At 67.1% G+C, this 48,134-nt stretch carries 47 protein-coding genes; 38 read left to right on the top strand and 9 right to left on the bottom strand.

Translation table 11 applies throughout. The features are described from left to right. Positions 1-156: 156 nt before the first annotated feature. Positions 157-2,865, top strand: a complete 2,709-nt coding sequence (locus HMPREF2581_RS23240) for a cation-transporting P-type ATPase (protein WP_003087057.1) — start codon at positions 157-159, stop codon at positions 2,863-2,865. A 450-nt stretch (positions 2,866-3,315) separates the two neighbouring features. Beyond that, on the top strand, positions 3,316-4,035 hold the full coding sequence (gene lasR, locus HMPREF2581_RS23235) for a transcriptional regulator LasR (protein WP_003082999.1): 720 nt from the start codon (positions 3,316-3,318) through the stop codon (positions 4,033-4,035). Here lasR and rsaL read toward each other — a convergent pair. Continuing rightward, the gene (gene rsaL, locus HMPREF2581_RS23230) at positions 4,025-4,267 is read right to left on the bottom strand and encodes a quorum-sensing transcriptional regulator RsaL (RefSeq protein WP_003083010.1); all 243 of its coding nucleotides are present in this window, start codon (positions 4,265-4,267) and stop codon (positions 4,025-4,027) included. The genes lasR and rsaL overlap by 11 nt on opposite strands. 131 nt (positions 4,268-4,398) lie before the next feature. Between rsaL and lasI the strand changes: the two genes are divergently transcribed. Next, positions 4,399-5,004 (top strand): acyl-homoserine-lactone synthase LasI, encoded by a 606-nt coding sequence (gene lasI, locus HMPREF2581_RS23225; RefSeq protein ID WP_003083017.1) that lies wholly within the window; start codon positions 4,399-4,401, stop codon positions 5,002-5,004. A 106-nt stretch (positions 5,005-5,110) separates the two neighbouring features. Here lasI and lapD read toward each other — a convergent pair whose 3' ends face one another. Both lapD and lapG read right to left on the bottom strand, forming a co-directional pair. Continuing rightward, positions 5,111-7,063: a cyclic di-GMP receptor LapD gene (lapD, locus tag HMPREF2581_RS23220; RefSeq protein WP_003083019.1), complete on the bottom strand. Its 1,953-nt coding sequence runs from the start codon at positions 7,061-7,063 to the stop codon at positions 5,111-5,113. Further along, positions 7,064-7,777: a cysteine protease LapG gene (lapG, locus tag HMPREF2581_RS23215; RefSeq protein WP_003140286.1), complete on the bottom strand. Its 714-nt coding sequence runs from the start codon at positions 7,775-7,777 to the stop codon at positions 7,064-7,066. Between the two features lie 180 nt (positions 7,778-7,957). On the opposite strand from lapG, the gene mexM reads away from it, so the two are divergent. The 4 genes from mexM to HMPREF2581_RS23195 all read left to right on the top strand — a co-directional run bounded on the left by mexM (position 7,958) and on the right by HMPREF2581_RS23195 (position 14,438). Then, a complete protein-coding gene (gene mexM, locus HMPREF2581_RS23210; RefSeq protein ID WP_003140285.1) occupies positions 7,958-9,115 on the top strand; it encodes a multidrug efflux RND transporter periplasmic adaptor subunit MexM in 1,158 nt (385 codons plus the stop codon). Next, complete coding sequence (mexN, locus tag HMPREF2581_RS23205; RefSeq protein ID WP_003140284.1) at positions 9,112-12,222, top strand: multidrug efflux RND transporter permease subunit MexN; 3,111 nt, start codon at positions 9,112-9,114, stop codon at positions 12,220-12,222. The genes mexM and mexN overlap by 4 nt, the downstream gene beginning before the upstream one ends. A gap of 103 nt (positions 12,223-12,325) precedes the next feature. After that, positions 12,326-13,015, top strand: coding sequence for a heavy metal response regulator transcription factor (locus tag HMPREF2581_RS23200; protein ID WP_003083028.1), 690 nt, complete (start codon positions 12,326-12,328; stop codon positions 13,013-13,015). Further along, on the top strand, positions 12,993-14,438 hold the full coding sequence (locus HMPREF2581_RS23195; protein WP_003140283.1) for a sensor histidine kinase: 1,446 nt from the start codon (positions 12,993-12,995) through the stop codon (positions 14,436-14,438). Before HMPREF2581_RS23200 ends, HMPREF2581_RS23195 begins: the two co-directional genes overlap by 23 nt. An 8-nt stretch (positions 14,439-14,446) precedes the next feature. On the opposite strand, the gene HMPREF2581_RS23190 is transcribed toward HMPREF2581_RS23195, so the two are convergent. Both HMPREF2581_RS23190 and HMPREF2581_RS23185 read right to left on the bottom strand, forming a co-directional pair. Next, the gene (locus HMPREF2581_RS23190) at positions 14,447-14,854 is read right to left on the bottom strand and encodes a YbaN family protein (protein ID WP_003087079.1); all 408 of its coding nucleotides are present in this window, start codon (positions 14,852-14,854) and stop codon (positions 14,447-14,449) included. Positions 14,855-14,865: 11 nt separating this feature from the next. Further along, the gene (locus tag HMPREF2581_RS23185) at positions 14,866-15,453 is read right to left on the bottom strand and encodes a UPF0149 family protein (protein WP_003083037.1); all 588 of its coding nucleotides are present in this window, start codon (positions 15,451-15,453) and stop codon (positions 14,866-14,868) included. Positions 15,454-15,640: 187 nt separating this feature from the next. Here HMPREF2581_RS23185 and HMPREF2581_RS23180 point away from each other — a divergent pair, with 187 nt between their 5' ends. The 25 genes from HMPREF2581_RS23180 to HMPREF2581_RS23060 all read left to right on the top strand — a co-directional run bounded on the left by HMPREF2581_RS23180 (position 15,641) and on the right by HMPREF2581_RS23060 (position 40,164). Further along, on the top strand, positions 15,641-16,924 hold the full coding sequence (locus HMPREF2581_RS23180; RefSeq protein WP_003140280.1) for a flagellar hook-length control protein FliK: 1,284 nt from the start codon (positions 15,641-15,643) through the stop codon (positions 16,922-16,924). 243 nt (positions 16,925-17,167) lie between these two features. Continuing rightward, positions 17,168-17,689, top strand: a complete 522-nt coding sequence (gene fliL, locus HMPREF2581_RS23175) for a flagellar basal body-associated protein FliL (protein ID WP_003083042.1) — start codon at positions 17,168-17,170, stop codon at positions 17,687-17,689. Between the two features lie 7 nt (positions 17,690-17,696). After that, positions 17,697-18,668 carry a flagellar motor switch protein FliM gene (gene fliM / locus HMPREF2581_RS23170; RefSeq protein ID WP_003083045.1) on the top strand — a complete coding sequence of 324 codons (972 nt, stop codon included), beginning with the start codon at positions 17,697-17,699 and terminating at the stop codon, positions 18,666-18,668. A 27-nt stretch (positions 18,669-18,695) separates the two neighbouring features. Next, complete coding sequence (gene fliN / locus HMPREF2581_RS23165; RefSeq protein ID WP_003083049.1) at positions 18,696-19,169, top strand: flagellar motor switch protein FliN; 474 nt, start codon at positions 18,696-18,698, stop codon at positions 19,167-19,169. Between the two features lies 1 nt (position 19,170). Continuing rightward, positions 19,171-19,623 carry a flagellar biosynthetic protein FliO gene (gene fliO, locus HMPREF2581_RS23160; RefSeq protein WP_003083051.1) on the top strand — a complete coding sequence of 151 codons (453 nt, stop codon included), beginning with the start codon at positions 19,171-19,173 and terminating at the stop codon, positions 19,621-19,623. After that, positions 19,620-20,387 (top strand): flagellar type III secretion system pore protein FliP, encoded by a 768-nt coding sequence (gene fliP / locus HMPREF2581_RS23155; protein WP_003083052.1) that lies wholly within the window; start codon positions 19,620-19,622, stop codon positions 20,385-20,387. Before fliO ends, fliP begins: the two co-directional genes overlap by 4 nt. 44 nt (positions 20,388-20,431) lie before the next feature. After that, a complete protein-coding gene (fliQ, locus tag HMPREF2581_RS23150; protein ID WP_003083053.1) occupies positions 20,432-20,701 on the top strand; it encodes a flagellar biosynthesis protein FliQ in 270 nt (89 codons plus the stop codon). Continuing rightward, positions 20,701-21,477: a flagellar biosynthetic protein FliR gene (gene fliR / locus HMPREF2581_RS23145; protein WP_003083054.1), complete on the top strand. Its 777-nt coding sequence runs from the start codon at positions 20,701-20,703 to the stop codon at positions 21,475-21,477. Before fliQ ends, fliR begins: the two co-directional genes overlap by 1 nt. A 2-nt stretch (positions 21,478-21,479) precedes the next feature. Further along, positions 21,480-22,616, top strand: a complete 1,137-nt coding sequence (gene flhB, locus HMPREF2581_RS23140; RefSeq protein WP_003083056.1) for a flagellar biosynthesis protein FlhB — start codon at positions 21,480-21,482, stop codon at positions 22,614-22,616. Positions 22,617-22,688: 72 nt separating this feature from the next. Then, positions 22,689-23,948, top strand: a complete 1,260-nt coding sequence (locus tag HMPREF2581_RS23135; RefSeq protein ID WP_003140276.1) for a TPM domain-containing protein — start codon at positions 22,689-22,691, stop codon at positions 23,946-23,948. Between the two features lie 32 nt (positions 23,949-23,980). Beyond that, positions 23,981-25,342 carry a TPM domain-containing protein gene (locus HMPREF2581_RS23130; protein ID WP_003140275.1) on the top strand — a complete coding sequence of 454 codons (1,362 nt, stop codon included), beginning with the start codon at positions 23,981-23,983 and terminating at the stop codon, positions 25,340-25,342. A 138-nt stretch (positions 25,343-25,480) separates the two neighbouring features. After that, positions 25,481-27,604 carry a flagellar biosynthesis protein FlhA gene (gene flhA, locus HMPREF2581_RS23125; RefSeq protein ID WP_003083059.1) on the top strand — a complete coding sequence of 708 codons (2,124 nt, stop codon included), beginning with the start codon at positions 25,481-25,483 and terminating at the stop codon, positions 27,602-27,604. Between the two features lie 83 nt (positions 27,605-27,687). Beyond that, positions 27,688-28,977, top strand: coding sequence for a flagellar biosynthesis GTPase FlhF (flhF, locus tag HMPREF2581_RS23120; protein ID WP_003087102.1), 1,290 nt, complete (start codon positions 27,688-27,690; stop codon positions 28,975-28,977). 138 nt (positions 28,978-29,115) lie between these two features. After that, positions 29,116-29,958 (top strand): flagellar synthesis regulator FleN, encoded by an 843-nt coding sequence (gene fleN, locus HMPREF2581_RS23115; RefSeq protein WP_003083064.1) that lies wholly within the window; start codon positions 29,116-29,118, stop codon positions 29,956-29,958. Continuing rightward, positions 29,955-30,698, top strand: a complete 744-nt coding sequence (gene fliA / locus HMPREF2581_RS23110; RefSeq protein ID WP_003083070.1) for an RNA polymerase sigma factor FliA — start codon at positions 29,955-29,957, stop codon at positions 30,696-30,698. The genes fleN and fliA overlap by 4 nt, the downstream gene beginning before the upstream one ends. A gap of 101 nt (positions 30,699-30,799) precedes the next feature. Beyond that, positions 30,800-31,174 carry a chemotaxis response regulator CheY gene (locus HMPREF2581_RS23105; RefSeq protein ID WP_003083073.1) on the top strand — a complete coding sequence of 125 codons (375 nt, stop codon included), beginning with the start codon at positions 30,800-30,802 and terminating at the stop codon, positions 31,172-31,174. 19 nt (positions 31,175-31,193) lie between these two features. Then, entirely contained in the window at positions 31,194-31,982 is a 789-nt protein-coding gene (locus HMPREF2581_RS23100; RefSeq protein WP_003083075.1) for a protein phosphatase CheZ, read from the top strand. Between the two features lie 200 nt (positions 31,983-32,182). Continuing rightward, positions 32,183-34,444 carry a chemotaxis protein CheA gene (locus HMPREF2581_RS23095; RefSeq protein ID WP_011666718.1) on the top strand — a complete coding sequence of 754 codons (2,262 nt, stop codon included), beginning with the start codon at positions 32,183-32,185 and terminating at the stop codon, positions 34,442-34,444. Positions 34,445-34,497: 53 nt separating this feature from the next. Further along, positions 34,498-35,604, top strand: coding sequence for a protein-glutamate methylesterase/protein-glutamine glutaminase (locus tag HMPREF2581_RS23090; protein WP_003087115.1), 1,107 nt, complete (start codon positions 34,498-34,500; stop codon positions 35,602-35,604). 88 nt (positions 35,605-35,692) lie between these two features. Beyond that, complete coding sequence (locus HMPREF2581_RS23085; protein WP_003083089.1) at positions 35,693-36,433, top strand: flagellar motor protein; 741 nt, start codon at positions 35,693-35,695, stop codon at positions 36,431-36,433. Between the two features lie 12 nt (positions 36,434-36,445). After that, entirely contained in the window at positions 36,446-37,336 is an 891-nt protein-coding gene (motD, locus tag HMPREF2581_RS23080) for a flagellar motor protein MotD (RefSeq protein ID WP_003083090.1), read from the top strand. Positions 37,337-37,430: 94 nt separating this feature from the next. Then, entirely contained in the window at positions 37,431-38,219 is a 789-nt protein-coding gene (locus HMPREF2581_RS23075) for a ParA family protein (protein ID WP_003083092.1), read from the top strand. A gap of 91 nt (positions 38,220-38,310) precedes the next feature. Beyond that, positions 38,311-39,201 carry a CheW domain-containing protein gene (locus tag HMPREF2581_RS23070; RefSeq protein WP_003111327.1) on the top strand — a complete coding sequence of 297 codons (891 nt, stop codon included), beginning with the start codon at positions 38,311-38,313 and terminating at the stop codon, positions 39,199-39,201. Positions 39,202-39,246: 45 nt separating this feature from the next. Further along, the gene (locus HMPREF2581_RS23065) at positions 39,247-39,726 is read left to right on the top strand and encodes a chemotaxis protein CheW (RefSeq protein WP_003083098.1); all 480 of its coding nucleotides are present in this window, start codon (positions 39,247-39,249) and stop codon (positions 39,724-39,726) included. A 30-nt stretch (positions 39,727-39,756) separates the two neighbouring features. Next, positions 39,757-40,164 (top strand): DUF2802 domain-containing protein, encoded by a 408-nt coding sequence (locus tag HMPREF2581_RS23060; RefSeq protein WP_003083101.1) that lies wholly within the window; start codon positions 39,757-39,759, stop codon positions 40,162-40,164. 27 nt (positions 40,165-40,191) lie between these two features. On the opposite strand, the gene HMPREF2581_RS23055 is transcribed toward HMPREF2581_RS23060, so the two are convergent. Beyond that, a complete protein-coding gene (locus HMPREF2581_RS23055) occupies positions 40,192-40,878 on the bottom strand; it encodes a glutathione S-transferase family protein (protein WP_003111328.1) in 687 nt (228 codons plus the stop codon). 108 nt (positions 40,879-40,986) lie between these two features. On the opposite strand from HMPREF2581_RS23055, the gene HMPREF2581_RS23050 reads away from it, so the two are divergent. From HMPREF2581_RS23050 to HMPREF2581_RS23035, 4 genes are all read left to right on the top strand, one after another. Continuing rightward, on the top strand, positions 40,987-41,958 hold the full coding sequence (locus tag HMPREF2581_RS23050) for a helix-turn-helix transcriptional regulator (protein ID WP_003140266.1): 972 nt from the start codon (positions 40,987-40,989) through the stop codon (positions 41,956-41,958). Positions 41,959-42,048: 90 nt separating this feature from the next. Further along, entirely contained in the window at positions 42,049-42,465 is a 417-nt protein-coding gene (locus tag HMPREF2581_RS23045; protein WP_003087127.1) for a hypothetical protein, read from the top strand. Positions 42,466-42,524: 59 nt separating this feature from the next. Then, on the top strand, positions 42,525-43,247 hold the full coding sequence (locus HMPREF2581_RS23040) for a purine nucleoside phosphorylase YfiH/LACC1 family protein (RefSeq protein ID WP_003087130.1): 723 nt from the start codon (positions 42,525-42,527) through the stop codon (positions 43,245-43,247). A 133-nt stretch (positions 43,248-43,380) separates the two neighbouring features. Further along, positions 43,381-44,118, top strand: coding sequence for an SDR family oxidoreductase (locus tag HMPREF2581_RS23035; protein WP_003111330.1), 738 nt, complete (start codon positions 43,381-43,383; stop codon positions 44,116-44,118). Positions 44,119-44,162: 44 nt separating this feature from the next. On the opposite strand, the gene HMPREF2581_RS23030 is transcribed toward HMPREF2581_RS23035, so the two are convergent. From HMPREF2581_RS23030 to HMPREF2581_RS23020, 3 genes are all read right to left on the bottom strand, one after another. Then, positions 44,163-44,549, bottom strand: coding sequence for a hypothetical protein (locus HMPREF2581_RS23030; RefSeq protein ID WP_003111331.1), 387 nt, complete (start codon positions 44,547-44,549; stop codon positions 44,163-44,165). 92 nt (positions 44,550-44,641) lie between these two features. Continuing rightward, complete coding sequence (locus tag HMPREF2581_RS23025; protein ID WP_003111332.1) at positions 44,642-44,977, bottom strand: EscU/YscU/HrcU family type III secretion system export apparatus switch protein; 336 nt, start codon at positions 44,975-44,977, stop codon at positions 44,642-44,644. Further along, a complete protein-coding gene (locus tag HMPREF2581_RS23020; protein WP_003111333.1) occupies positions 44,974-46,452 on the bottom strand; it encodes a flagellar hook-length control protein FliK in 1,479 nt (492 codons plus the stop codon). Before HMPREF2581_RS23020 ends, HMPREF2581_RS23025 begins: the two co-directional genes overlap by 4 nt. Positions 46,453-46,737: 285 nt before the next feature. Between HMPREF2581_RS23020 and ccmA the strand changes: the two genes are divergently transcribed. Together ccmA and ccmB are read left to right on the top strand one after the other, a co-directional pair. Then, positions 46,738-47,439, top strand: a complete 702-nt coding sequence (gene ccmA, locus HMPREF2581_RS23015) for a cytochrome c biogenesis heme-transporting ATPase CcmA (RefSeq protein WP_003140265.1) — start codon at positions 46,738-46,740, stop codon at positions 47,437-47,439. After that, positions 47,436-48,107, top strand: a complete 672-nt coding sequence (gene ccmB, locus HMPREF2581_RS23010) for a heme exporter protein CcmB (protein ID WP_003083130.1) — start codon at positions 47,436-47,438, stop codon at positions 48,105-48,107. Before ccmA ends, ccmB begins: the two co-directional genes overlap by 4 nt. Positions 48,108-48,134: the final 27 nt, after the last annotated feature.

Here is a 48,134-nt window from a genome sequence, read left to right as displayed (position 1 = left end):
GCACCTCGCCACGTGGGGCGAGGTGCCGCGCAACATCCGGAAAAGTTTTCCCCGGCCAGATGCTTTCAACTGCAAGCATCCGTTTGAGACAGGTCAAACGTTGCGGCGCAGGCCTGCCCGATAGTTCTGTTCATCAGAACGAGGCGCAGGAATCCCATGAACGGCATCCCACCCCTGTCTTCCCGCGACGCCCATGCCAGCCCGCCGCAACGGGTGCTGGAACGATTGCACAGCTCCGCCGCCGGCCTGGACGCGGACGAGGCCGCCCGCCGCCTGGCGGCGCACGGCTACAACCGGTTGCCCGCGCCGAAACGCCAGGGGCCGCTGCTGCGCTTGCTGCGGCAGTTCCACAACGTCCTGCTGTACATGATGCTGTTCGCCTCGCTGGTCACCGCGCTGCTCGGCTTCTGGGTGGACAGTGCGGTAATCCTCCTGGCGGTGGTGGTCAACGCGCTGATCGGTTTCGTCCAGGAGGGCAAGGCGGCCAACGCGCTGGACGCCATCCGCGACATGCTTTCGCTGCATGCCCTGGTCCTGCGCGACGGCCAGCGCCAGGCGCTGGACGCTGAACGCCTGGTACCGGGCGACGTGGTGCTGCTGGCCTCCGGCGACCGGGTGCCGGCCGACCTGCGGCTGTTCGAAACGAAGAACTTCCATGTCGACGAGTCGGCCCTGACCGGTGAGTCGGTGCCGGTGGAGAAGGGCTGCGTCGCGGTGGCCATCGACGCGCTGCTCGGCGACCGCCGTTGCATGGCCTATTCCGGCACCCTGGTGACCAGCGGCCAGGCGCGCGGAGTGGTGGTCGCCACCGCCGGGGATACCGAACTGGGCCGGATCGGTACGCTGTTGCGCGAAGTCCGCACCCTGGCCACTCCGCTGCTGCGACAGATCGCCAGCTTCAGTCGCTGGCTGGCCCTGGCGATCCTGCTGCTGGCCGGCGCCACCTTCGTCCTCGGCACCCTCTGGCAGGGCCAGCCGATGGTGGACATGTTCATGCTGGTGGTGGCGCTGACCGCCTCGGCGATTCCCGAGGGGCTGCCGGCGATCATGACGGTGATCCTCGCCCTCGGCGTACAGCGCATGGCCCGGCGCAACGCCATCGTCAGCCGCCTGCCGGCGGTGGAGACGCTGGGTTCGGTGACGGTGATCTGCTCGGACAAGACCGGCACCCTGACCCGCAACGAGATGACCGTGCAGCGTATCGTCACCGCCGACCAGGTGATCGAGGTCAGCGGCGCCGGCTACGCTCCGCTGGGTGGTTTCAGCCACAACGGCGAAGGCCTCGATCCCGCCGGACGCGACGATCTGCAGGAGATCGGTCGCGCGGCGCTGTTGTGCAACGAGGCGCGCCTGCACCAGGAGGGCGAGGCATGGCAACTGGAGGGCGACCCCACCGAAGGCGCGCTGCTCAGCCTCGGCCTCAAGCTGGGCCTCGATCCGCAGGCGCTGGCGGCGGAACGGCCACGCAGCGATGCGATTCCGTTCGAGTCCGAGCATCGCTTCATGGCCACCCTGCACCACGACCACGCGGGCCAGGCGATGGTCTACCTGAAGGGCGCGCCGGAGCGCATCCTCGACATGTGCGAGGCTGAACGGGTGGGCGACTCGGTGCGGTCGCTCGACCCGGATTACTGGCGGCGCCTGGCCACCGACACCGCCGCTCGCGGCCTGCGCCTGCTGGCCATCGCCCGGCGGGCGATGCCGGCAGAGCAGCGCACGCTGGATTTCGCCGACGTGGAACATGGCTTCACCCTGTTGGCCCTGGTGGGCATCATCGATCCGCCGCGCGAGGAGGCCGTGGCCGCGGTCGCCGAATGCCAGGCGGCGGGTATCGCGGTGAAGATGATCACCGGCGACCACGTCGACACCGCGCGGGCGATCGGCGCCATGCTCGGGATCGGCATCGACCGGCCGGCGCTGACCGGCGCGGAGATCGAACTGCTCGACGACCAGCGCCTGCGCGAAGTGCTGCCGGGCGTCGATGTGTTCGCCCGCGCCAGCCCCGAGCACAAGCTGCGCCTGGTGCAGGCCCTGCAGGCCAGCGGCGAGGTGGTGGCGATGACCGGCGACGGGGTCAACGATGCGCCGGCGCTGAAGCGCGCCGACGTCGGCGTAGCGATGGGCAACAAGGGCACCGAGGCGGCCAAGGAGGCGGCCGAGGTGGTCCTCGCCGACGACAATTTCGCCACCATCGCCAATGCCGTGCGCGAGGGAAGGGCGGTCTACGACAACCTGAAGAAATTCATCCTCTTCATGCTGCCGACCAACGGTGGCGAGGCGCTGATCGTGATCGCCGCGATCCTGTTCCAGTTGACCCTGCCGATGACGCCGGCGCAGATCCTCTGGATCAACATGGTCACCTCCAGCACCCTGGGCCTGGCGCTGGCCTTCGATCCGGCCGAGCGCGGCCTGATGCAGCGTCCGCCGCGCCCGCCGGCGGAGCCCCTGTTGTCGCTGTTCTTCGTCTGGCGGGTGCTGCTGGTCTCGCTGCTGATGATGGCGGGCGCCCTGGGCCTGTTCCTCTGGGAGCTGGAGCATGGCACCGGGCTGGAGCGCGCGCGGACCATGGCGGTGAACAGCGTGGTGGTGTGCGAGATGTTCTACCTGCTCAACAGCCGGCATATCTACGATTCGGTGCTCAGCCGCGAGGGCCTGTTCGGCAACCGCCAGGTCTTGCTGGCGATCGCCGCCTGCGTGGTGCTGCAACTGCTCTATACCTACGCGCCGCCGTTGCAGGCGCTGTTCGGCTCGGTCGGCCTGGCCCCGGGCGAGTGGGCGCGGGTGCTGCTGGCCGGGCTCGGCCTGTTCTGTGTCGCCGAACTGGAAAAGTGGCTATGTCGCCGGGTCCGTGCCCGGCAGGCCTGACGCCGCGAGGTCGCCCCCTTGGCCGTGGCGCTGTGCCTTTGCCCGTGCGCCGCGCACAGACGTCTGCGCCTCGGATCGCCCGGCCGAGAGCGGTCGCACGCTTGGCGATGGGCCGACAGTGAACCCGGGGACCAGGTGTGACTGGGTATTCAGTTCGCATAAAATGTGATCTAGATCACATTTAAACGTTTGCTTACCCTCTAGGACGGGTATCGTACTAGGTGCATCAAACGCCGCGGTCTATTGTTAAGTGGGACTGAAATGTGCCTTTCCGGCACAACGCCAACTCTATAGAGTGGGCTGACTGGACATCTTCAGGGGTCGTCGGGCACGGGCGCATGCGCCTCGGCAGGAAGCCGGGATTCTCGGACTGCCGTACAACGTGCCGGATATCGGGTGCCGAATCCATATTTGGCTGATTGGTTAATAGTTTAAGAAGAACGTAGCGCTATGGCCTTGGTTGACGGTTTTCTTGAGCTGGAACGCTCAAGTGGAAAATTGGAGTGGAGCGCCATCCTGCAGAAGATGGCGAGCGACCTTGGATTCTCGAAGATCCTCTTCGGCCTGTTGCCTAAGGACAGCCAGGACTACGAGAACGCCTTCATCGTCGGCAACTACCCGGCCGCCTGGCGCGAGCATTACGACCGGGCTGGCTACGCGCGGGTCGACCCAACGGTCAGTCACTGTACCCAGAGCGTACTGCCGATTTTCTGGGAACCGTCCATCTACCAGACGCGAAAGCAGCACGAGTTCTTCGAGGAAGCCTCGGCGGCCGGCCTGGTGTATGGGCTGACCATGCCGCTGCATGGTGCGCGCGGCGAACTCGGCGCGCTGAGCCTCAGCGTGGAAGCGGAAAACCGGGCCGAGGCCAACCGTTTCATGGAGTCGGTCCTGCCGACCCTGTGGATGCTCAAGGACTACGCACTGCAGAGCGGTGCCGGACTGGCCTTCGAACATCCGGTCAGCAAACCGGTGGTTCTGACCAGCCGGGAGAAGGAAGTGTTGCAGTGGTGCGCCATCGGCAAGACCAGTTGGGAGATATCGGTTATCTGCAACTGCTCGGAAGCCAATGTGAACTTCCATATGGGAAATATTCGGCGGAAGTTCGGTGTGACCTCCCGCCGCGTAGCGGCCATTATGGCCGTTAATTTGGGTCTTATTACTCTCTGATCTTGCCTCTCAGGTCGGCGAGCTGGCGATCGGTAATTTGCCCTTCTATATAGAAATGCAAAAGCAGGTATATAGGGAAGGGCAGGTTCTCGCCATTCTCGAAACGACTGCCGCAGGATTGGCTTATCCCGAAGCGGCTCCAGAAAGTTTCCTGGCTTTCCCGTCGGGCGGTGCGGGTGGCCTTTGCCCGGAAGGCCATGTTTTGGGGCTGTGTTCTCTCGTGTGAAGCCATTGCTCTGATCTTTTCGGACGTTTCTTCGAGCCTAGCAAGGGTCCGGGTTCACCGAAATCTATCTCATTTGCTAGTTATAAAATTATGAAATTTGCATAAATTCTTCAGCTTCCTATTTGGAGGAAGTGAAGATGATCGTACAAATTGGTCGGCGCGAAGAGTTCGATAAAAAACTGCTGGGCGAGATGCACAAGTTGCGTGCTCAAGTGTTCAAGGAGCGCAAAGGCTGGGACGTTAGTGTCATCGACGAGATGGAAATCGATGGTTATGACGCACTCAGTCCTTATTACATGTTGATCCAGGAAGATACTCCTGAAGCCCAGGTTTTCGGTTGCTGGCGAATTCTCGATACCACTGGCCCCTACATGCTGAAGAACACCTTCCCGGAGCTTCTGCACGGCAAGGAAGCGCCTTGCTCGCCGCACATCTGGGAACTCAGCCGTTTCGCCATCAACTCTGGACAGAAAGGCTCGCTGGGCTTTTCCGACTGTACGCTGGAGGCGATGCGCGCGCTGGCCCGCTACAGCCTGCAGAACGACATCCAGACGCTGGTGACGGTAACCACCGTAGGGGTGGAGAAGATGATGATCCGTGCCGGCCTGGACGTATCGCGCTTCGGTCCGCACCTGAAGATCGGCATCGAGCGCGCGGTGGCCTTGCGCATCGAACTCAATGCCAAGACCCAGATCGCGCTTTACGGGGGAGTGCTGGTGGAACAGCGACTGGCGGTTTCATGACGGGGACCTGTCGGCTCGCGCCGGCGCGTTCTCTGTCGGAGAGGGAGCGCCTGGCGTCGATGCCGAATCCGCTGTAAAGCGAGTCCGACCCGCTCCGGACTCGCTATCAGGCATCCCCGGACCAGGGCGCCGGGCTGCCGAACAGGCGTCCCATGGCGCCACGCAAGCCCATTTCCCGCAGTACTTCGAGTTCACCGAGGGTTTCCACCTGTTCCGCGATCAACGGTAGATCGATGCTGTGGGTGGTGCGATAGACCGCTTCGATGAACAACCGCTTGTCGCCTTCCCGGTCGACGGCGTGCAGGTAGCAGCCGTCCAGCTTGAGGTAGGCCAGCCCCAGATGGGTAAGGTTGCCGATCAGGCTGAAGCGGCCGCCGAAATGCTGCAGGCCGAGACCGCAGCCCAGTTCGCGCAGGACCTGGCTGAGGCGCTCCAGTTCGGCCGCGGCTGGCAGGTGCCGCTCGTCCAGTTCCAGGGTCAGCTGGCGCGCCTCCTGCGGATGCGCCTTGAGCAGGGCCAGTAGCGGGGCGAACGCCTGCGCATTGCGGACGCTGGCGGCCGACAGGCTCAGCGCCAGCGGCCGTGGATGGCGCCGCAGGTGCTCCAGGCTCTGTTCGAGCATCGCCAGGTCGAGACGCGCGGCCCAGCCGAAACGTTCTATCCAGGGCAGGAAGCGCCCGGCGGCGATGGCCGTGGCCTGCGGGTCGAGCAGGCGCGCGAGGACCTTGTGGTGGAGGACGCGCTGGGTGTCCAGGCAGTCCACCACCGGCTGGAAATAGAGCAGCAGGCGGCGCTCCGTCAGGGCCTGGTCGATCCAGTCGTGCCAGTCCTGGCTGTCGTTGAGCGCCGCGAGCGCGGTGCCGTCCTGGCTCGCCCAGGGCTGGGCGGGCTGGCTTTCGGCCTGGGCCAGGGCCTGGTCGGCACGGGCCAGGAGATCCGCGGGCGAGTCGCCTTCGGCGAACGCGCTGATACCGAGATAGGCGACCGGCGTGAGATCGCTGGCACCGGTGCGGGCAAGGTTCTCCAGGCCTTCGCAGAGTTCCTCGGCCAGGCGTTCGGCCTGCTCGCGGGAGCAACCGGGAGCCAGCACGGCGAACTCGCCGCCGCGGCTGCGGGCCAGCAGCCAGTCGGCGCGCCCTTGCTGGCCGCAGGAGTCGACCAGCAAGCGGGCGACCGCCTGGATCAGTTCATCCGTGCGTTGCCCGCCGAGACGCTGGTTCAGCCCGTTCAGGTCGTTCAGGCGCAGCAGCAGGAGCTGCCCGGCATGCTCGTGCTCGCCGGCACCCAGCTGTTCGTTGAGGCGGGCGTCGAACAGGCGCCGGTTGGGCAGGCCGGTGAGACTGTCCTGGTAGGCCTGGGCGCGTAGCTTGTCGCTACGCGCGGCCTCCTCGGCGAACAGCGTGCGAAGTTTCTCCACCATCTGGTTCATCGCCTGCACCACGCGGCGCAGCTCCGGCGTGCGCGGCAGCCTGGGCAGGCTGAGGAATTCCCGCCGGCTGATGGCATGGGCCTGGCGCACCATCTGGTCGAGCGGGCGCAGTTGGCGGCGCAGCAGCCAGCCGCCAAGCAGCAGGCTCACCGCGCCGCAGGCCAGCAACCAGTAGAGGCTGCCCAGGGCGCTGTCCCACAGGCGCGCCAGGGCGAATTGCGGATGGCTGACCACCTCGACCCGCGCCGCCTGTTCCCAGCCGCGCATGATCAGCGCGTCGCCACCCTGGGGCTGGAGATCCACCAGGCGTTCGAACCAGCCGGGCACCGTACGCTCGGCATGCGCTTGCACGCGCTCGACCAGCGGCTTGCCGCTCTTGATGTCGATCACCCGGATGCTGGCGAAGTAGCCGCTGTCGAAGATCGAGCTGACCATCAGTTGCACCATCGCCGGGTCGTCCACGTGTGGCGTCAGGGACAGGCCGAGGGCGGTGGCGGCGTCCTGGGCGTGGGAGCGCAACTGGCCGCGCAACTGCTCGCGGGAGTTCTCCACGCTGCTGACGAAGCTGCCGCTGAAGGCGACGACGAGGAACAGGCAGATGGCGAGGAACAATTGCTTGAGCAGTGACATTCAATCCTCCTTGGGGGCGTCGAGGTCGAGGCCTTCGGCGCGCATCTTGGTCAGCAGGTCCTGCCAGCGCGACAGCTTCTTGCTGTCGCCGGTCCGGCGTCCGCCGTCGGCGCCGGGCAGCCAGAGGCCCTCGGCATTGAAGGCGTACACCGGCAACAGGTCGTCGCGTTGCGAAGCGGGGCGGATCTCGCCGATCAGGTTGTCCAGCACCAGTGGGTCGGCGCCCGGGCTGGCGTACCAGGTCAGCACCATGTGCGCCTGGTTCAGGCGCAGGGCCTTGACGTAGGTGATGCGCAGCTTGTCGCTGGCGACGCCGAGGCGACGCAGGGTCACGTACTTGGCGATGGCGTAGTCCTCGCAGTCGGCTGCGCCCTTGACCAGCGCCTCGACCGGAGTCGCCCAGTAGTCTTCCTGCTGCCAGATTTCGATGTCGTCGGTGAAGCGTAGCGACTGGTTGAAGAAGTCGTTGACCGCGCGCAGCTTGGCCGCTTCGTCGAGCGTGCCGCCCTGTTCGAGCAGGCGGCCCCAGTCGCCCAGGCGTGATTTCGCCGCGCCTAGCTCGCCGTAGCGCTGCTCGGCACGGCTCAGTATCGACTCCAGGTCCCACTGCGCCAGCGCCGCGCCGACTGCCAGCAGCAATGTCGCCGCCAGCGACAGCAGCCAGGGGGCGTAGGCCCTGGGGCAGGGCCGGCGGGCGCCGGGGGGTGGGGACATCGAGCGGGCTCCGGAAGGACTCAGCGAAGTCTACGAGAGCGCCGGGCGGCCTGCCAGCGCGGGGTGTCCGGCGAAACTGACAGGATTGTCATTCAGGGGTCAGGGTGGGGTCCCGCTGCGCTGCTTATAAAGAAGAACGAAGTCGGCCGCGCGAGGCCGGCCACTGGGAAAGGTGGACAGATGCAGGCGTTGCGCAGTGGTGGGGGACGGGTCCTGGTGGGCGTGCTGGCGGCGGGCCTGGTCGCCTTCGGCGGTTGGGCATGGCTCGGCGGCGACGCCGGGGCGAAGGCGGCGCCCGCGCCGGCCAGGGTCCCGGTGAACGTGGCACGGGTGGAGCGGCGCGACGTCGAGCAACAGGTCAGCGGCATCGGCACGGTGACTTCGTTGCACAACGTGGTGATCCGCACCCAGATCGACGGCCAGTTGACCCGCCTGCTGGTGAGCGAAGGGCAGATGGTCGAGGCGGGCGAGTTGCTGGCGACCATCGATGACCGCGCCGTCGTCGCCGCGCTGGAGCAGGCGCAGGCCTCCAGGGCGAGCAACCAGGCCCAGCTGAAATCCGCCGAGCAGGACCTGCAACGCTACCGCAGCCTGTATGCCGAGCGTGCGGTGTCACGCCAACTGCTGGACCAGCAGCAGGCGACGGTCGACCAGTTGCGCGCGACCCTGAAGGCCAACGATGCCACCATCAACGCCGAGCGGGTGCGCCTGTCCTACACCCGGATCACCTCGCCGGTATCCGGCAAGGTCGGTATCCGCAACGTCGATGTCGGCAACCTGGTGCGGGTCGGCGACAGTCTCGGCCTGTTCAGCGTGACCCAGATCGCACCGATCTCCGTAGTCTTCTCCCTGCAACAGGAACAGTTGCCCCAGTTGCAGGCGCTGCTCGGCGGCGAGGCGGCGGTGCGCGCCTACAGCCGCGACGGCGGGAGCGCGCTGGGCGAGGGCCGGTTGCTGACCATCGACAACCAGATCGACAGTTCCACCGGCACCATCCGCGTGCGCGCCTCCTTCGATAACCGCCAGGCCCGGCTCTGGCCCGGGCAGTTCGTCGCGGTGAGCCTGCACACCGGGGTCCGGCGCGACCAGTTGGTGCTGTCGAGCAAGGCGGTGCGCCGCGGCCTGGAGGGCAATTTCGTCTACCGGGTCGCCGCCGACCGGGTCGAGGCGGTGCCGGTGCGGGTGCTCCAGGACATCGACGGCCTCAGTGTGGTGGAAGGCCTGGCCAGCGGTGACCAGGTGGTGGTGGACGGCCACTCGCGGCTGATGCCCGGCGCCCTGGTCGATATCCAGGAGCCGCGCCCGAGCCTGGCCCAGGCCACGGAGCGGCGGCCGTGACGCCGCGCGCCGGGATTTCCGGCTGGTGCGTACGGCACCCGATCGCCACCGCGCTGCTGACCCTGGCCTCGCTGCTGCTGGGGCTGCTGGCGTTCCTCCGGCTCGGCGTGGCGCCGTTGCCGGAGGCGGACTTCCCGACCATCCAGATCAACGCCTTGCTGCCCGGCGGTAGCCCGGAAACCATGGCCTCGTCGGTGGCCACCCCCTTGGAAGTGCAGTTCAGCGCGATTCCCGGGATCACCGAGATGACCTCCAGCAGCGCCCTGGGCACTACCACCCTGACCCTGCAGTTCAGCCTCGACAAGAGCATCGACGTCGCCGCCCAGGAAGTCCAGGCGGCGATCAACGCCGCGGCCGGGCGGCTGCCGGTGGACATGCCGAACCTGCCGACCTGGCGCAAGGTCAACCCGGCGGACAGCCCGATCATGATCCTGCGGGTCAACTCGGAGATGATGCCGCTGATCGAACTCAGCGATTACGCCGAGACCATCCTCGCCCGCCAGCTCAGCCAGGTGAACGGCGTGGGGCAGATCTTCGTGGTCGGCCAGCAGCGCCCGGCGATCCGCATCCAGGCCCAGCCGGAGAAGCTCGCCGCCTACCAGCTGACCCTGGCCGACCTGCGCCAGTCGTTGCAGTCGGCCAGCGTCAACCTGGCCAAGGGTGCGCTCTACGGCGAGGGGCGGGTGTCGACCCTCGCGGCCAACGACCAGTTGTTCAACGCCAGCGACTATGACGACCTGGTGGTCGCCTACCGCCAGGGCGCGCCGGTGTTCCTCAAGGACGTGGCGCGGATCGTCTCGGCGCCCGAGGACGACTACGTGCAGGCCTGGCCGAACGGGGTGCCCGGGGTGGCGCTGGTGATCCTGCGCCAGCCTGGGGCGAACATCGTCGATACCGCCGACGCGATCCAGGCCGCGCTGCCACGCCTGCGCGAGATGCTCCCGGCGACCATCGAGGTAGACGTGCTCAACGACCGCACCCGGACCATCCGCTCGTCGTTGCACGAGGTCGAACTGACCCTGCTGCTGACCATTGGCCTGGTGGTGCTGGTGATGGGCCTGTTCCTCCGCCAGCTGTCGGCGACCCTGATCGTCGCTACGGTGCTGGCGGTGTCCCTGAGCGCCAGCTTCGCGGCGATGTACGTGCTCGGCTTCACCCTCAACAACCTGACCCTGGTGGCGCTGATCATCGCCGTCGGCTTCATCGTCGACGACGCCATCGTGGTCGTGGAGAACATCCACCGACACCTGGAAGCGGGCGCCTCGAAGGTCGAGGCGGCGCTCAAGGGCGCGGCGGAGATCGGCTTTACCGTGATTTCCATCAGCTTCTCGCTGATCGCCGCGTTCATTCCCCTGCTGTTCATGGGCGGGATCGTCGGCCGGCTGTTCCGCGAATTCGCGGTCAGCGTGACGGTGGCGATCCTGATCTCGGTGGTCGCTTCGCTGACCCTGGCGCCGATGCTGGCTTCGCGCTTCATGCCGGCATTGCGGCATGCCGAAGCGCCGAGAAAGGGCTTCGCCGAATGGCTGACCGGCGGCTACGAACGCGGCCTGCGCTGGGCGCTCGGGCACCAGCGGCTGATGCTGGTCGGCTTCGCCTTTACCGTGCTGGTGGCGGTGGCCGGCTACGTCGGGATTCCCAAGGGTTTCTTCCCCTTGCAGGACACCGCCTTCGTCTTCGGCACGAGCCAGGCTGCCGAGGATATCTCCTACGACGACATGGTCGCCAAGCACCGGCAACTGGCCGAGATCATCGCCAGCGACCCGGCGGTGCAGAGCTACAACCATGCGGTGGGCGTCACCGGCGGTAGCCAGAGCCTGGCCAACGGGCGTTTCTGGATCGTCCTCAAGGACCGTGGCGAGCGCGATGTCTCGGTCGGCGAGTTCATCGACCGGCTGCGCCCGCAACTGGCCAAGGTGCCGGGAATCATGCTCTACCTGCGCGCGGCGCAGGACATCAACCTCAGTTCCGGACCCTCGCGGACCCAGTACCAGTACGCCCTGCGCAGCAGCGACAGCACCCAGCTGGCGCTCTGGGCGCAACGCCTCACCGAGCGCCTGAAGCAGGTGCCGGGGCTGATGGATGTGTCCAACGACCTGCAGGTCGGCGCCAGCGTCACCGCGCTGGACATCGACCGGGTGGCCGCGGCGCGTTTCGGCCTCAGCGCCGAGGATGTCAGCCAGACCCTCTACGACGCCTTCGGCCAGCGCCAGGTCGGCGAGTACCAGACCGAGGTCAACCAGTACAAGGTGGTCCTCGAACTCGATGCGCGCCAGCGCGGCCGCGCGGAAAGCCTGGACTGGTTCTACCTGCGCTCGCCGCTGAGCGGCGAGATGGTCCCGCTGTCGGCCATCGCCAAGGTCGCGGCGCCGCGCTCCGGGCCGCTGCAGATCAACCACAACGGCATGTTCCCGGCGGTCAACCTGTCCTTCAACCTGGCTGCCGGGGTGTCTCTCGGCGAGGCGGTGCAGGCGGTGCAGCGCGCCCAGGAGGAGATCGGCATGCCCTCGACCATTATCGGCGTGTTCCAGGGCGCGGCGCAGGCCTTCCAGAGTTCGCTGGCCTCGCAACCGCTGCTGATCCTCGCCGCGCTGATTGCGGTGTACATCATCCTCGGCGTGCTCTACGAGAGTTTCGTGCATCCGCTGACGATCCTTTCGACCCTGCCCTCGGCGGGGATCGGCGCGGTGTTCCTGCTCTGGGCCTGGGGCCAGGACTTCTCGATCATGGCGCTGATCGGCATCGTGCTGCTGATCGGTATCGTCAAGAAGAACGGCATCCTCATGGTCGACTTCGCCATCGTCGCCCAGCGCGAGCAGGGCATGAGCGCGGAGCAGGCGATCTACCAGGCCTGCCTGACCCGTTTCCGGCCGATCATGATGACCACCCTGGCCGCGCTGCTGGGCGCGATACCCCTGATGATCGGCTTCGGCACCGGTTCCGAGCTGCGCCAGCCTCTGGGCATCGCGGTGGTCGGCGGGCTGCTGGTGAGCCAGGTGCTGACCCTGTTCAGCACGCCGGTGGTATACCTGGCCCTGGAGCGGCTGTTCCACCGGCGCGGGGCGACGACCTCGGACGGCGGAACCGCTGGGGCGACGGCGACATGAGGCGTAACGGACACGGCTTTCCTGGACGGCGGCGCGTGGCTAGGATGCAGGCAGGCATGCGTCCCGCCCGGGATGCGAAGGCGAACAGAGGATCGGGCGATAGATGCGGGTACTGATTGTCGAGGACGAGGCGAAGACGGCGGACTACCTGAACCGTGGCCTCAGTGAACAGGGGTTCACCGTGGACCTGGCGGACAACGGCATCGACGGTCGCCACCTGGCGCTCCATGGCGAGTACGACGTGATCGTGCTCGACGTGATGCTGCCGGGCGTCGACGGCTACGGCGTTCTGCGGGCGTTGCGCGAGCGGCGGCAGACCCCGGTGATCATGCTCACCGCGCGCGAGCGCGTGGAAGACCGGGTGCGCGGGCTGCGCGAGGGCGCTGACGACTACCTGATCAAGCCGTTCTCCTTCCTCGAACTGGTTGCCCGCCTGCAGGCCCTGACCCGGCGCGGCGGCAACCACGAAAGCCATTCGCAGATGCGCATCGCCGACCTGTCCATCGACCTGCTCAGCCGCAAGGTCTTCCGCGGCAACACTCGCCTGGAGCTGACTGCCAAGGAGTACGCGCTGCTCTGCGTGCTGGCCCAGCGCAGCGGCGAGATCCTATCGAAGACGGCGATCGCCGAACTGGTCTGGGACATCAACTTCGATACCGATACCAATGTCGTGGAGGTGGCGATCAAGCGCCTGCGCGCCAAGCTCGACGGTCCGTTCGAGAACAAGCTGCTGCATACCATCCGGGGCATGGGCTACGTCCTGGAGAACCGTGCGCTGGCGGAGTCGGGCTGAGGTGGGCATGTCCTTGTCGACCCGCCTGGCGGGAATGTTCGCCGGCGCCGCGGTGGTGATCTTCGCCCTCATCGGCACCATGCTCTATTGCATCCTCGACCGCCAGACCGAGCGCCTGCAGCAGGGCGAGGTGGACGTGCGCTTCAACATGGTCTCGCGGATGCTCGACCATCCCGACCTGGCCGAGCGCTGGCCGCACCTGCAGGGCAAGCTGGACAACCTGAGCCAGGAGTACGAGCTGATCCGTTTCTGGATTGACAGCGACGACCCGCGCTATCACTACGGGCGCTTCAGCGAACCGGTGCAGCGGCTGATCGCCGATGGCGCCGGCCGCTACGAACTGCAGTTGCCGGAGCACCGGTACGCGCTGACTGCGCGGGTCGGCGTGTTGCCGGCGCGCGAGGGGCGGCCGCGGCTGACCTACGTCACCGCCATCGACAGCGCGGCGTTCCACGAGGCGCGGACCTCCACCGTGAAATGGCTGCTCGGCCTGTCCGCCCTCGGCGTACTGCTGGCCTCGTTGCTCGGCCACTGGATCGCCCGCCTGGGCCTGTGGCCGGTGCATCGGCTCTCCGAGGAGGCCCGGCGGATCAGCCCGCGGCAGTTGTCGCAGCGCTTGCAGCTTTCGCCGCTGCCGGCCGAGCTGCGCGAGCTGGTGGGGGCGTTCAACGGCGCCCTGGACCGCCTGGAGCAGGCCTACGTGCGCCTGGAGTCGTTCAATGCCGACGTCGCCCACGAGCTGCGCACGCCATTGACCAACCTGATCGGCCAGACCCAGGTGGCGTTGTCCCGCGAACGCAGCGGCGAACATTACGAAGAGGTCCTGCAATCCAACCTGGAGGAGCTGGAGCGGCTGCGGGCGATCGTCAACGATATGTTGTTCCTCGCCCGCGCCGACCAGGGACGCCTGGCCTGCGAGCGTGAGGAAACCTCGCTGGCCGGCGAGATCGCCACCACGGTGGATTTCCTCGAGGTGATCTTCGACGAGGCCGGGGTCGGTATCGAGGTGCGCGGCGAGGCCCGCGCGCTGGTCGAGCGCGCCCTGTTCCAGCGGGCGGTGACCAACCTGCTGTACAACGCCGCCCAGCACACCGCCGCCGGCGGCACGCTGCGGGTCGGCGTCGAGCGGCGTGGCGACGAAGTGCGGGTGGCGGTGAGCAACCCCGGCGTGCCGATCGCCGACGAGCACCGCAGGCACCTGTTCGAGCGCTTCTATCGGGTCGACGCGGCGCGCAGCAACAGCGAGGCCAACCATGGCCTCGGCCTGTCCATCGTCAAGGCGGTGGCGAGCATGCACGGCGGTTCGGTGTTCGTCGACAGCGCGGACGGCTGGAACACCTTCGGCTTCACCGTGCTGAGCCCCGAGCGACGCGGGTCCGGCGACCGCTTGCCGCTGGGCGAGGGCGATCCGGCACTGTCCTGAGCGGGCCCTCAGGCGTCGTGCGGCGGGCGGGTCTTCTGGCGGAGGATATAGATGCTGACCAGTACCGCGCTGGTCAGCATGAAGCCCTGGGCCCAGGGGCGTCGGACCAGGTAGCAGGAAAGGGCGATGCTGGCCCACATCAGGCCGATGGCGTAGACCTTGCCCTTGAGCGGGATGCCTTCGCCGTCGAGATAGTCGCGGATCCACGGGCCGAGCCGTGGATGGCCGACCAGCCAGTGGTAGAAGCGCGGCGAGCTGCGCATGAAGCAGGCCGCCGCGAGGAGCAGGAAAGGCGTGGTCGGCAGCACCGGCAGGAAGATGCCGATCACGCCCAGGGCTACGCTTAGGAAACCCACGGCCTGGAGGCTATAGCGCACCCAGGCACGAGCGCTCGGGCGAATTTCCCGCTGCGCCACCGCGGCGCTCCTTAGTGCGTGCGCGGCTTGAGCAGGGCGGGCTTTTCTTCCGGCGCCTGGCAGAGCAGGAACAGGTTGGTCAGCAGGTCGGGAATCTGCGCGACCATGTCGTCCACCAGGTGGCGGTCGCGGGCGATCTCGTCGAACTCGGGCTGCTCGTCGAACAGGCCGGAGCCGACCATGATCGGCAGCAGCAACTCGCTGACTTCCTCCTCGGCCTGCTCGAACCAGACTTCCTCGCGAAGGAACACGCCTTCCATGAAGCCGATGCACCAGCCGCGCAGGTCGGAGTCGTCCGGCTCGTCGCCGAGGTCGAGGTCGCAGGGCAGCTCGAGGTCTTCGTCGCTGGCCAGCACGCGGGTGATGTGCGCCTTGAGCTGCTCGAGGGAAGTCTCGATCTCCTGGCGCTCCTCATCGCTGCGGTAGTGCGGCGGTTCGGCGAACAGGGCGTCGATCCACTCCCGCTCCGGCACCTGCTCCGGGCAGATGGAGAGGGCGGTCAGGTAGCCGTGGGTCGCCACGTAGTCCAGCGCTTCTTCGTGCAGGTCATCGGCATCGAGGAAGGCTTGCAGACGGGACAGTTTTTCGGCGAAGGACATCAGGGTACTACCTCGGGAGGGATGCGGCTCTGGATTGTAGTCCAGACGGGACCTGCGGGCAAAGCGAGCGTGCCTGCTGCGGCGCCCTGGCGAGCGTTTCACGGAGGCTCTCGGCGAAGTTGGCCCGGACCTTGCTCCATCCCTTGCGCAAGCCACGACGCAATCCCTTCGCAAATGGAGAATTCCCATGGCCGTCGCCCCTGGTGTGTTGTTGCCGCCGACGCCTGATGTAAAGCCCAAGGCCGCTGCGCCGAAGAGCCAGCAGAAAACGCCTGAGCCCAGTAACGACAAGACTTCCAGCTTCTCCGACATGTATGCCAAGGAGACCGCGAAGAAGCCCGCCGAGCGCGCCGACGGTCCCGCGAAGGGTTCGCGGGACAAGCCACGGGACGCCGGCAAGGACGCCGCCGAAGCGCAGCCGACGGATGCCGTCAGGCAGCCGGCCGTTGCCGAAGACGGCAAGCCTTTGCCGGCCGACGGCCAGGCCAAGGCCGACGGCGAAGATAAAGTCGAAACGCCGGTCGATCCGCTGCAATTGCTCGGCCTCGGCGGCGCCGTGCCGATGCTCGACGAGAATACCCAGGCGACTTTGCTGCCGCCGGCCGTGCCGACGGCTAGCAGTGCTCCGGCCAGCCTGACCGAAGCCAGCAGCGACCCGACCCTGGTCAAGCTCAACGGCGTTCCGGCAGTGAACATGGCCTTGGAGCAGGGTGCCCAGGACGCCGCGCAGGCGGCGAAAGGCGGGCCGGCGAAGAGCGCCGATCCGCGCCAGGCGAACCTCGGCGATGCCCTTGCCAGCCTGACTTCCGACTCCTTGCCCAAGGCCGTCGACGGCAAGGCGCTCGAGGCCCAGTTGCAGCAGACCGCCGAGCCGGCCATCGCCAGCGCCGCCTCCGAGAGCCTGCTGGAGAGCAAGGCGGAGCCGCGCGGCGAGCCTTTCGCGGCCAAGCTCAACGGGCTGACCCAGGCCATGGCGCAGCAGGCCCTGACCAACCGTCCGGTGAACGGTACGGTGCCCGGCCAGCCGGTGGCGATACAGCAGAACGGCTGGAGCGAGGCGGTGGTGGACCGGGTGATGTGGATGTCCAGCCAGAACCTGAAGTCGGCGGAGATCCAGCTCGACCCCGCCGAGCTGGGACGCCTGGACGTGCGCATCCACATGACCGCCGACCAGACCCAGGTGACCTTCGCCAGTCCCAACGCCGGCGTTCGCGACGCCCTGGAAAGCCAGATGCACCGGCTGCGCGACATGTTCAGCCAGCAGGGCATGAACCAGCTCGACGTGAACGTCTCCGACCAGTCGTTGGCGCGGGGCTGGCAGGGCCAGCAGCAGGGCGAGGGCGGATCGGCGCGCGGACGCGGCTTTGCCGGCGAGGCCTCGGGCGATGAGGAAACCCTCGCCGGAGTCAGCGAGATCCGCAGCCGGCCGGGTGCGTCGGCGGCGCGCGGTCTGGTCGACTACTACGCCTGAGGCGAACGACTGCATTTCCCCTTTGGGCCTCCTGCGGGAGGCCTTTCTTTTTCCGGAGCGGGCGATTTCGCAAAAGACGGGGATGATTTCCTGTGGCCAGGCTGTAATATCCGCGCCGTCTATCATCTCGGACAGCCCTCCGGGGCTGGTCCCAGGAGGCGGTGCGGCGTTGCAGAAATGGCACAACCCTTGCTCTGCCCCTGTGAAACCCTTCATTTGACGCTATAGCGACGGATTTTTGGCATGGCTAAGAAAGAGGCGACACCCGCCGACGCGGGGGCTCCGAGCGGCGGCAAGAGCAAGCTGAAGCTGATCCTGCTGATCGTGGTCGGCCTGCTGCTGGCGATCGGCCTGTCGGTGGGCGGCACCTGGTTCTTCCTCAGCAAGTCGCTGAAGGCCGAGAAGACCGAGGAAGTCGCCAGCGAGGCGGCGAAGCCGGGCAAGCAGCCGGCGCTCTACGAGATCCTGGCGCCTGCCTTCGTCGTCAACTTCAACCAGAACGGCCGGCAGCGCTACATGCAGGTCGGCGTCGCGTTGATGGGGCGCGACAAGGCGCAGATGGACGCATTGCGCGAGCACATGCCGCTGGTTCGCAATAAACTGGTGATGCTGTTCTCGAGTCAGAGTTTCGACTCGCTGGTGACTCCGGTGGGCAAGGAAATGCTCCGCCAGCAGGCGACCGCCGGATTGCAGGAACTGGCCAAGAAGGAAACCGGCCAACTGGCTATCGAACAAGTGTTGTTCACCAATTTCGTGCTGCAGTAGGTATCCCATGGCCGTGCAAGATCTGCTTTCCCAGGATGAAATCGACGCGCTGTTGCACGGCGTCGACGATGGCCTGGTGGAAACCGAAGTCGAGGCGACGCCGGGATCGGTCAAGTCCTATGACCTGACCAGCCAGGACCGCATCGTCCGGGGCCGCATGCCGACCCTGGAGATGATCAACGAGCGTTTCGCCCGCTACACCCGCATCAGCATGTTCAACCTGCTGCGCCGTTCGGCCGACGTCGCGGTCGGCGGCGTGCAGGTGATGAAGTTCGGCGAGTACGTGCACTCGCTGTACGTTCCCACCAGCCTCAACCTGGTGAAGATGAAGCCGCTGCGCGGCACCGCGCTGTTCATCCTCGACGCCAAGCTGGTGTTCAAGCTGGTGGACAACTTCTTCGGCGGCGACGGCCGCCACGCCAAGATCGAGGGCCGCGAGTTCACCCCGACCGAACTGCGGGTGGTGCGGATGGTGCTGGAGCAGGCCTTCGTCGATCTGAAGGAAGCCTGGCAGGCGGTGCTGGAGATGAACTTCGAGTACGTCAACTCGGAGGTCAACCCGGCCATGGCCAACATCGTCAGTCCCAGCGAGGTGGTGGTGGTCTCCACCTTCCACATCGAACTGGACGGCGGTGGCGGCGACCTGCACATCACCATGCCCTATTCGATGATCGAGCCGATCCGCGAGATGCTCGACGCCGGTTTCCAGTCCGACCACGACGACCAGGACGAGCGCTGGATCAAGGCCCTGCGCGAGGACGTGCTGGACGTCCAGGTACCGCTCGGCGCCACCGTGGTCCGCCGCCAGCTCAAGCTGCGCGACATCCTGCACATGCAGCCGGGCGACGTGATCCCGGTGGAGATGCCGGAACACATGGTGATGCGCGCCAACGGCGTGCCCGCCTTCAAGGTCAAGCTGGGCGCCCACAAGGGCAACCTGGCGCTACAGATTCTCGAAGCGGTCGAGCGCTCGCGCTGACCGCTTCCCCCGGAGGAAAGACGAACCATGGCAGACGAAGAAAAAGTGACCACCGAGGAACAGGCACTGGCCGACGAATGGGCGGCGGCGCTGGCCGAGGCGGGCGACGCCAGCCAGGACGACATCGATGCGCTGATGGCCCAGGGCGGCGCGACCCCCGTGGCGGAGCCGAGCACCCCGCGGGCGCCGATGGAAGAGTTCGGCGCTTCGCCGAAGGCGCCGACCATTTCCGGCCTGGAGGGGCCCAACCTGGATGTGATCCTGGACATCCCGGTGACCATCTCCATGGAAGTCGGGCATACCGACATCAGCATCCGCAACCTGCTGCAGCTGAACCAGGGGTCGGTGATCGAACTCGATCGCCTGGCCGGCGAGCCGCTGGACGTACTGGTCAACGGCACCCTGATCGCCCACGGCGAGGTGGTGGTGGTGAACGAGAAGTTCGGCATCCGCCTGACCGACGTGATCAGTCCCAGCGAACGCATCAAGAAGCTGCGCTGACATGCGTCGCTACCTGTTCGCCGGCTTCCTGCCGGCACTCGCCTCGCTGAGCGCGCCGCTGTGCGCCGCCGAGGGGACGACGGGTGCCGCCGCGCCGACGGTGGGCGCCGCTTCCGGCGCCGCCGCGCAACTGGCCCAACTGGTGCTCGGCCTGGGCCTGGTGATCGGCCTGATCTTCCTGCTCGCCTGGCTGGTGCGCCGGGTGCAACAGGCCGGTCCGCGCGGCAACCGCTTGATCCGCACCCTTGCCAGTCAGCCGCTGGGTCCGCGCGACCGGCTGGTGCTGGTGCAGGTCGGCGAGGAGCAGATCCTGCTCGGCCTGACGCCCGGCCGGATCACGCCGCTGCACGTGCTCAAGGAGCCGGTACACCTGCCGGACGGCGAGCCGGCCACGCCGGAATTCGCCCAGCGCCTGCTGGAGCTGCTGAACAAGGACCCCAAGGGCAAGCCATGACTCCGCGCATCTCCCTGGCCGGCGCGCTCGCCGCGCTCTGCCTCCTGCTGCTGGCGCCGTGGCCGGCGCTGGCCGCCGACCCGACATCGATCTCGGCGATCACCGTGACCACCAACGGCCAGGGCCAGCAGGAGTATTCGGTCAGCCTGCAGATCCTGCTGATCATGACCGCGCTGAGCTTCATCCCGGCGTTCGTCATGCTGATGACCAGCTTCACCCGGATCATCATCGTCTTCTCCATCCTGCGCCAGGCGCTGGGCCTGCAATCGACGCCGTCGAACCAGGTGCTGGTGGGGCTGGCGCTGTTCCTGACCATGTTCGTCATGGCCCCGGTGTTCGACAAGATCAACAGCCAGGCCCTGCAGCCCTACCTGAACGAGCAGATTCCCGCCCAGGAAGCCCTGCAAAAGGCCGAGGTACCGCTGAAGGCGTTCATGCTGGCGCAGACTCGCACCTCCGACCTGGAGCTGTTCGTGCGCCTGTCCAAGCGCACCGACATCGGCAGCCCGGAGGCGACGCCGCTGACCATCCTGGTCCCGGCCTTCGTCACGTCCGAGCTGAAGACCGCGTTCCAGATCGGCTTCATGATCTTCATCCCGTTCCTGATCATCGACCTGGTGGTGTCCAGCGTGCTGATGGCGATGGGCATGATGATGCTGTCGCCGCTGATCATTTCCCTGCCGTTCAAGATCATGCTGTTCGTCCTGGTGGATGGCTGGGCGCTGATCATCGGGACGCTGGCGGGCAGTTTCGGCACCGTCTAGCGGTGCCGCCGGCTTGACGCGCCGCTGGCGCGCTGGAGAGAGACATGACCCCTGAGGTGGCACTCGACCTGTTCCGCGAGGCGTTGTGGCTGACGGCGATGATCGTCGGCGTGCTGGTGGTTCCGAGCCTGCTGGTCGGTCTCGTGGTGGCGATGTTCCAGGCCGCCACCCAGATCAACGAACAGACCCTGAGCTTCCTGCCGCGCCTGATGGTGATCCTGCTCACCCTGATCGTGCTGGGCCCCTGGCTGCTGCGGCAGCTGATGGAGTACACCCAGACGCTGATCGGCAACATCCCGCTGCTGATCGGCTGATGCTGGAGCTGACCAACGCGCAGATCGGCGGCTGGATCGCCAGCTTCGTGCTGCCGCTGTTCCGGGTCGCGGCGCTGCTGATGACCATGCCGGTGATCGGCACCCAGCTGGTGCCGGTGCGGGTGCGCCTGTACCTGGCGCTGGGCGTCTGCGTGGTGCTGGTGCCGAACCTGCCGCCGATGCCGCAGGTGGACGCGCTGAGCATGAAGGCCATGCTGCTGATCGGCGAGCAGATCCTGGTCGGCGCCTTGCTCGGCTTTTCCCTGCAGTTGCTGTTCCACGCCTTCGTGATCGCCGGGCAGATCATCTCGATGCAGATGGGCCTGGGCTTCGCTTCCATGGTCGACCCGGCCAACGGCGTCTCGGTGCCGGTGCTCGGCCAGTTCTTCACCATGCTGGTGACGCTGCTGTTCCTGGCGATGAACGGCCACCTGGTAGTGTTCGAGGTGATCGCCGAGAGCTTCGTCACCCTGCCGGTGGGCGAGGGCCTGAGCGGCAACCATTTCTGGATCATCGCCGGCAAGCTCGGCTGGGTGATGGGCGCGGCACTGCTGCTGGCGCTGCCGGCGATCACCGCGCTGCTGGTGGTGAACCTCGCCTTCGGCGCCATGACCCGCGCGGCGCCGCAACTGAACATCTTCTCCATCGGCTTTCCGTTGACCCTGGTGCTGGGCCTGGTGATCCTCTGGATCGGCACCGCCGACCTGCTCAGCCAGTACCAGGTGCTGGCCGGCGAGGCCCTGCAATTCCTCCGTGAACTGGTGCGGGCGAAATAGCCATGGCCGAGAGCGAGAGCGGGCAGGACAAGACAGAGGAACCCACGGAGAAACGCCGCCGCGAGGCGCGCGAGAAAGGGCAGTTGCCGCGTTCGCGGGAGCTGAACACCCTGGCCATCCTCATGGCCGGCGCCGGCGGCCTGCTGATCTACGGCGCCGACCTGGCGGGCGCCCTGTTGCGCCTGATGCGCAGCAATTTCGAGCTGTCCCGGGAAACCGCGATGAATACCGAGAGCATGCTGCAATTGCTCGGCGCTTCGGCCTACCTGGCTGCCCAGGGGCTCTGGCCGATCCTGCTGATGCTGCTGGTGGCGGCGATCGTCGGGCCGATCGCCCTCGGCGGCTGGCTGTTCTCGATGGACGCCCTGCAACCCAAGTTCAGCCGGCTCAACCCGCTGTCGGGGCTGAAGCGGATGTTTTCCGCCAAGTCGCTGCTCGAACTGAGCAAGGCGCTGATCAAGTTCCTGGTGGTGCTGGCGGTGGCCCTGCTGGTGCTCTCCGCCGACCGCGACGCCCTCCTGGCCCTGGCGCACCAGCCGCTCGAGCAGGCGATCCTGCACAGCGTGCGGGTGGTCGGCTGGAGCGCCTTCTGGATGGCCTGCAGCCTGCTGCTGATCGCCGCGGTGGACGTGCCCTACCAGATCTGGGACAACCGCCAGAAGCTGCTGATGACCAAGCAGGAAGTCCGCGACGAATACAAGGACTCCGAGGGCAAGCCCGAGGTCAAGTCGAAGATCCGCCAGATGCAGCGCGAGATGGCGCAGAGACGGATGATGGCGGCGGTGCCGGAGGCCGACGTGGTGATCACCAACCCGACCCACTTCGCCGTAGCCCTGAAGTACGACCCGGCGGGCGGCGGGGCGCCGCTGCTGCTGGCCAAGGGCAACGATTTCCTGGCCCTGAAGATCCGCGAGGTGGCCCAGGAGCACAAGGTGATGGTCATGGAGTCGCCGGCGCTGGCGCGAGCGGTGTACTACTCCACCGAGCTGGACCAGGAGATTCCCGCCGGGCTCTATCTCGCCGTGGCCCAGGTGCTGGCCTATGTCTACCAGCTCAAGCAGTACCAGGCCGGCAAGGGCAAGCGGCCGAGCCCGTTGAAGGACCTGCCGATCCCGCCGGACCTGCGTCGCGACGAGTGACCGGGCTGGAGCTGCGCGCCGCGCTGTGGCAGCCTTGGCCGGTACCCGCTCGGGATGAGAGCTTTGCCGTTCATGGATCGAACCCTGTCTGATCGTATTTTCCCGCCTGTCCTCCTGTTGCTCGCCCTGGCCTGGCTGCTGCCCTGGATGGCTGTGCACGCCGAAGCGCCGGCGGAATGGGTCGCCTTGCCCCTGTCGGAGCGGGTGGTGGATGCCACCCACACGCTGGACGAGGCGACGCGCCAACGCCTGGTGGAGAAGCTCGAGGCGCTGGAGCGGCGACGCGGCGCGCAGATCGCGCTGGTGATGCTGCCGACTACCGGTACCCTCGATATCGAAGCCTTCTCCGACAAGCTGTTCCAGGCCTGGAAGCTCGGCCGCAAGGCGGTCGACGACGGTCTGCTGCTGGTGGTGGCCAAGGATGACCGGCGCATGCGCATCGAGGTCGGCTACGGCCTGGAGGGTGCGGTGCCCGATGTGGTCGCCGGACGGATCATTCGCGAGCGGATGGCCCCGGCATTTCGCGAGGGTGACTACGCCGGCGGGATCGAGGCCGCGGTGGACGAGCTGATCCGCCTGGTCGACGGCGAAACGCTGCCGGCGGCCGCGTCGTCGGGTGCGCCGAAAGTCTCGCTGGGGCAATTGCCGGCGGAAGCCTGGGCGCTGCTGGTCGCCTTCATCTACGGATCGTTGGCCGGAGTGCTGTTGAGTGCCCGGGCGCTGCGCTGGCCCTGGCTGCTCGGCGGGGCGCTGCTCTGCTGGCTGTTGGGCACGCTGGCCGGCGCTTCCGGCGAATGGATGAGCGTGCTGCTGGTCGCTCCGCTGTGCATGCTGGTCGGCGGCGCGACCTTCGGCGCGCTGTGGACGGTGCGCCCGGCCTTCTACCTGGTGATCGGCGTACTGGTCTATGTAGCCCTGCTCGGGCTGGCGGCGCATTGGTTCAGCGCGGTGTCCTTCATCTACGGCCTGCTGTGGCCGGCCGGGGTGCTGATGCTGGCGGTTCTCTGCTGGTCGAACTACCGCCTGATGCGCTCGCTATGGCGCGAGCGGCGGAAAAGTTTCCACCGCCGACTGTGGGCGTTGCTGGCGGCCTACCTGCTGCTCGGATTGCTGTCCGGTGGTCTGGACGCACCGCTGGTCTGGCTGGCCCTGCTACCGTTCCAGCTCATGCTCGGGCTGCTGGTGTTCGGCCAGGTACGCCTGAGTGGGGGTGGTGGAGGCTCGTCGGGAAGCTCCGGCGGCGGTTCCTCCTCCTCTTCCTCCTCGTCGTCCGGCGGCTTTTCCGGGGGCGGTGGTTCCAGCGGCGGAGGCGGTGCCTCGGGCAGTTGGTAATGGGTTCCCATTCATTTCATTCGGAGACAAGGATGTCTGCAATCACGCGTTATCTCGCCATGCTTCGGCTGTTCGGCATGCTGCTCTGCGCCGCCGCGATTCCCTCCGTTGCCACCGCGACGGTGCCGGTCACCGTCGCGGTGGCAGCGTCCGATGTCGAGGAGGAGGCCGTGGAGGCATCGGCGGTCGGCGCCGAGGCCGAGGCAGCGCGCGATGCGGGCTACGAGTCCGCGGAGGTTCCGGCGCCGGCGCGGCGGGTGACCGACCTTACCGCGACCCTCGACGCCGCCGAGCGTGCCCGCCTGGAAGCTTCGCTGGCCGCGCTGGAGGCCCGGAAGGGTGCCCAGGTAGCGATCCTGATGGTGCCCAGCACCTATCCGGACAGCATCGAGGCCTATGCGACGCGGGTCTTCGAGGCGTGGAAGCTGGGGCGCAAGGGGATCGATGACGGCGTCCTGGTGCTGGTGGCGAAGGACGACCGGCGCATGCGCATCGAAGTCGGCTATGGCCTGGAAGGAACGATCACCGACATCGATGCCGGGCGGATCATCCGCGAATACATGACCCCTGCGTTCCGTCAGCAAGACTACGCCGGCGGCCTGGAAGCGGCGGCGCAGCGCCTGGTACGACTGATCGACGGCGAGGCGTTGCCGCCGCCGCCGCGCGACCCGGTGGAGCCCGGCGCGGTACGGCAGACCCTGGCTATCGCATTCCTGCTCGGCGCTCTCGGCGGGGTGGCGCTGCTGGTACGCCCGCGCGCCTGGTACTGGACCCTGGGTGCGGTAGTGGCGCTCGCTGCGGCGCTGGCGCTGGGGCGACACTGGCCAGCATGGGCGATGGTGGCGCTGGCGGAGATGGTGGCGGTCCTGGGCGTCGGCTTCGGCGCGTTGCTCAAGTATTCGCGCGGTGCCCGCTGGTTCTTCGCCATTCTTGTGCTCTATGCGCTGGGGCTGTTCTGGGCCTACGGCCGTTATGGCCTGCCGGTGCTCCATTACGGATTGGCCGTGCCGCTTTCGCTGGGGCTGACCCTGCTGATGCTGGCCGGTGCCTGGCAGGGGCTGCGCAGAGGACGGCGCTGGGCCTACCTGCCGGGCCTGCTCGGCCTGCTGCTGACCCTGGCCCTGGAGTGCCTGCTGTTGCTGGTGGACGACCCGCTGAACAGCATCGAGGCGTTGATCATCCTGCCCGCCGCTTGCCTGCCGCTGCTCATCGGTTGCAATTTCAGCGCCGGCGGCTCGGGGGGAGGGCGTCGGCGCGGCGGCGATTACGCTAGCTCATCGGGTTCCTCGTCGTCGAGTTCGTCCAGTTCGTCCAGTTCGTCCAGTTCGTCTTCGGACTCGTTCTCCGGCGGCGGAGGCTCGAGTGGCGGCGGTGGCGCCTCCGGTAGTTGGTGATTGGCGAAAACCCTTTTCAATCAATGAATTGAAAAGTTGGAACGGTTCCTGCAATGACCCGCCCGACGCGCATTCCGGCGTCAAAAGTTTGTTCGGCGCCCACCTACGGGCGCCATACGCAGGGCAGGGGAGTCGAGAGTGGATCGCACGCAACTGATCAGCAATGTGCGCAGCAACCTGGCGGGGCTGGGGCGCGGCAGCCTCGGCGTGCCGGTCCTGCTGCTGGCCATGCTGGCGATGATGACCCTGCCGATCCCGCCATTCCTGCTGGACGTGCTGTTCACCTTCAACATCGCCCTGTCCATCGTCGTCCTGCTGGTCTGCGTGTACGCCCTGCGGCCGCTGGACTTCGCCGTGTTCCCGACCATCCTGCTGGTGGCGACCCTGTTGCGCCTGGCGCTGAACGTTGCCTCGACCCGCGTGGTGCTGCTCCACGGCCACGACGGCCATGGCGCCGCGGGCAAGGTGATCCAGGCCTTCGGCGAAGTGGTGATCGGCGGCAACTACGTGGTCGGGGTGGTGGTGTTCGCGATCCTCATGATCATCAACTTCGTGGTGGTGACCAAGGGCGCCGGGCGGATTTCCGAAGTCAGCGCGCGCTTCACCCTGGATGCCATGCCCGGCAAGCAGATGGCCATCGACGCCGACCTCAACGCCGGCCTGATCGAGCAGGAGGAAGCCAAGAAGCGCCGCAGCGAGGTGGCCCAGGAGGCCGACTTCTACGGTTCGATGGACGGTGCCAGCAAGTTCGTCCGCGGCGACGCCATCGCCGGCCTGCTGATTCTCTTCATCAACCTGATCGGCGGCGTCGCCATCGGCATGATCCAGCATTCGATGTCCTTCGGCGACGCCGGCAAGGTCTACGCCCTGCTGACCATTGGTGACGGCCTGGTGGCACAACTGCCGTCGCTGCTGCTGTCGACCGCGGCGGCGATCATGGTGACGCGGGTCTCCAGTTCCGAGGACATGGGCCAGCAGGTCAACCGGCAGATGTTCGCCTCGCCCAAGGCGCTGGCGATTTCCGCGGCGATCCTGATTGCCATGGGCGCCGTGCCGGGCATGCCGCATGTTTCCTTCATCGGCCTCGGCGCCCTGGCCGGCGCTGCTGCCTACTGGATCTGGCACCGGCAGAACAAGGCCAAGCAGGTCGCCGAGCAGGAGGTACAGCGCCAGCAGGAGCTGCTGCCGGCGCAGCGTGCCCAGGAGGTCAAGGAACTGGGCTGGGACGATGTCACCCCGGTGGACATGGTCGGCCTGGAAGTCGGCTACCGGCTGATCCCGCTGGTCGACCGCAACCAGGGCGGGCAACTGCTGGCGCGGATCAAGGGCGTACGCAAGAAGCTGTCCCAGGAGCTGGGCTTCCTGATGCCCTCGGTGCACATCCGCGACAACCTCGACCTGCTGCCCAACGCCTACCGCCTGACCCTGATGGGGGTCAGCGTGGCCGAAGCGGAGATCTATCCCGATCGCGAGCTGGCGATCAACCCCGGCCAGGTATTCGGCAGCCTCAACGGCATCGCCGGCAAGGACCCGGCCTTCGGCCTGGAGGCGGTATGGATCGAGCCCGGCCAGCGCGACCAGGCGCAGTCGCTGGGCTACACCGTGGTGGATGCGAGCACCGTGGTCGCCACTCACCTGAACCAGGTGCTGCACAAGCACGCCCACGAGCTGCTGGGCCATGAAGAAGTGCAGCAGCTCCTGCAATTGCTCGCGCGCAGCTCGCCGAAGCTGGCGGAAGAGCTGGTGCCGGGGCTGATTTCCCTGTCCACCCTGCTCAAGGTCCTGCAGGCGCTGCTCCAGGAGCAGGTGCCGGTGCGCGACATCCGTACCATCGCCGAGGCCATCGCCAACGTCGCTCCACGGAGTCAAGATCCCGGCGCGATGGTCGCCGCGGTTCGCGTCGCGTTGTCCCGCGCAATCGTGCAAAGCATTGTCGGGCTTGAGCCGGAGCTGCCTGTGATCACGCTCGAGCCGAGGTTGGAACAGATTTTGCTGAACAGCATGCAGAAGGCCGGACAAGGCTCCGAGGACGGCATGTTGCTGGAGCCGGGGATGGCCGAGAAGCTGCAACGCTCGCTGATCGAGAGCGCGCAACGCCAGGAGATGCTCGGTAAGCCGGCGATCCTGCTGGTTGCCGGACCGATCCGCTCGATGATGTCGCGCTTCGCGCGGATGGCGGTGCCCAGCATGCATGTGCTGGCCTACCAGGAAATCCCGGACAACAAGCAAGTCACCATCGTCGCGACGGTGGGGCAGAACTGAACGAGGGCTGCGCCGGCTCCAGGGCCGGCACACCGGGCAACCTGAGGTTGCCGGCAAGACTACTGAACTGAGGGGTTCGGGCAATGCAAGTCAAACGCTTCTTCGCCGCCGATATGCGTCAGGCCATGAAACTGGTCCGCGACGAACTGGGTCCGGACGCCGCGATTCTCGGCAACCGCCGGGTCGCCGGCGGCATCGAGCTGACCGCGGCGCTGGATTACCAGGCCCCGCCGGCGCCGAGCAAGCCCAACCCGGCGCTGGAAGTGGAGCTGCGCAAGACCCAGGCGCGGATCGCCGAGGCGCGCGCCGAATTGACGGCGCGTCCGGCGGAAAACCAGCGCAAGGACCGTCAATTGTTCGCCGAGGAGAAGCCGGCGCGTCCGTCCCTGGCCGAGTCCATGACGGCGGCGCAGGCCAAGCCCCAGGCGGGCGGCCAGACCCTCGAGGCAATGCGTTTCGAACTGAACGGCCTGCGCGAGCTGATCGAGGTACAACTGGGTTCCATCGCCTGGGGCCAGTTGCAGCACCAGCGTCCGCAGCAGGCCAATCTCTGGCGGCGCCTGCAGCGCATGGGCTTGCCGGCGGAGCTGAGCAAGCCGTTGCTGGAGCGGGTCGCCGCGGTGGGCGATACGCGCCAGGCCTGGCGCATGCTGTTGGCGCACCTGTCGCGTGCCGTGCAGACCCCCGAGCAGGACCCGCTCGACGCGGGCGGCGTACTGGCCCTGGTCGGCCCGGCAGGCGCCGGCAAGACCACCACCCTGGCGAAGATGGCCGCGCGCTACGTCCTCAAGTACGGCGCCCAGAGCCTGGCGCTGGTGAGCATGGACAGCTACCGGATCGGCGCCCAGGAGCAGATCAAGACCCTCGGTCGGATCCTCAACGTACCGGTGACCCTGGTCGATCCCGGCCAGTCGCTGATCCAGGCCCTGGCGCCGCTGGCGCGCAAACGCATGGTGCTGATCGATACCGCCGGCCTGCCGGCCAGCGACCCGGCATTGCGCATGCAGCTCGAGGCACTGGCGTCGCCGAGCCTGAACGTGAAGAATTACCTGGTGATGGCCACCACCAGCCAGAGCCAGGTGCTCAAGTCGGCCTACCAGACCTATCGGCACTGCGGGCTGGCGGGTTGCATCCTGACTAAGCTGGACGAGGCGGGCAGCCTCGGTGAATCGATGGCGCTGGCTATCGCCCAGCGTCTCCCGGTAGCCTATCTGGCGGATGGGCCGCGGATTCCGGACGACCTGCAGGTGGCGCGCAGTCACCAACTGGTCAGCCGGGCGGTGAGCCTGCAGGCACCGGAAGAGCCCAGCGAGGACGCCATGGCCGAGATGTTCGCCGGGCTCTACCAGCAACCGGCGCGGCGTGCCGGCTGAGGACGTGGGAAGAACCGCGCGTGGCGCGGGTGACGGAAGCGAAGGTGGCTTCCGCCGGGCCGGGAGCGATGGCGCATCGTTCCCGCCAATACCGGAGAGCGCTGGAAGGGGCGTTCCGGGAAGACGACAACACAAGGTATGAAGCAGATGGGTAGCATGCATCCCGTACAGGTGATCGCAGTAACTGGCGGCAAGGGCGGCGTCGGCAAGACCAATGTGTCGGTGAACCTGGCACTGGCTCTGGCCGATCTCGGCCGTCGCGTCATGCTGCTGGATGCCGACCTCGGCCTGGCCAACGTCGACGTCCTGCTGGGACTCACGCCCAAGCGCACCCTGGCCGACGTGATCGAGGGACGCTGCGAACTGCGCGATGTCCTCCTCCTCGGTCCCGGTGGCGTGCGCATCGTTCCCGCGGCCTCCGGCACGCAGAGCATGGTGCACCTCTCGCCGATGCAGCATGCGGGGCTGATCCAGGCGTTCAGCGATATCAGCGACAACCTCGATGTCCTGGTCGTCGACACTGCCGCCGGAATCGGCGATTCGGTGGTCAGTTTCGTCCGCGCCGCGCAGGAGGTGCTGCTGGTCGTCTGCGACGAGCCGACCTCGATCACCGATGCCTACGCCCTGATCAAGCTGCTCAACCGCGACCACGGCATGACCCGCTTCCGGGTCCTGGCCAACATGGCCCACAGCCCGCAGGAAGGACGCAACCTGTTCGCCAAACTGACCAAGGTCACTGACCGTTTCCTCGACGTCGCACTACAGTATGTAGGTGTCATCCCTTACGACGAGTCGGTACGCAAGGCCGTGCAGAAACAGCGAGCCGTATACGAGGCATTCCCCCGCTCGAAGGCGTCCCTGGCCTTCAAGGCGGTCGCGCAGAAGGTCGACAGCTGGCCGCTGCCGGCCAACCCGCGCGGGCACCTGGAGTTCTTCGTCGAACGACTGGTCCAACACCCCGCGACAGGTTCGGCCGTATGACAGCGGCCTCTGGAGTGCGTATGTATAGCAAGGCGCAAGCGCAGAACTCCCAGGAGCAACTGATCCAGCGTTACGCACCACTGGTCAAGCGCATCGCCTATCACCTGCTCGGCCGCCTGCCGGCCAGCGTGCAGGTGGAGGACCTGATGCAGGCCGGCATGATCGGCCTGCTCGAGGCCGCGAAGAAATACGACGCCGGCAAGGGCGCCAGCTTCGAGACCTATGCCGGCATCCGCATCCGCGGGGCCATGCTCGACGAGGTCCGCAAGGGCGACTGGGCGCCTCGTTCGGTGCACCGCAACACGCGCATGGTGACCGACGCGATCCGCGCGATCGAGGCGAGAACCGGACGCGACGCTAAAGATCACGAAGTTGCTGCCGAACTCCAATTGAGCCTCGAAGATTACTACGGCATCCTCAGCGACACGCAGGGCAGCCGCCTGTACAGCTTCGACGACCTGTTGCAGGACGGCGAACATGGATTGCCGGAAGACACCAGCCTCAGTCACAACGAACCGATCCACGGCCTGCTCGACGAACGTTTCCAGGCGGCCCTGGCGGATGCCATCGCCAAGTTGCCGGAGCGCGAGCGCCTGGTGCTGGCGTTGTATTACGACGAGGAACTCAACCTCAAGGAGATCGGCGAGGTACTGGGCGTCAGCGAATCGCGGGTCAGCCAGTTGCACAGCCAGTGCGCCGCGCGTTTGCGTGCGCGCCTGGCCGATTGGCGGTCGGCCTGAACCGGCCTCGACCGCAGCTTGTAACCGTTAACGCAAAAGAATGTGTGGCGCGTCCCCTGGGGCGCGCTCTGGTCTGTACGGAGGTTTACTTGGACAAGAACATGAAAATTCTCATCGTGGACGACTTTTCCACGATGAGACGCATCATCAAGAACCTCTTGCGGGACTTGGGCTTCACCAATACCGCCGAGGCCGACGACGGCACCACGGCGCTGCCGATGCTGCACAGCGGCAATTTCGACTTTCTCGTCACCGACTGGAACATGCCGGGCATGACCGGCATCGATCTGCTGCGCGCGGTTCGCGCCGACGAGCGCCTCAAGCACCTGCCGGTGCTGATGGTCACCGCCGAGGCCAAGCGCGACCAGATCATCGAAGCGGCCCAGGCCGGGGTCAACGGCTATGTGGTCAAACCCTTCACCGCTCAGGTCCTGAAGGAAAAGATCGAGAAGATTTTCGAGCGGGTCAACGGCTGAAGCCGGCCAAGAGGGTGTCATGGTGCTTGGTAACGATTCCACGGGCGACGAATTCGAATCGACCCTGAAAAAACACGCGCGCGAACTGGTGGACTGTCTCGAACGGGGGCACTTCCAGCAGGCGGTGCAATTGATCCAGGAGCTCAGCCAGGCCAGGGACCGTGGCCTCTACCAGGAAGTGGGCAAGCTGACCCGCGAACTGCACAACGCCATTGTCGATTTCCAGATCGACCCGCATTCCCCCCACGCGCAGGAAATGTCGCAGATCGCCGATGCCACCGATCGTCTTTCCTACGTGGTGGAAATGACCGAGAAGGCCGCCAACCGGACCATGGACCTGGTGGAGCAGAGCGCCCCGCTGGTCAACCAACTGGGCGACGATTCGCGGGAGCTGCACCAGGAGTGGCAACGCTTCATGCGCCGGGAAATCGACGCCGACGGCTTCCGCGAGCTGGCCAAGCGCATCGAACAGTTCCTCGTGCGCAGCGGCGAGAACGCTGGCCAGTTGTCCTCGCAGCTCAATGACATCCTGCTGGCGCAGGATTACCAGGACCTGACCGGCCAGGTGATCAAGCGTGTCACCAAGCTGGTCACCGAGGTCGAGAGCAACCTCGTGAAGCTGGTCTGGATGGCCGGCCAGGTGGACCGTTACGCCGGAATCGAGCACGACCACGTGAGCATGCGCCACCAGGCCGCGCTGGAGCGTTCGGCCAAGGGCGAGGGGCCGCAGGTCGCCGCGGAAAAACGAGAGGATGTGGTGTCCGGGCAGGATGACGTGGACGATCTGCTGTCCAGCCTGGGTTTCTGACCCGCCCGGCTCAAGACTGCGGCATCGCTGCCGTTAAGTAAGCATTGAACGCTGGCATCCGCGGGCTGCCGGCACAGCCTTCGTCATGCCGGTGATCCCGGCGGGCGGGCTGAAGTCGGTCCGGAAAGCCGGGCCGGTATTTCCGGCAGGACAGCGGTCCTGCCGATCCTTTCGAGTAACACGTCTCTGGGAGCAGCCGAATGAGCTTCGACGCCGATGAAGAAATCCTCCAGGACTTCCTGGTTGAGGCCGGCGAGATTCTCGAGCAATTGTCCGAGCAACTGGTCGAGCTGGAGAGCCGGCCGGACGACATGGACCTGCTCAATGCCATTTTCCGTGGGTTCCATACGGTCAAGGGCGGTGCCGGCTTCCTCCAGCTGAACGCGCTGGTGGAATGCTGCCACATTGCGGAAAACGTCTTCGATATCCTGCGCAAGGGCGAGCGGCGCGTCAGCTCCGAACTGATGGATGTGGTGCTGCAGGCGCTGGATACGGTCAACGCGATGTTCGACCAGGTGCGCGAGCAGTCCGAACCGACCCCGGCGACGCCCGAGCTGCTGGCGGCCCTTGCCCGCCTGGCCGAGCCTGAGGGCGCCGCGCCCGCGGAACCTGTGCAAGCGCCGCCGGCGGCCGTTCCGCCAGCCGAGCCTGCGGCGCCGCCGGAAGCGCCCGCGCAGAGTGTCTCCAGCGATATCACCGACGACGAGTTCGAGCAGTTGCTGGATGCTCTCCAGGGCGACGAAGCGCCGGCCTCCGCCGTTGCAGAAGCGTCCGCGGCTCCCGCTGGCGACGAGATCAGCGACGCCGAGTTCGAGGCGTTGCTCGACCAGTTGCACGGCAAGGGCAAGTTCGTCCCGCCGGCGGTCTCGGCCGAGCCTGCGCAAGTCCCCGCCGAGGCGGTCGAGCCGGCCGCGGCTGCCGCTGGTGACGATATCAGCGACGACGAGTTCGAGGCGCTGCTCGACGAACTGCACGGCAAGGGCAAGTTCGGCGATGTCCCGGAAGCCGCCGGCACACCCGCCGCACCGGCTGCCGCGGCTCCAGCGGCTGCGCCGGCGGAGCAGGGCAAGGCGCCGGCCGCCGCGGGCGGCGATGAGATCAGCGACGACGAGTTCGAGTCGCTGCTCGACGAACTGCACGGCAAGGGCAAGTTCAACGGCGCCTCCGAAGCCGTGGCGGCCGCTGCGGCGGTAGCCAAGAACATCGCGGCGAAGAGTCCCGCGGCGAAACCGGTCGCTCCGGCCAAGGCCGCCGCCGCGCGTCCGGCGGCGCCCGACAGGCCGGCGGCGAGCGAGGCGGAGACCACCGTGCGGGTGGATACGGCGCGTCTCGACGAGATCATGAACATGGTCGGCGAGCTGGTGCTGGTGCGTAACCGCCTGGTGCGCCTGGGCCTGAACAGCGGCGACGAGGCCATGGCCAAGGCCGTGGCCAACCTCGACGTGGTCACCGGCGACCTGCAGATGTCGGTGATGAAGACCCGCATGCAGCCGATCAAGAAGGTCTTCGGCCGCTTCCCGCGTCTGGTCCGCGACCTGGCGCGGAACATGAAGAAAGAGATCAACCTGGAGCTGGTGGGCGAAGAGACCGACCTCGACAAGAACCTGGTCGAGGCCCTCGCCGATCCGCTGGTGCACCTGGTGCGCAACGCCGTCGACCACGGCATCGAGAGTCCGGAGGAGCGCGAGGCCGCCGGCAAGCCGCGGGTCGGCCAGGTGGTGCTGTCGGCGGAGCAGGAGGGCGACCACATCCTCCTGATGATCACCGACGACGGCAAGGGCATGGACGCCGAGGTGCTGCGCAACAAGGCGGTGGAGAAAGGCCTGCTGGAGCGCGACGCGGCGGACCGCCTGACCGACCTGGAGTGCTACAACCTGATCTTCGCCCCGGGTTTCTCGACCAAGACCGAGATTTCCGACGTGTCCGGCCGCGGCGTCGGCATGGACGTGGTGAAGACCAAGATTTCCCAGCTCAACGGCACGGTCAACGTGTTCTCGCAGAAGGGGTCCGGCTCGAAGATCGTCATCAAGGTGCCGCTGACCCTGGCGATCATGCCTACCCTTATGGTGATGCTGGGTAGCCAGGCGTTCGCCTTCCCGCTGGTCAACGTCAACGAAATCTTCCATCTTGACCTGTCGCGCACCAATGTCGTGGATGGCCAGGAAGTGGTGATCGTCCGCGACAAGGCCTTGCCGCTGTTCTACCTCAAGCGCTGGCTGGTGCCGAGCGCGGCCCACGAGGAGCAGGGCGAGGGGCACGTGGTGATCCTGTCGGTCGGCACCCAGCGCATCGGTTTCGTCGTCGACCAGTTGGTGGGACAAGAAGAAGTGGTGATCAAGCCACTCGGCAAGATGTTGCAGGGCACCCCCGGCATGGCGGGCGCCACCATCACCGGGGACGGGCGCATCGCCCTGATCCTCGATGTGCCGAGCATGCTCAAGCGTTACGCACGGCGCATCTGACGCCGCGTATGGGTTTCCGGCGGCGCAGGAGCGTCGCCCTCTGAGGAGTAGCTATGGCAGTCAAAGTCCTGGTGGTGGACGATTCGGGGTTCTTCCGCCGCCGTGTCTCGGAGATTCTCTCCGCCGATGGACAGATCCAGGTGGTCGGCACCGCCACCAATGGCCGCGAGGCCATCGAGCAGGCGCTGGCCCTGAGACCCGATGTGATCACCATGGATTACGAGATGCCGCTGATGGACGGCATCACCGCGGTACGCAACATCATGCAGCGTTGCCCGACCCCGGTCCTGATGTTCTCCTCGCTGACCCACGAGGGCGCGCGGGTGACCCTGGATGCGCTGGACGCCGGAGCGGTCGACTACCTGCCGAAAAATTTCGAGGACATCTCGCGCAACCCGGACAAGGTCCGCCAGTTGCTTTGCGAGAAGGTCCTGACCATCGCCCGTAGCAATCGTCGCTCGATCAGCCTGCCGCCGCTGCCTTCGGCCACCTCGTCCAGCCATGCGCCGGCGTCGTCCTCCAGCCTCGGCGCGAGCGCGCGTGCCAGTGCCGGCGCGTCGCCGGCCCCGGCGTCGACCTCGGCGGCGCCGAAGCGCAAGGCCTACCGGCTGGTCGCGATCGGTACCTCCACCGGTGGTCCGGTTGCCTTGCAGCGGGTGCTGACCCAGTTGCCGGCCAACTTCCCGGCGCCGCTGGTGCTGATCCAGCACATGCCGGCGGCCTTCACCAAGGCTTTCGCCGAGCGCCTCGACAAGCTGTGCCGGATCAGCGTCAAGGAAGCAGAGGACGGCGACATCCTGCGTCCCGGCCTGGCGCTGCTGGCGCCGGGCGGCAAGCAGATGATGGTCGACGGCCGCGGCACGGTGCGCATCCTCCCCGGCGACGAACGCCTGAACTACAAGCCCTGCGTCGACGTGACCTTCGGCTCGGCGGCCAAGGCCTACAACGACAAGGTTCTGGCGGTGGTCCTCACCGGCATGGGCGCCGACGGACGCGAGGGCGCGCGCCTGCTCAAGCAGGGCGGCAGCCAGGTGTGGGCGCAGGACGAGGCCAGTTGCGTGATCTACGGGATGCCGATGGCCGTGGTCAAGGCCAACCTGGCGGACGCGGTGTACGGGCTCGACGACATCGGCCGGCACCTGGTCGAGGCGTGCCAGTAAGCGTGCGTGCAGGAATGAGGAGACTGCCTTCGATGGCCACCCACGTGACGACCTGCGCGCGCCTTCGCCGAGCCGAGGGGACGCGCTGATGGATGTGCTCAGCCTGGTCGGGATCATCCTGGCGTTCGTCGCCATCGTCGGCGGCAACTTCCTCGAGGGCGGCCACGCGGGGGCCCTGCTCAACGGTCCGGCGGCGCTGATCGTGATCGGCGGCACCCTGGCCGCGGCGCTGTTGCAGACCCCGGTGAACGTGCTCAAGCGCGGCCTGGGCATGCTCGGCTGGGTGTTCTTCCCGCCGCGCGAGGATCTTTCCGGGGGAATCGACCGGATCGTCTCCTGGAGCATGACCGCGCGCAAGGAAGGCCTGCTCGGCCTGGAGAGCATCGCCGACGCGGAGCCCGATCCCTATGCGCGCAAGGGCCTGCAACTGCTGGTGGACGGCGCCGAGCCAGAAGTCATCCGCAGCATCCTCGAGGTCGACCTGTTCACCCAGGAAAGCCGCGACCTGCAGGCCGCCAAGGTGTTCGAGAGCATGGGCGGCTATGCGCCGACCATCGGCATCATCGGCGCGGTAATGGGCCTGATCCATGTGATGGGCAACCTGGCCAACCCGGCGCAGCTCGGCAGCGGCATCGCCGTGGCCTTCGTCGCCACCATCTATGGCGTCGGCTTCGCCAACCTGCTCCTGCTGCCGATCGGCAACAAGCTGAAAACCCTGGTGCTGCGCCAGTCGCGCTACCGCGAGATGCTCCTGGAGGGCCTGCTGTCCATCGCCGAGGGCGAGAACCCGCGTTCCATCGAGTTGAAGCTGCAAGGCTTCATGGACTGACCGGAGCCGAGCATGCAGCGTCGCCGTCGCCACCAGGAGGAACACGAGAACCACGAACGCTGGCTGGTTTCCTATGCCGATTTCATCACCCTGTTGTTCGCCTTCTTCGTGGTGATGTATTCGATTTCCTCGATCAACGAGGGCAAGTACAAGATCCTCTCGGAGACCCTCACCGGGGTGTTCAACCAGCCCGACCGCTCGTTGAAGCCGATTCCCATCGGCGACGAGCGGCCGCGCACCACCGAGCCGGAGCGCACCAGCGTCGAGGAGCAGCCCAGCGACAACGCGGCCAGCGCCGACTCGCTGGAGCGGATCGCCGACAGCGTGCGCGATGCCTTCGGCGACTTGATCGCCTCCGACCAGTTGAGCGTGCGCGGCAACGAGCTGTGGATCGAGATCACTCTCAATTCCAGCCTGCTGTTTCCCAGCGGCGATGCGCTGCCCAACGATGCCGCCTTCGATATCGTCGAGAAGGTCGCCAAGATCCTGGCGCCCTACAAGAACCCGATCCATGTCGAGGGCTTCACCGACGACGTGCCGATCCATAGCCCGCGCTATCCCACCAACTGGGAACTGTCGGCGGCGCGGGCGGCGAGCATCGTCCGCCTGCTCGGCAACGATGGGGTCGAGCCGTCGCGGATGGCTGCGGTGGGCTATGGTGAATTTCAACCGGTGGCAGACAATGCCAGCGCCGAAGGGCGGGCGAAGAACCGCCGGGTGGTGCTGGTGATCTCGCGCAACCTGGAGGTACGGCGCAGCGTCAGCGGGGTCGGCAGCGGCAAGGCGCAGCCGGATTCGGCGCTCCGCCACGCAGGCTCGGCAGCTGGCACGCAAGCTGCAGATACTGGCGGTACGCCGGCGCCCGCGCCGGCAACCGTCAATTCCCCGTCGCCTTCGCCATGAGCGCGCGAAACATGGTTTGCGTACGGGCGCCGGGGCCGAACTGGCCAGTAGTGCGGCCCCAACCGGGTGGACCCATGCCAGGAAGAGTAGAGCAATGAAAGTCTGGGCAGTCGCCAATCAGAAAGGAGGGGTCGGCAAGACCACCTCGTCCATCGCCCTGGCCGGCCTGCTGGCGGATGCCGGCAAGCGCGTGGTCGTGGTCGACCTGGACCCCCACGGCTCGATGACCAGCTATTTCGGCTATGATCCGGACACCCTCGAGCACAGCGCCTTCGACCTGTTCCTGCACCAGGGCAACGTCCCCGAGGGGCTGCCGGCCTCGCTGCTGCGCAGCACCAGCAACGAACGCATCTCCCTGCTGCCGTCGAGTACCGCGCTGGCCACCCTGGAGCGCCAGTCGCCGGGCAAGAGCGGTCTCGGCCTGGTGGTCTCGAAAAGCCTGGCGCAGCTCTGGCAGGATTTCGACCATGCGATCATCGACAGCCCGCCGCTGCTCGGCGTGCTGATGGTCAATGCCCTGGCCGCCAGCCAGCACCTGGTGATTCCGGTGCAGACCGAGTTCCTCGCGGTGAAAGGGCTGGAGCGGATGGTCAACACCCTGGCGATGATCAACCGGTCGCGCAAACAGGCGTTGCCCTATACCATCGTACCTACGCTGTTCGATCGGCGGACCCAGGCTTCGCTGAGCACGCTGCGGATTCTCAACGAGAACTACCCGGACAACCTGTGGCAGGCGTTCATTCCCATCGATACCCGCCTGCGCGATGCCAGCCGGGCCGGGGTCACGCCGTCGCAACACGACGGCAAGAGTCGCGGGGTGATCGCCTACCGCGCCTTGCTCAAGCATCTGCTGGCGCAGCAGCCGGCCACCCGGGTGGCCTGATGGCGCGCCGGTCGCCGCGCCGACAGGCGCATTCAAGCCGCACCGGAGTGCGGCCGATAACCGTTGTAGACCCCTGTCGCGGAATACCCACATGAGCGCCGCCACCGCCACCCGTTCGCAACTGGCCTTGCAGTCCTACCTGGATGCGTTGCTCCAGGAGGCCACTTTCGAGGACCTGGAACCTCCCGTCGAGACGCCGCCAGCGCCTGCGCCCGCGCCGTTGAAGCCTGTGGCGCTGGCGGTCGCCGAAGTGGCGACACCGGCCCCGACGCTGGAAACGCTGCCGGTCGACCACGGGTTCGACGAGTTCGAGGCCGCGGTGCTCGAGGAGCAGGTCCGCGATGCGCGCCTGGTTCCGCCGGCGCCGGCGGCCCTGCTCGACGAACCGACGACGTTGCGCGAGCTGCCGGTCGAGCCACGGCCCCACGAGGTCATCGAACTGCGCGTGCCGAGCGCCCCGGCGAGCGCCAGCGAGCCGGCGCTGCTCGACCTGCCGCTGCTCGACGACGGTCGTCCGGCCTGGGCGGCGGAGCCCTTCGAGTGCCTGCTGTTCGACGTCGCTGGGCTGACCCTGGCGGTGCCGCTGGTGTGCCTCGGCTCGATCTATCCGCTGGAGAACCAGGAACTGACCCCGTTGTTCGGCCAGCCCGACTGGTTCCTCGGCATCCTGCCGTCGCAGGCGGGCAACCTGAAGGTGCTGGACACCGCACGCTGGGTGATGCCCGAACGCTACCGCGACGACTATCGCGACGGCCTCAAGTACGTGATCTCGGTCCAGGGCTACGAGTGGGGGCTGGCGGTGCACCAGGTGAGCCGCTCGATCCGCCTCGACCCGGCCGAGGTGAAATGGCGCAGCCAGCGTAGCCAGCGGCCCTGGTTGGCCGGCACGGTCATCGAACACATGTGTGCGCTGCTGGATGTGGCGGCGCTCGCCGAACTGATCGCCAGCGGCGCCGTCAAGCGCCTGCACGGCGACCATTGATAGACAGCTTCCGCCGCTTGCGGCGGTTTTCGAGAGGTTAGGGGAATGAGCAAAGCCACCGCGCAAAGCGCCGAAGATCCGATCCTGCAGTGGGTCACCTTCCGCCTGGACAACGAGAGCTACGGCATCAACGTGATGCAGGTCCAGGAGGTGCTGCGCTACACCGAGATCGCCCCGGTGCCGGGCGCGCCGAGCTACGTGCTGGGCATCATCAACCTGCGCGGCAACGTGGTCACGGTGATCGACACCCGGCAGCGCTTCGGCCTGGACCCTGCGCCGGTCAGCGACAACACGCGGATCGTCATCATCGAGGCGGACAAGCAGGTGGTCGGCATCCTGGTCGACAGCGTCGCCGAGGTGGTCTACCTGAAGCAGTCGGAAATCGAGACCGCGCCGAACGTCGGTAACGAAGAATCGGCCAAGTTCATCCAGGGCGTCTGCAACAAGAACGGCGAGCTGCTGATCCTGGTCGAGCTGGACAAGATGATGACCGAGGAAGAATGGTCGGAGCTGGGCAGCATCTGATGCGTTCGACCGACACGAGGGCCTGCTGAGATGGAGGTCGTCGCGCTGGCACTGGCGCTCGCCGCCTGCCTCGGCCTGGCGGCGGCGTGCCTGTGGCTGCGCCGTGAATTGCGCCGCCTGCAAGCTGCGCTAGCGCAGCAGGCGGAGGAGGGCGCGGCGCGCGAGCGCCGGCTCAAGGAACTGAGCAAGCGCATCGAGTCCTACCAGCAGGTCAACGTGCGCATGGGCGAGGCCTTGCAGGACCTGGGCAAGCAACTCGCGCCGCTTCCCGACCGGGTCGCGCGCCTGGAGCAGCGCGATCCGACCACGCTGTCGTTCAGCCAGGCCGCACGCCTGGTCGGGCTCGGCGCCAGCGCCGAAGACCTGACCCAGGCCTGCGGGCTGTCGCAGGCCGAGGCCGAGCTGGTGGCGCGCCTGCACGAAGCCAAGGGCAAGTGACGGCCACCGACCCGGCGCTGGCGCTTTTCAGGCGAGCAGGCGGCTCGCCACTTCTGCCAGTGTCACCTCTCCCCTGAACTCCCCGCAGCTCTGCGCCGGCAGGCGATCCTCGATGGCATGGGCGAAGCGCACCGCCGGGTCCTGCTCCAGCTTCTCCAGGTGTCGATGTAGGCGCGGAAAGTCGTGTTGCAGGTCGAAGTAGCCCAGCTCCCGTCCCCAACGAGCGGTACCCGCGAGGTAGGCGTCGGCCACGCTCGGCCCTTCGCCGGCCAGCCACTTGCGGTCGCCGAGCAGCTTGTCGATCCGGCCATAGGCTCGCGCCGCGCGCGCCAGCGCCCTTGCCGTCGTGGTTGCGTCGGCGTCCTCCAGATAGAACAGGGTCCCCCAGGCCGAATGGCATTCGGTATGCAGGAGGGCGAGGGCGAAGTTCAGTTCGTCGAACTCGGCGCTGCCCTGCGGATAGCCGAGCTTCCTGCACAGGTCGCGCGCCGCCAGGTGCTGGAGAATGGCCAGGCTTTCGCTGAGTGCGCGGCCGTCCTCCAGGAGCAGGGTAGGCGTCTGGCGAGCCGGGTTCAGGCGCACGTAGGTGCGCTCGCCGGTCTCCAGCGGCATCTCGATCCGACACAGGCGATAGGGGCGGCCGAGCCACTCGAGGGCCACGATCGAGCCGAAGGAACAGCCGTGGGGTACGCCATAAAACAGTACAGGTTCCATTTTCCATCTCCGTTCAGGTAACGCGCGTTGCGCATCGCAACCGGGCTGAACGCAGGGTAGGGGTGATATAGGCTATATTCGGTCCTGATTTTTCCGGTGGATCGAAAAATGTCCAAGCCCACGGTGCGCGTGCTCGCCCTGCTCGAACTGCTGCAGAGCCACGGCCAGCTCAGCGGTAGCGAGCTGGCCAGGCGCCTGGAGGTGGATGGACGGACGCTGCGTCGCTATATCGTCGCCCTCGAGGAGCTGGGCATTCCCATCTCGGCGGAGCGCGGACGCCATGGCGGTTACCGCCTGGTGGCCGGTTTCAAGCTCCCGCCGCTGATGTTCAGCGCGGAGGAAACCCTGGCCGTGTCCCTCGGCCTGCTGGCGGTGCGCAGTCTCGGCCTGGGCGAAAGCGAGCTGGCCCTGGAAAGTGCGCAGGCCAAGCTGAGCAGGGTGATGCCCGATGCGCTGCGGCGGCGCCTCGTGGCGCTCCGCGAGACCGCCAGCCTGGACCTGGCCCGCGCCCGGGCGGGAACCAGTGTGGCGGCGCTGGCGACCCTCGCCGAAGCCGCCCAGGTCCGTGCGCGGGTCGAGTTCCGCTATCGCGACCCGCAGGGCGCCGAAACCCTCCGCCAACTCGATCCCTACGGCCTGGTCTATCGCAACGGCTGCTGGTACGTCAGCGGTTTCTGCCACCTGCGCCAGGCGTTGCGCTCGTTCCGTCTCGATCGCCTGGACGCGCCGCGCATGCTGGCGGAGCGCTTCGAGCGACCGGCGGATTTCGATACCCTCCGCCACCTACGGGAGAGCTTCGCCCGGATGCCGCGCGCCTACCCGGTGGAAATCCTGATGCGGGCTGCGAGGGAGCAGGTGGTCGCGGTGCTCGGCGAGCCCCTCGGTCTGCTCGCCGAGGTCGATGGCGGTACGCTGTTGCGCGCCAGCACCGACGACCTGGACTGGTTCGCCCGGCGCCTGTGCGGCCTGCCGTTCGACTTCGAGGTCAGGCAGCCGCTGGAGTTGCGCGAGCCGTTGAGGCGCCAGGCCGAGCGTGTCCTGCGTAACCTGGGCCAGGAGGAAGCTTCGGATCACAGGTAGGCATTTAGAGGAAAAATCCTATTAATCGCGCGGCTGCCGCTTTCTAGAATCGGTCCTGGTCAACCAGCACGTTTCCAGGAGGCCACAAGGATGCCTGCAATACCCCTGCGCGCCATGGTGCTGTGCGCCAACCCCGGCCGTCTGCTCAGGTACGGAGCGCTGTTCAACCGCTGCGGCTACTTCCACCTGAGCCTGTGCCTGGACCGACGGGAGCTGCGGCGCTCCCTGGACCAGGGTTACCCGTACGACTATTTCCTCTACGACGGATTCCGCCTGGACCAGGGCTGCAAGGGCACGCTGGCGATGCTGGGACGCAGCGGCAGCATCCGGCGCTTCCTGCTGGTGGGCGAACTCGATTGCCGCGAGAAGCGCCTGTTGTTCGAGTGGAGCAGAGGCCATGGCCTGAGCATCGGCGCGGTGTCCGACCGGCCTTTGGGCCAGGTCGCCCTGGCCGCGTTGATCAAGCGTGATCGCGGCTGTCCCGACCTCCTGCGCGGTATCGCCTGAGGCGGCTCCCGGGAAGATGCGGTAAGGTCGTTTTCCAACCTTCCATGGCGAGACAGCGCATGACCGTCCAGGCCGACATCCTCAAGGCGATCGAAGGCATCGAGCATGGCTTCCAGCAAGCCGGCCAGGCACTCTCCGAGCGGATATTCCATTGCCGGCAGGTGCATGGCGCCGAGATCGTCGACGCGCGCTCGCTGTCGGAATCGGGACGGCATGCCGCCGACGGCGTCTTCAGCGAAGGGCCGTTGGCGGTCGCGGTGGTCACCGCGGACTGCCTGCCGATTCTCATGAGCAGCCGCGACGGTCGGGTGGTGGCCGCCCTGCATGGCGGCTGGCAGGGGCTCGTCGCCGGTATCGTCGGCGCGGCGGTGGCGCGCTTCAATGCGCGCGGCGTCGCCAGCGCGGACATCCGGGTCGCCATCGGTCCCGGGATCAAAGCCTGCTGCTACGAGGTGAGTGCCGGGTTCATCGAGGCGTTGCAGGTCGGCCACGGCCGCCTCTGGGAGGGCGCGGCGCCTCCCTGGAGCCAGCGTCGTCCGCTCCCCGAGCGGCCGCCCCGGTTCGCTCCGCCCGAGCCAAGGCAGGCGGAGCAGGGCGCCTGGCTGGACCTGGTGGCCTTCTGTCGCCAGTTGTTCCAGGCCGCCGGCGTCGGGCCGGCGCAGATCGAAGCCAGCGCCGTCTGCACTTACTGTTCCGGCGATGCGTTCGCCAGTCATCGCCGACGCCAGCGCCTGGGCGAGGAGAAGCGCCAGCAGTACGCCTGGATCGCGCGCAAGCCGTGACCGCGTATCGGTATTGTCCGGAAATCCTGGATAGTCATGACGGTTGTCTGCTGTTTATCCGCCAATAGCCGGCTTCTAGACTTTTCTTGTCGATGCGTGGCTGTTGCCACGCTCATTCCAGGAGAGTCCCAGCATGCCTGACATCACCCAAGCCGCCATCGTCACCGGCGCCTCCCGCGGCATCGGTCGCGCCATTGCCCGGCGGCTGGCCGCCGACGGTTTCGCGGTCGCGGTCAACTATGCCAGCAACCAGGCCATGGCCGACGAGATCGTGGCCGAAATCGTCGCCGCCGGCGGCGCGGCCATCGCCGTGCAGGGCGACGTGGCCAGCGCGGAGGACATGGACAAGCTGTTCGAAGCCACCAGGGGCGCCTTCGGCCGCATCGACGTGGTGGTCAACAGCGCCGGCACGATGCCCTACCTGAAGATCGCCGATGGCGACCTGGAGGGCTTCGACCGGGTGATCCGCACCAACCTGCGCGGCGCCTTCATCGTGCTCGGCCTGGCTGCCCGGCATGTCGAGCGCGGCGGACGGATCATCGCCCTGTCCACCAGCGTGATTGCCCGGGCGCTGCCCAGCTACGGTCCGTACATCGCGTCCAAGTCCGGGGTCGAGGGGCTGGTGCACGTGCTGGCCAACGAGTTGCGCGGCCAGGACATCAGGGTCAACGCGGTGGCGCCCGGCCCGGTGGCCACCGAGCTGTTCTTCAACGGCAAGAGCGCCGAACAGATCGACCAGATCGCCAGGCTGGCGCCGCTGGAGCGTCTCGGCGAACCGGACGAGATCGCCGCGGCGGTGTCCTTCCTCGCCGGGCCGGACGGGGCCTGGGTCAATTCCCAGGTGCTGCGGGTCAACGGCGGTTTCGCCTGAGCCGCTGTACCGGGACGACGCGTCGAAGGTTTCGGTTGCGCTATCTATCGGTTCCTTTCGCCGCTGTCGGCCCGTTGCGAGTCGGCGTCGCGTCTACGCCAATAGTCGTCCTCATCGGTCTGGCGTTCGCTCAGCCGTTTCCCGCTGCGTGCGTCGAACTCCAGGATCCAGAAGGTGGCAGGCTCCTTCTGGTCGTCGCGAAGGTAGCTTCGGTAGGTGAAGCGGTCCCTATCCTGAAGCAGGACCACGCGGTCGATGGTTCCTTCGTGATGGCGTACCTTGGCTTGCCGATTGATGCGGAACTCCGGAGTCAGCCGGTGCCGATCGATGATTGCATCCTTTTCCTCGTCGCCGAGGATGGCCGGGGCGGCCTGGACATGGCTGGCGATAAGCAGCAGGGCGGCGAGGAGGAAGGGGCTTGGCGAGGGCATGGGCGGCCTGGGAAGTGGCAGGTGGACTGTGCTGGGACCGCTCTCGCGGATTCCGGTTCCGGCGCTTCGGTTTCGACGTGTGGCGGGTCCGCTCAGTCGCCGGGACCGCCGAGCAGCAGCATCTGGTTGCCATCCTCGGCGTCCGGCGCGAATCCCTCGGGACACTTGCCTTTCAGGTGCCAGGCGAAGGCGATGATCTCGGCGATGGTGCGATACAGCGCTTCCGGAATGGCGTCGCCGAGTTCCAGGCGGGCGAGCAGGCGGACCAGCTCGGCGTTCTCGTAGATCGGTACCTCGTAGTCGCGGGCGATGGCCAGGATCGCCTCGGCCAGTTCGGCGTCGCCCTTGGCGGAAAGGGTCGGCGCGGCCTGGCCGTCGTAGCTCAGGGCGATGGCCTGGCGCGGGGCGGGTGACTGCTTTCTGTTCATGCGGTTTCGTCTACCCAGCGTTGTTCGATGGTCGCTCGCGGGCCCTGGGGTGGGCGGCCGCGTTGGCAGGTGATCTCGCCAACGGTCAGACCGGCGTCGCGCAGGCGTTGGCGCAGGTGGCCGAGTTCATGCTCGACCAGCCGCGCGGTCGCGTCGCGCTCGGCCCAAAGCTGGCTGGACAAGCTGCCGCGCAGCAGGGTCGCCTGGGCGTGCAGCGGTCCCAGCGGCTCCAGGTCGAAGGCCAGTTCGACGCGCCAGAGGCTTTCGCGGGCCTCTTCGCCGGTCTTGCGCTGTTCTTCCTGGAACTTCACCTGCAACGGCACCACCGAGTGCTGATGGCGCATGGGCACCTCCATCTGCCAGGTCGCCAGCTGGGTGCCATCCGGCAGGGTGCTGGTCTGCGCCAGGCTCGACAACTGATGGGTCTGCAGGCGGGAGATCGCCGCGGCGGCAAGGCGCAGCAGCGACTCCAGTTCCATGTCCTCGTCGAACAGCTGGAGAACCTTGCTCGGCAGGGGAAAGTTCAGTGCCTGGGTCTTGTTGGCGCTCTGTCCCAGGTTGCCCAGGGCGTTGCGGACAAAGGCCGGCAGCGCCTGGGCCAGGTTCGCCGTGTTGCCGGCGAACATGCCCGGCGCCTGGGCGCCGGTCGGCGGCAGCGGCGACAGCTGGGCGAACAGGCGCAACAGGTTGGCCTTCAGGTCCTGGCCGAGATGATCGGTGGCGCCCTGCATCAGGCGCGCCTCGAGGAACAGGCCGCTCTGCTGCAGGGCCTGGCCGAGCAGCTTGGAATCGCCCATCTTCTGCGCCTCCGGCAGGCCGGCGAAGAGGCGCTCCACGGCCTGGCGCAGGCTGTCCGGCAGGTCGTTGCGGCCGTTCAGCCCCTGCAGGGCGGCGAACAGGCCTTCCAGGGAAGCCTGGCGGGCGCTCTGCCCGGCCAGTTGCTGGCCCAGCGCAAGCTGGTCGAGGCGTCCGCTGAGCGGCAGGAAGTCGATCTGCTGGCTGTTTTTCACCAGCGCCGTGAGCAGGCTGCCGACCGGCAGCGCCTGGGGCGAGTCGAGGCTCAGCTTGCTGCCGGCGAGCGGCGTGTTGAGCAGGTTCAGCAGGACCCGGTAGACCATCTGCTGGGCCTTGTCCGCCGGCAGCGCGGTGCTGGACAGGACCTTGCCCTGGAGCAGGGTGCCGGGCGGCAGTTGCTCCAGGTCGAGGCTGCTCAGCGGGCCAGCGCCGGCCATGCTGTCGAGCAGGGTGGCAACCACGCTGGCGCTGCTGGTGGCGCTGACGTTGAGCAGGTTGCCCGGCACCAGCGGCCGGTTGCTCTGCACTTCCACCAGGCTCTGCCCGCTGTTCGCCAGGGTCAGCTTGAGCAGGACCTGGAAATTGTTCGCCAGGCCTTCCTTGACCGCCAGCACCTCGGCCTTGCCCGACTCGCCTTCGCCCAGCAGGCCGGCCAGGGTCTGCACCAGCTTCAGGGTCATCTCGGCGTCGGCCTGGGCGTTGCCCTGCGATTGCGCCGGCGGCAGCGGGCGCGGGGCGGAAACCGGGGGTAGTGATGGGGAAGCGCCTATCTCGGCTGGCATGGGTAACAACCTGTCTTAAACGACCCTGCGGAGGCTGGGGAAGGGCGTGTATAATGCCGCGCCTGTCAAACAGGCTGGCCGCGTCGTCACCAGTATAGCGGCCGTGTTTATCCCGACTTTAGGGTCTGTTCCGTGAAGGCCTCCGGCGCCGCGACGAGGAGAGACGCTTGGCGATGTTGTTCGATGTCCGATCCTGCTGAAGTCCCCACAGCCAGCCCCTTGCTGGAAACCGTCGGGCTCGCCTGCGAGCGCGACTGGCGCATGCTGTTCGAGCGCCTCGACCTGCGCCTGGCCGCCGGCGAGATGTTGCAGGTGGTGGGTCCCAACGGCAGCGGCAAGACCAGCCTGCTGCGCCTGCTGTCCGGACTGATGCAGCCGACCGCCGGGGAAGTCCGCCTGAACGGCCGGCCGCTCGCCGAACAGCGCGGCGAACTGGCCCGCAGCCTGCTGTGGATCGGCCACGCCGCGGGAATCAAGGGCCTGCTCAGCGCCGAGGAGAACCTCACCTGGCTCTGCGCGCTGCACCAGCCGGCCAGCCGCGAGGCGATCTGGCAGGCCCTGGCCGACGTCGGCCTGCGTGGCTTCGAGGACGTTCCCTGCCACACCCTTTCCGCCGGCCAGCAACGCCGCGTGGCGCTGGCCCGCCTGTACCTGGACGCACCGCCCTTGTGGATCCTCGATGAACCCTTCACCGCCCTCGACAAACAGGGGGTGGCGCAACTGGAAGCGCACCTGGCCGGGCATTGCCAGCGCGGCGGGATGGTGGTGCTGACCACCCACCACAGCCTGCAGCAGGTGCCCGCCGGCTACCGCGAGCTGGACCTCGGTGCGCTCAAGGCGGCCAGCGGCGCGACGGTCGAGCCGGCGCTGGGCGATCCGGCATGAGCAACGTCTTCAGCCTGCTTCTGGCGCGCGAGGCGCGCCTGCTGTTCCGCCGACCGGCGGAGCTGGCCAACCCGCTGGTGTTCTTCGCCATCGTCATCGCCCTGTTCCCCCTGGCGGTCGGGCCGGAAAGCCAATTGCTACAAACCTTGTCGCCCGGCCTGGTCTGGGTGGCGGCGCTATTGGCCGTGCTGCTCTCGCTGGAAGGGCTGTTCCGCAGCGATTTCGAGGACGGTTCTCTGGAGCAGTGGGTCCTTTCGCCGCACCCCCTGGCTCTTCTGGTGCTGGCCAAGGTGCTGGCACACTGGCTGTTTTCCGGGCTGGCCCTGGTCCTGATGTCGCCGCTGTTCGCGCTGATGCTGGGCCTGCCGGCCCGTTGCATACCGGTGCTGCTGCTTTCCCTGTTGCTCGGTACGCCGGTGCTGAGCCTGCTCGGCGCCGTCGGCGCGGCCTTGACCGTGGGCCTCAAGCGCGGCGGCCTGTTGCTGGCGCTGCTGATCCTGCCGCTGTACATCCCGGTGCTGATTCTCGGTAGCGGGGCGCTGCAGGCTTCGCTGCAGGGACTGCCCAGCAGCGGACATTTATTGTGGCTGGCGAGCCTGACGGCGCTAGCATTGACACTCACGCCATTCGCCATCGCTGCCGGCCTGAAGATCAGCGTAGGCGAGTGAGTCCGCCCGCCGAAGGCATCGGCGGGC

Origin of the sequence: Pseudomonas sp. HMSC057H01, assembly GCF_001836405.1 — a bacterium.
Classification (GTDB): domain Bacteria; phylum Pseudomonadota; class Gammaproteobacteria; order Pseudomonadales; family Pseudomonadaceae; genus Pseudomonas; species Pseudomonas aeruginosa.
The sequence above is the reverse complement of the archived record's forward strand: the minus strand, read 5'-3'. Positions and strand labels throughout refer to the sequence as shown.

Bases quoted from the DNA above. Each gene is read 5' to 3' on its own strand.
- HMPREF2581_RS23020 (WP_003111333.1), bottom strand. From the start codon at position 46,452: ATGACCCTGAAGCTGGTGCAGACCCTGGCCGGCCTGCTGGGCGAAGGC.
- motD (WP_003083090.1), top strand. From the start codon at position 36,446: ATGCAGCGTCGCCGTCGCCACCAGGAGGAACACGAGAACCACGAACGC.
- lasI (WP_003083017.1), top strand. From the start codon at position 4,399: ATGATCGTACAAATTGGTCGGCGCGAAGAGTTCGATAAAAAACTGCTG.
- fliO (WP_003083051.1), top strand. From the start codon at position 19,171: ATGCGTCGCTACCTGTTCGCCGGCTTCCTGCCGGCACTCGCCTCGCTG.
- ccmB (WP_003083130.1), top strand. From the start codon at position 47,436: ATGAGCAACGTCTTCAGCCTGCTTCTGGCGCGCGAGGCGCGCCTGCTG.
- HMPREF2581_RS23050 (WP_003140266.1), top strand. From the start codon at position 40,987: ATGTCCAAGCCCACGGTGCGCGTGCTCGCCCTGCTCGAACTGCTGCAG.
- fliA (WP_003083070.1), top strand. From the start codon at position 29,955: ATGACAGCGGCCTCTGGAGTGCGTATGTATAGCAAGGCGCAAGCGCAG.
- HMPREF2581_RS23200 (WP_003083028.1), top strand. From the start codon at position 12,326: ATGCGGGTACTGATTGTCGAGGACGAGGCGAAGACGGCGGACTACCTG.
- lasR (WP_003082999.1), top strand. From the start codon at position 3,316: ATGGCCTTGGTTGACGGTTTTCTTGAGCTGGAACGCTCAAGTGGAAAA.
- HMPREF2581_RS23035 (WP_003111330.1), top strand. From the start codon at position 43,381: ATGCCTGACATCACCCAAGCCGCCATCGTCACCGGCGCCTCCCGCGGC.
- fliR (WP_003083054.1), top strand. From the start codon at position 20,701: ATGCTGGAGCTGACCAACGCGCAGATCGGCGGCTGGATCGCCAGCTTC.
- HMPREF2581_RS23030 (WP_003111331.1), bottom strand. From the start codon at position 44,549: ATGCCCTCGCCAAGCCCCTTCCTCCTCGCCGCCCTGCTGCTTATCGCC.
- HMPREF2581_RS23185 (WP_003083037.1), bottom strand. From the start codon at position 15,453: ATGTCCTTCGCCGAAAAACTGTCCCGTCTGCAAGCCTTCCTCGATGCC.
- HMPREF2581_RS23095 (WP_011666718.1), top strand. From the start codon at position 32,183: ATGAGCTTCGACGCCGATGAAGAAATCCTCCAGGACTTCCTGGTTGAG.
- fliP (WP_003083052.1), top strand. From the start codon at position 19,620: ATGACTCCGCGCATCTCCCTGGCCGGCGCGCTCGCCGCGCTCTGCCTC.
- lapD (WP_003083019.1), bottom strand. From the start codon at position 7,063: ATGTCACTGCTCAAGCAATTGTTCCTCGCCATCTGCCTGTTCCTCGTC.
- HMPREF2581_RS23070 (WP_003111327.1), top strand. From the start codon at position 38,311: ATGAGCGCCGCCACCGCCACCCGTTCGCAACTGGCCTTGCAGTCCTAC.
- HMPREF2581_RS23240 (WP_003087057.1), top strand. From the start codon at position 157: ATGAACGGCATCCCACCCCTGTCTTCCCGCGACGCCCATGCCAGCCCG.
- HMPREF2581_RS23090 (WP_003087115.1), top strand. From the start codon at position 34,498: ATGGCAGTCAAAGTCCTGGTGGTGGACGATTCGGGGTTCTTCCGCCGC.
- fliM (WP_003083045.1), top strand. From the start codon at position 17,697: ATGGCCGTGCAAGATCTGCTTTCCCAGGATGAAATCGACGCGCTGTTG.
- ccmA (WP_003140265.1), top strand. From the start codon at position 46,738: ATGTCCGATCCTGCTGAAGTCCCCACAGCCAGCCCCTTGCTGGAAACC.
- HMPREF2581_RS23085 (WP_003083089.1), top strand. From the start codon at position 35,693: ATGGATGTGCTCAGCCTGGTCGGGATCATCCTGGCGTTCGTCGCCATC.
- HMPREF2581_RS23105 (WP_003083073.1), top strand. From the start codon at position 30,800: ATGAAAATTCTCATCGTGGACGACTTTTCCACGATGAGACGCATCATC.
- fliN (WP_003083049.1), top strand. From the start codon at position 18,696: ATGGCAGACGAAGAAAAAGTGACCACCGAGGAACAGGCACTGGCCGAC.
- flhF (WP_003087102.1), top strand. From the start codon at position 27,688: ATGCAAGTCAAACGCTTCTTCGCCGCCGATATGCGTCAGGCCATGAAA.
- fleN (WP_003083064.1), top strand. From the start codon at position 29,116: ATGAAGCAGATGGGTAGCATGCATCCCGTACAGGTGATCGCAGTAACT.
- HMPREF2581_RS23040 (WP_003087130.1), top strand. From the start codon at position 42,525: ATGACCGTCCAGGCCGACATCCTCAAGGCGATCGAAGGCATCGAGCAT.
- HMPREF2581_RS23135 (WP_003140276.1), top strand. From the start codon at position 22,689: ATGGATCGAACCCTGTCTGATCGTATTTTCCCGCCTGTCCTCCTGTTG.
- fliQ (WP_003083053.1), top strand. From the start codon at position 20,432: ATGACCCCTGAGGTGGCACTCGACCTGTTCCGCGAGGCGTTGTGGCTG.
- HMPREF2581_RS23025 (WP_003111332.1), bottom strand. From the start codon at position 44,977: ATGAACAGAAAGCAGTCACCCGCCCCGCGCCAGGCCATCGCCCTGAGC.
- HMPREF2581_RS23065 (WP_003083098.1), top strand. From the start codon at position 39,247: ATGAGCAAAGCCACCGCGCAAAGCGCCGAAGATCCGATCCTGCAGTGG.
- HMPREF2581_RS23130 (WP_003140275.1), top strand. From the start codon at position 23,981: ATGTCTGCAATCACGCGTTATCTCGCCATGCTTCGGCTGTTCGGCATG.
- HMPREF2581_RS23180 (WP_003140280.1), top strand. From the start codon at position 15,641: ATGGCCGTCGCCCCTGGTGTGTTGTTGCCGCCGACGCCTGATGTAAAG.
- flhB (WP_003083056.1), top strand. From the start codon at position 21,480: ATGGCCGAGAGCGAGAGCGGGCAGGACAAGACAGAGGAACCCACGGAG.
- rsaL (WP_003083010.1), bottom strand. From the start codon at position 4,267: ATGGCTTCACACGAGAGAACACAGCCCCAAAACATGGCCTTCCGGGCA.
- HMPREF2581_RS23045 (WP_003087127.1), top strand. From the start codon at position 42,049: ATGCCTGCAATACCCCTGCGCGCCATGGTGCTGTGCGCCAACCCCGGC.
- mexM (WP_003140285.1), top strand. From the start codon at position 7,958: ATGCAGGCGTTGCGCAGTGGTGGGGGACGGGTCCTGGTGGGCGTGCTG.
- fliL (WP_003083042.1), top strand. From the start codon at position 17,168: ATGGCTAAGAAAGAGGCGACACCCGCCGACGCGGGGGCTCCGAGCGGC.
- HMPREF2581_RS23055 (WP_003111328.1), bottom strand. From the start codon at position 40,878: ATGGAACCTGTACTGTTTTATGGCGTACCCCACGGCTGTTCCTTCGGC.
- HMPREF2581_RS23075 (WP_003083092.1), top strand. From the start codon at position 37,431: ATGAAAGTCTGGGCAGTCGCCAATCAGAAAGGAGGGGTCGGCAAGACC.
- HMPREF2581_RS23100 (WP_003083075.1), top strand. From the start codon at position 31,194: ATGGTGCTTGGTAACGATTCCACGGGCGACGAATTCGAATCGACCCTG.
- HMPREF2581_RS23060 (WP_003083101.1), top strand. From the start codon at position 39,757: ATGGAGGTCGTCGCGCTGGCACTGGCGCTCGCCGCCTGCCTCGGCCTG.
- lapG (WP_003140286.1), bottom strand. From the start codon at position 7,777: ATGTCCCCACCCCCCGGCGCCCGCCGGCCCTGCCCCAGGGCCTACGCC.